52 protein-coding genes and 1 other annotated feature (1 of these 53 only partly in view) are annotated in these 57,078 nt (G+C 64.2%); of the genes, 23 read left to right on the top strand and 29 right to left on the bottom strand.

The genetic code is table 11. From position 1 onward, the window contains the following. The 6 genes from AC1DB0_RS28045 to AC1DB0_RS28070 form a co-directional block, all read right to left on the bottom strand. Positions 1-148 carry the 5' portion of a type II toxin-antitoxin system HipA family toxin gene (locus tag AC1DB0_RS28045; protein ID WP_476758417.1) on the bottom strand. 1,160 nt of this gene lie to the left of the window's left edge, so the window shows 148 of its 1,308 coding nt (coding positions 1-148); the start codon lies at positions 146-148; its stop codon lies beyond the left edge, outside the window. A 15-nt stretch (positions 149-163) separates the two neighbouring features. After that, positions 164-508, bottom strand: a complete 345-nt coding sequence (locus AC1DB0_RS28050) for a helix-turn-helix transcriptional regulator (RefSeq protein WP_054422185.1) — start codon at positions 506-508, stop codon at positions 164-166. Between the two features lie 123 nt (positions 509-631). Continuing rightward, positions 632-1,570 carry a S66 peptidase family protein gene (locus AC1DB0_RS28055; protein ID WP_054422451.1) on the bottom strand — a complete coding sequence of 313 codons (939 nt, stop codon included), beginning with the start codon at positions 1,568-1,570 and terminating at the stop codon, positions 632-634. A 192-nt stretch (positions 1,571-1,762) separates the two neighbouring features. Then, a complete protein-coding gene (locus AC1DB0_RS28060; RefSeq protein ID WP_175168909.1) occupies positions 1,763-2,488 on the bottom strand; it encodes an RNA pseudouridine synthase in 726 nt (241 codons plus the stop codon). 143 nt (positions 2,489-2,631) lie between these two features. Beyond that, entirely contained in the window at positions 2,632-3,768 is a 1,137-nt protein-coding gene (gene ydiK, locus AC1DB0_RS28065; protein ID WP_476758418.1) for an AI-2E family transporter YdiK, read from the bottom strand. Positions 3,769-4,210: 442 nt separating this feature from the next. Further along, positions 4,211-5,296: a DNA-binding protein gene (locus AC1DB0_RS28070; protein ID WP_441372183.1), complete on the bottom strand. Its 1,086-nt coding sequence runs from the start codon at positions 5,294-5,296 to the stop codon at positions 4,211-4,213. A gap of 242 nt (positions 5,297-5,538) precedes the next feature. On the opposite strand from AC1DB0_RS28070, the gene AC1DB0_RS28075 reads away from it, so the two are divergent. From AC1DB0_RS28075 to AC1DB0_RS28085, 3 genes are all read left to right on the top strand, one after another. Further along, positions 5,539-6,618: a site-specific integrase gene (locus AC1DB0_RS28075; RefSeq protein ID WP_441372182.1), complete on the top strand. Its 1,080-nt coding sequence runs from the start codon at positions 5,539-5,541 to the stop codon at positions 6,616-6,618. Between the two features lie 115 nt (positions 6,619-6,733). Continuing rightward, positions 6,734-8,284 (top strand): sensor domain-containing diguanylate cyclase, encoded by a 1,551-nt coding sequence (locus AC1DB0_RS28080; RefSeq protein WP_054422181.1) that lies wholly within the window; start codon positions 6,734-6,736, stop codon positions 8,282-8,284. Positions 8,285-8,749: 465 nt separating this feature from the next. Continuing rightward, on the top strand, positions 8,750-9,784 hold the full coding sequence (locus AC1DB0_RS28085) for a porin (RefSeq protein ID WP_054422180.1): 1,035 nt from the start codon (positions 8,750-8,752) through the stop codon (positions 9,782-9,784). Between the two features lie 149 nt (positions 9,785-9,933). Here AC1DB0_RS28085 and AC1DB0_RS28090 read toward each other — a convergent pair whose 3' ends face one another. Beyond that, positions 9,934-10,566 carry a fused MFS/spermidine synthase gene (locus tag AC1DB0_RS28090; RefSeq protein ID WP_476758419.1) on the bottom strand — a complete coding sequence of 211 codons (633 nt, stop codon included), beginning with the start codon at positions 10,564-10,566 and terminating at the stop codon, positions 9,934-9,936. Positions 10,567-10,897: 331 nt separating this feature from the next. Then, entirely contained in the window at positions 10,898-11,050 is a 153-nt protein-coding gene (locus AC1DB0_RS28095; RefSeq protein ID WP_175168915.1) for a hypothetical protein, read from the bottom strand. Between the two features lie 414 nt (positions 11,051-11,464). Between AC1DB0_RS28095 and AC1DB0_RS28100 the strand changes: the two genes are divergently transcribed. Next, complete coding sequence (locus AC1DB0_RS28100; RefSeq protein WP_476758420.1) at positions 11,465-12,043, top strand: TetR/AcrR family transcriptional regulator; 579 nt, start codon at positions 11,465-11,467, stop codon at positions 12,041-12,043. A 25-nt stretch (positions 12,044-12,068) separates the two neighbouring features. Continuing rightward, entirely contained in the window at positions 12,069-12,548 is a 480-nt protein-coding gene (locus tag AC1DB0_RS28105) for a nuclear transport factor 2 family protein (protein ID WP_054422177.1), read from the top strand. 105 nt (positions 12,549-12,653) lie between these two features. On the opposite strand, the gene AC1DB0_RS28110 is transcribed toward AC1DB0_RS28105, so the two are convergent. Then, a complete protein-coding gene (locus AC1DB0_RS28110; protein ID WP_054422449.1) occupies positions 12,654-13,139 on the bottom strand; it encodes a MarR family winged helix-turn-helix transcriptional regulator in 486 nt (161 codons plus the stop codon). A gap of 109 nt (positions 13,140-13,248) precedes the next feature. On the opposite strand from AC1DB0_RS28110, the gene AC1DB0_RS28115 reads away from it, so the two are divergent. The 3 genes from AC1DB0_RS28115 to AC1DB0_RS28125 all read left to right on the top strand — a co-directional run bounded on the left by AC1DB0_RS28115 (position 13,249) and on the right by AC1DB0_RS28125 (position 16,720). Next, positions 13,249-14,442 (top strand): MFS transporter, encoded by a 1,194-nt coding sequence (locus AC1DB0_RS28115; protein WP_476758421.1) that lies wholly within the window; start codon positions 13,249-13,251, stop codon positions 14,440-14,442. 274 nt (positions 14,443-14,716) lie between these two features. After that, entirely contained in the window at positions 14,717-15,187 is a 471-nt protein-coding gene (locus tag AC1DB0_RS28120; protein ID WP_054422175.1) for a tripartite tricarboxylate transporter TctB family protein, read from the top strand. Positions 15,188-15,190: 3 nt separating this feature from the next. Next, positions 15,191-16,720, top strand: a complete 1,530-nt coding sequence (locus AC1DB0_RS28125) for a tripartite tricarboxylate transporter permease (protein ID WP_054422174.1) — start codon at positions 15,191-15,193, stop codon at positions 16,718-16,720. A gap of 135 nt (positions 16,721-16,855) precedes the next feature. On the opposite strand, the gene AC1DB0_RS28130 is transcribed toward AC1DB0_RS28125, so the two are convergent. Then, on the bottom strand, positions 16,856-17,176 hold the full coding sequence (locus AC1DB0_RS28130; protein ID WP_346553350.1) for an Rdx family protein: 321 nt from the start codon (positions 17,174-17,176) through the stop codon (positions 16,856-16,858). Between the two features lie 167 nt (positions 17,177-17,343). Here AC1DB0_RS28130 and AC1DB0_RS28135 point away from each other — a divergent pair, with 167 nt between their 5' ends. Further along, positions 17,344-18,540 carry a multidrug effflux MFS transporter gene (locus AC1DB0_RS28135; RefSeq protein ID WP_476758798.1) on the top strand — a complete coding sequence of 399 codons (1,197 nt, stop codon included), beginning with the start codon at positions 17,344-17,346 and terminating at the stop codon, positions 18,538-18,540. Positions 18,541-18,635: 95 nt separating this feature from the next. Then, positions 18,636-19,430, top strand: a complete 795-nt coding sequence (locus tag AC1DB0_RS28140; protein ID WP_441372176.1) for an enoyl-CoA hydratase — start codon at positions 18,636-18,638, stop codon at positions 19,428-19,430. A 27-nt stretch (positions 19,431-19,457) separates the two neighbouring features. On the opposite strand, the gene chrA is transcribed toward AC1DB0_RS28140, so the two are convergent. Next, complete coding sequence (chrA, locus tag AC1DB0_RS28145; protein ID WP_454668977.1) at positions 19,458-20,714, bottom strand: chromate efflux transporter; 1,257 nt, start codon at positions 20,712-20,714, stop codon at positions 19,458-19,460. Positions 20,715-20,910: 196 nt separating this feature from the next. Here chrA and AC1DB0_RS28150 point away from each other — a divergent pair, with 196 nt between their 5' ends. Together AC1DB0_RS28150 and AC1DB0_RS28155 are read left to right on the top strand one after the other, a co-directional pair. Beyond that, positions 20,911-22,236, top strand: a complete 1,326-nt coding sequence (locus AC1DB0_RS28150) for an ATP-binding protein (protein ID WP_346553382.1) — start codon at positions 20,911-20,913, stop codon at positions 22,234-22,236. Between the two features lie 98 nt (positions 22,237-22,334). Further along, on the top strand, positions 22,335-22,814 hold the full coding sequence (locus tag AC1DB0_RS28155) for a carboxymuconolactone decarboxylase family protein (protein WP_476758799.1): 480 nt from the start codon (positions 22,335-22,337) through the stop codon (positions 22,812-22,814). Positions 22,815-22,888: 74 nt separating this feature from the next. On the opposite strand, the gene pdxR is transcribed toward AC1DB0_RS28155, so the two are convergent. Further along, positions 22,889-24,313: a MocR-like pyridoxine biosynthesis transcription factor PdxR gene (pdxR, locus tag AC1DB0_RS28160; protein ID WP_476758423.1), complete on the bottom strand. Its 1,425-nt coding sequence runs from the start codon at positions 24,311-24,313 to the stop codon at positions 22,889-22,891. A gap of 109 nt (positions 24,314-24,422) precedes the next feature. Here pdxR and AC1DB0_RS28165 point away from each other — a divergent pair, with 109 nt between their 5' ends. The 3 genes from AC1DB0_RS28165 (at position 24,423) to AC1DB0_RS28175 (ending at position 26,106) form a co-directional block, all read left to right on the top strand. Then, complete coding sequence (locus AC1DB0_RS28165) at positions 24,423-24,869, top strand: GNAT family N-acetyltransferase (RefSeq protein ID WP_054422168.1); 447 nt, start codon at positions 24,423-24,425, stop codon at positions 24,867-24,869. Further along, positions 24,866-25,489 (top strand): FMN-dependent NADH-azoreductase, encoded by a 624-nt coding sequence (locus tag AC1DB0_RS28170; protein WP_476758424.1) that lies wholly within the window; start codon positions 24,866-24,868, stop codon positions 25,487-25,489. The genes AC1DB0_RS28165 and AC1DB0_RS28170 overlap by 4 nt, the downstream gene beginning before the upstream one ends. Before the next feature lie 197 nt (positions 25,490-25,686). Next, positions 25,687-26,106: a hypothetical protein gene (locus AC1DB0_RS28175; RefSeq protein ID WP_175168927.1), complete on the top strand. Its 420-nt coding sequence runs from the start codon at positions 25,687-25,689 to the stop codon at positions 26,104-26,106. Positions 26,107-26,116: 10 nt separating this feature from the next. On the opposite strand, the gene AC1DB0_RS28180 is transcribed toward AC1DB0_RS28175, so the two are convergent. The 13 genes from AC1DB0_RS28180 to AC1DB0_RS28240 all read right to left on the bottom strand — a co-directional run bounded on the left by AC1DB0_RS28180 (position 26,117) and on the right by AC1DB0_RS28240 (position 42,747). Further along, entirely contained in the window at positions 26,117-28,633 is a 2,517-nt protein-coding gene (locus tag AC1DB0_RS28180; protein WP_476758800.1) for a fused MFS/spermidine synthase, read from the bottom strand. 88 nt (positions 28,634-28,721) lie between these two features. Further along, on the bottom strand, positions 28,722-29,726 hold the full coding sequence (locus AC1DB0_RS28185) for an HAD family hydrolase (protein ID WP_476758426.1): 1,005 nt from the start codon (positions 29,724-29,726) through the stop codon (positions 28,722-28,724). Next, entirely contained in the window at positions 29,723-31,141 is a 1,419-nt protein-coding gene (locus AC1DB0_RS28190) for a BatD family protein (RefSeq protein ID WP_476758427.1), read from the bottom strand. The genes AC1DB0_RS28185 and AC1DB0_RS28190 overlap by 4 nt, the downstream gene beginning before the upstream one ends. Beyond that, positions 31,138-32,781, bottom strand: coding sequence for a vWA domain-containing protein (locus AC1DB0_RS28195; protein ID WP_476758428.1), 1,644 nt, complete (start codon positions 32,779-32,781; stop codon positions 31,138-31,140). The genes AC1DB0_RS28190 and AC1DB0_RS28195 overlap by 4 nt, the downstream gene beginning before the upstream one ends. Continuing rightward, on the bottom strand, positions 32,766-33,857 hold the full coding sequence (locus tag AC1DB0_RS28200) for a vWA domain-containing protein (protein ID WP_476758429.1): 1,092 nt from the start codon (positions 33,855-33,857) through the stop codon (positions 32,766-32,768). Before AC1DB0_RS28200 ends, AC1DB0_RS28195 begins: the two co-directional genes overlap by 16 nt. After that, complete coding sequence (locus AC1DB0_RS28205) at positions 33,844-34,353, bottom strand: DUF4381 domain-containing protein (protein ID WP_476758430.1); 510 nt, start codon at positions 34,351-34,353, stop codon at positions 33,844-33,846. Before AC1DB0_RS28205 ends, AC1DB0_RS28200 begins: the two co-directional genes overlap by 14 nt. Next, positions 34,350-35,300: a DUF58 domain-containing protein gene (locus AC1DB0_RS28210; RefSeq protein WP_346553381.1), complete on the bottom strand. Its 951-nt coding sequence runs from the start codon at positions 35,298-35,300 to the stop codon at positions 34,350-34,352. Before AC1DB0_RS28210 ends, AC1DB0_RS28205 begins: the two co-directional genes overlap by 4 nt. 8 nt (positions 35,301-35,308) lie before the next feature. Next, positions 35,309-36,280, bottom strand: a complete 972-nt coding sequence (locus AC1DB0_RS28215; RefSeq protein WP_175169507.1) for an AAA family ATPase — start codon at positions 36,278-36,280, stop codon at positions 35,309-35,311. A gap of 52 nt (positions 36,281-36,332) precedes the next feature. Further along, the gene (locus AC1DB0_RS28220) at positions 36,333-37,499 is read right to left on the bottom strand and encodes a formylglycine-generating enzyme family protein (protein WP_082387000.1); all 1,167 of its coding nucleotides are present in this window, start codon (positions 37,497-37,499) and stop codon (positions 36,333-36,335) included. An 81-nt stretch (positions 37,500-37,580) separates the two neighbouring features. Next, positions 37,581-38,594 carry a SphA family protein gene (locus tag AC1DB0_RS28225; protein ID WP_245636283.1) on the bottom strand — a complete coding sequence of 338 codons (1,014 nt, stop codon included), beginning with the start codon at positions 38,592-38,594 and terminating at the stop codon, positions 37,581-37,583. A gap of 21 nt (positions 38,595-38,615) precedes the next feature. Further along, on the bottom strand, positions 38,616-39,992 hold the full coding sequence (locus tag AC1DB0_RS28230) for a DUF1254 domain-containing protein (RefSeq protein ID WP_476758431.1): 1,377 nt from the start codon (positions 39,990-39,992) through the stop codon (positions 38,616-38,618). A 332-nt stretch (positions 39,993-40,324) separates the two neighbouring features. After that, a complete protein-coding gene (locus AC1DB0_RS28235) occupies positions 40,325-41,905 on the bottom strand; it encodes a TerC family protein (RefSeq protein ID WP_175168935.1) in 1,581 nt (526 codons plus the stop codon). Between the two features lie 383 nt (positions 41,906-42,288). Beyond that, the gene (locus tag AC1DB0_RS28240) at positions 42,289-42,747 is read right to left on the bottom strand and encodes a hypothetical protein (protein WP_175168936.1); all 459 of its coding nucleotides are present in this window, start codon (positions 42,745-42,747) and stop codon (positions 42,289-42,291) included. A gap of 116 nt (positions 42,748-42,863) precedes the next feature. Between AC1DB0_RS28240 and AC1DB0_RS28245 the strand changes: the two genes are divergently transcribed. The 8 genes from AC1DB0_RS28245 (at position 42,864) to AC1DB0_RS28280 (ending at position 52,330) form a co-directional block, all read left to right on the top strand. Further along, positions 42,864-43,670 carry a gluconate 2-dehydrogenase subunit 3 family protein gene (locus AC1DB0_RS28245; RefSeq protein WP_476758801.1) on the top strand — a complete coding sequence of 269 codons (807 nt, stop codon included), beginning with the start codon at positions 42,864-42,866 and terminating at the stop codon, positions 43,668-43,670. Continuing rightward, positions 43,663-45,429: a GMC family oxidoreductase gene (locus AC1DB0_RS28250; RefSeq protein WP_175168937.1), complete on the top strand. Its 1,767-nt coding sequence runs from the start codon at positions 43,663-43,665 to the stop codon at positions 45,427-45,429. The genes AC1DB0_RS28245 and AC1DB0_RS28250 overlap by 8 nt, the downstream gene beginning before the upstream one ends. 2 nt (positions 45,430-45,431) lie before the next feature. Further along, complete coding sequence (locus AC1DB0_RS28255; RefSeq protein ID WP_476758433.1) at positions 45,432-46,406, top strand: c-type cytochrome; 975 nt, start codon at positions 45,432-45,434, stop codon at positions 46,404-46,406. 361 nt (positions 46,407-46,767) lie between these two features. Then, the gene (locus AC1DB0_RS28260) at positions 46,768-47,088 is read left to right on the top strand and encodes a hypothetical protein (RefSeq protein ID WP_054422154.1); all 321 of its coding nucleotides are present in this window, start codon (positions 46,768-46,770) and stop codon (positions 47,086-47,088) included. Positions 47,089-47,309: 221 nt separating this feature from the next. Further along, positions 47,310-48,023 (top strand): MgtC/SapB family protein, encoded by a 714-nt coding sequence (locus AC1DB0_RS28265; protein WP_054422153.1) that lies wholly within the window; start codon positions 47,310-47,312, stop codon positions 48,021-48,023. Between the two features lie 48 nt (positions 48,024-48,071). Beyond that, positions 48,072-48,476, top strand: a complete 405-nt coding sequence (locus tag AC1DB0_RS28270; RefSeq protein ID WP_476758434.1) for a DUF2946 family protein — start codon at positions 48,072-48,074, stop codon at positions 48,474-48,476. 48 nt (positions 48,477-48,524) lie between these two features. Next, on the top strand, positions 48,525-50,672 hold the full coding sequence (locus AC1DB0_RS28275; RefSeq protein WP_476758435.1) for a TonB-dependent receptor: 2,148 nt from the start codon (positions 48,525-48,527) through the stop codon (positions 50,670-50,672). Positions 50,673-50,777: 105 nt separating this feature from the next. After that, positions 50,778-50,830, top strand: a sequence feature (sul1 is cis-regulatory element that is thought to sense ions involved in sulfur or methionine metabolism; They are found in Alphaproteobacteria). Positions 50,831-50,863: 33 nt separating this feature from the next. Next, positions 50,864-52,330 carry a SulP family inorganic anion transporter gene (locus AC1DB0_RS28280; protein WP_476758436.1) on the top strand — a complete coding sequence of 489 codons (1,467 nt, stop codon included), beginning with the start codon at positions 50,864-50,866 and terminating at the stop codon, positions 52,328-52,330. A gap of 124 nt (positions 52,331-52,454) precedes the next feature. On the opposite strand, the gene AC1DB0_RS28285 is transcribed toward AC1DB0_RS28280, so the two are convergent. The 4 genes from AC1DB0_RS28285 to AC1DB0_RS28300 form a co-directional block, all read right to left on the bottom strand. Then, a complete protein-coding gene (locus AC1DB0_RS28285) occupies positions 52,455-54,128 on the bottom strand; it encodes an ABC transporter ATP-binding protein (protein WP_342065440.1) in 1,674 nt (557 codons plus the stop codon). Positions 54,129-54,312: 184 nt separating this feature from the next. Continuing rightward, positions 54,313-55,416 (bottom strand): DUF748 domain-containing protein, encoded by a 1,104-nt coding sequence (locus AC1DB0_RS28290; RefSeq protein ID WP_476758437.1) that lies wholly within the window; start codon positions 55,414-55,416, stop codon positions 54,313-54,315. A 202-nt stretch (positions 55,417-55,618) separates the two neighbouring features. Continuing rightward, positions 55,619-55,795, bottom strand: coding sequence for a hypothetical protein (locus tag AC1DB0_RS28295; protein ID WP_175168944.1), 177 nt, complete (start codon positions 55,793-55,795; stop codon positions 55,619-55,621). Between the two features lie 250 nt (positions 55,796-56,045). Beyond that, positions 56,046-56,951, bottom strand: a complete 906-nt coding sequence (locus AC1DB0_RS28300) for an EAL domain-containing protein (RefSeq protein WP_054422148.1) — start codon at positions 56,949-56,951, stop codon at positions 56,046-56,048. Positions 56,952-57,078: the final 127 nt, after the last annotated feature.

A 57,078-nucleotide genomic window follows, 5' to 3' on the forward strand; every position in this document is an offset into this window, starting at 1 on the left:
AGGACTGCACGTAGGTGAATTCGGCGAAAAAGTGGTTTTCGTCGGTGTCGTCCAGCGTCAGCACGCCGGCCAAGACCGCTTCGCCGCGTATGTCTACATAGACGAAGAGTTCGCTTTCAACCGATTTGTGCTTGCGGGAACGTGCCATGGCCGGGCCCGGGCGTTACAGCTTGGCGGGGTCGGCGCGATGCGTTGGCAACGCCCCGCCACTGCCCCGGCTGGGCCGGCGCATTGCATCCAAGCGCTTGCCCACCCCGTCTTCTTCTGGGTCGGCCAGCGCAAACACCTGATCGCGAAAGCCGTATTGCAGCAACGCTTCGACGGCAAGCGCCAGCGATACGCCGCCGTCGCCACGTTCCAGCCGCGCGATGGTGGCGCGCGACACGCCCATCCGGCTGGCCAGCGTGGTTTCGGATTCGCCCCGGCGAAGGCGAGCCGTGCGCAGGTTGGCGCCCAGGCGGACCAGCGCCTCGGCGGCATCGAAGCTGGGTTCTATCTTCTTTTTCATGGGTCAATAATAGAACCGTGCTGCGCGAATTGCACGATTAATGACGCATTCTCAACAACTAAATGCATCATTAATAGATCATTAATATGCTCTATGCGCTATTAATGATGCATAACGCGAAGGCTACACCACCACCGCCTGATCCAGGCGCAATGCCCCGCGCGCCGTGTCGAGCGTGACGCGCGCCCCCAGCGGCAAGGTCAGATTTGGGTCGCCGTGGCCACTGGGCCAGCCGGCCAGAATAGGAATTCCGCGCGCGCGGAACTGGTCCAGGATCAACGGATACAGCAGGCCTTGCGCCTGCGCATCGTCCATTTGCACGCCAAGCCGGGTGAAGTTGCCCACGAGCAGGCCTTTGACGCCATCGAATTTGCCGGCGGCGGCCAACTGGCCCAGCAGCCTGTCCACGCGCGGAATCGCTTCGTTGACGTCTTCGATGAACAGGATTGCGTCACGCGTGTCGATGTCGTTGCGAGTGCCGATCAGCGCGCCAATCAACGCCAAATTGCCCCCAATCAAGCGGCCGCTGGCCACGCCCGGCACAAGCTCAGTCGGCAGCGAGTTCATCGGGGGCGTGATCCATGCGCCCTTGCCCATCTGCCCGGTGACCATCGCGAACAAGGCGGATTCCGTGGGTTCGCGTTTGCCGGCCAAGAGGTCTTGCGCCAGCATCGGCCCGTGAAAGGTCACAAAGCCCGCATGGCGTTGCAGCGCGAGGTGCAGCGCGGTGATGTCGCTGTAGCCAATGAAGGGCTTGGGATGCCGCCGCAAAAGTCCGAAGTCCAGCTGATCCAGCAAGCGCCACGAGCCAAAGCCGCCTTGCAGACACCACACCGCGCCTACGTCGGGATCTTCGAATGCCGCATGCAGATCGGCCAAGCGGTCGGCGTCGCTGCCGGCCAGATACTCATACGGCACATCCTGCCGCGTGCGGCTGGCAGGCATGACTTGCGCCACAAATCCGCGCGACTCCAACCATTGGGCGGCATCATCGCTGGCATTAAGCGCCGCCGAAGCCGGCGCCACAATTGCCACTTTTGCACCCGGGCGCAGGGCCGGCACCGCCGCCGCTCCCTTGCCATTGGCGGGCGCAGGCGGCGTTGGCGGGGCCTGCCCCTTCACGGGGGCGCGACCGGGGCCAGCGCAACCAGCCAACGCCAATGCCGACAGGCACAAGACGCCCGTCTGCTTCAAAAAGCGGCGACGGCTGTGATCGGAACGTTGCGTAGGCTCGCCAGGCAAGATCATGGGCACTTAAAACCGTTCGTAGTCCAACCGATAGCGCCATTGACCAACCGCCAGCCCCGCCAGCGGCAAGCGGCCAATGCGGATGCGGCGCAGCGCCTGCAACTGCAGGCCCGCCGTGTCGCACACAAATTCAATGAAGCCCGGCAACGGCGTTTTCAGTGCAAAGCGCAGGTGGGTTTCGTTCTGCCAGCTGACCTTCATTGGCGTCGCGGCGCGCCCATCAAACGCCAGCCCGCGCTGCAACCGCGCAAGATCGCCTTCGCTCAATTGCCCGCTGACCTGCGCGATGTATTCCTGCTCAACCAGCTTGCCCTCTTCCACCAGCTTGCGCGACACGGCGTATTCCTGCGTGTACACGACGAGGCCGCTTGCGGCGCGCTCAAGCGGCGTCACGAGCTTCAGCCCATTGAACATGCGCTTCAGATAGCGCTGGCTGGCGCGGTCGCCCGGCATCTGGTTCTTGGGAATGATCAGGTCGCGGGCGGAACCCGGTTCGTTGTCTGCGTAGGTGCCGGCGGGCTTGTGCACCAAAAACGTCACCGGCTTCATGTCTTCCAGCTTCGCACCGGGCAACAGGCTGATGGTTTGGCCCGGCGCCACGCGAAAGCCGGGCTCTTCGATGGTTTTGCCGTCCACGGCGACCCAGCCGCCTTCGATATAGCGTTCGGCGTCACCGCGCGAGCAGTTCTGTTCCGCGGCCAGCTGCTTGGCCAGGCGTACGCTTTCGCTCATCGGGCCCCCGCCTGGAATGCGGGCGCTGCCGGGGTGAAAAGGAATTCGGGCGCGCTGTCAGCCAGCGCAGTCGGGTGCATCGTCATGTATTGCCGGGGTGTTGCAAAAAAAGCGGGCGTTGCGCCCGCGGTGTCAGACGAATGTTACGCCTTTTCCACGGGCGTTCCCGGCAACGCCGGGTCGGCCACGGTGGGAATTGCGGTGAACTCTGCGGCGGCATCGTCAGGCGGCGGCACCTCGTTGATCCAGGCCGTCAACAGCGTGGACGTCACGGCCAGAATGACCGGCCCGATAAACAGGCCGACAATGCCAAAGGCGAACATGCCGCCCAGCACGCCCGACAAAATCAGCAGCATCGATAGATTCACGCCGCGTTTGATCAGCAGCGGGCGCAGCAGGTTGTCCAACATGGCGACCAGCACCGCCCAGATCAGCAGCAGCGTCGCGGCCAGTTTCATATCGTTCTGGAACAGCCAGATGACCCCGCCCAGCATCGGCAGGAACGGACCCAGCTGCGCCAGGCACAGCATCACCATCAAGGCAGTCAGGATGCCGGCAGACGGTACGCCGGCAATCCACAAGCCCACACCGCCCAGTGCGGACTGAACCACGGCGGTCACGACGATACCCAGCGCCACGGCCCGGACGGCGGCGCCCGCCAGCCGAATGGCCGCCACACCGCGCATACCCGCCAAACGGTTGGCGAAGCGCCTGACGAAGTCGGCCGCCATATCGCCTTGGGCGTACAAAATGCCGGAGATGACGATGGTGACCAGCATGTGAACCACAAACACGCCGACAATCGCGGCGTGCCCCAGCAGCCAGCGCGCCGCGGTGGTCAGATAAGGTTCCAGCCGTGCCAGCAACCCGCCCGCGCCGGCATCGGACAAGGTCTGCCATTCCTGCGCGATGCGCGGACCGGCAATGGGAACGCTGCGTATCCAGCTCGGCGGCGCAAGCAGCGCATAGTCCGGCAGGCTCTTGACGGCGGCCATGATTGCGCCGCTATGTTCCGCCAGCGTTGCAATGACTTGATAGAGCGGCAGCACGATCACGAACAGCAGGATCAGCAGCATGAACACAGTGGCCGCCCAGCGCCTGCCGCCGCAACGTTCCTGAATGGCCAGCATCACTGGCCAGGTCGCCACCACAATCGTGGTTGCCCAGATGAGGCCCGGCAGGAAGGGCTGCAACACGTACAGGCTGCCCACCATCAAGGCGGCCAGGATGACGATAAGAAGCAGGATGCGGGCTAGATCGACGTTCGGACGTGGGTTCACCCGGTGCTCCTGGCAAGGCATGACGCCCCGCGTGATGGCGCATCGCCAGGGTTGGGCGGCTGCCCAAGGCGCCATGGGATGCGATCTTTCGAATTTATCCGAATTTTGCTCAGACTTGTACTAGTTGCGCGCCGGGACAGGCACGCCGTTTGCTAAGGGCAGATGCCGCTGAACGCGAATTGATTGAGGATGGCGACGGCGCCGGGTTCTCCGGTGGCTGCCTTCCGGGCGGCGCATCTCTATGGAGGTATGCCATGAGGCTCCTGACCACTACCGGCTTATCGTCGGCCATTTTGCTGGCTTTTGCGCTGGCCGGCTGCACGGCACCCAGCTCGTACAGCTCCCCGCAACCACGCTCTAGCTCCAGCACTGATACACGGAATCACGCCAACTACCACGCCGAGAACTTCGGCGAACCTGACAACACGCCATTTCAGGGTACTTACCCGGGCCGTTGATCGGCATCCGCTTGAGCGGCGCGCGCGGCGGCGTTCTCATCCAGAGCGCTACGCGCCGCCGTATTCTGCTGCGCCAATGTCATCAAATGGCGCGTCAGCTCGCCCACTTGCGCATCCTTTTGTTGTAGCTGAAGCAGCAGCGCGGCCGATTGCGCGTCGGACGCGGCCGCCCGGGCTTCCAGCGCCTGTTCCCGCTCGCGTGCGGACGCCAGCGCGTCACGCGCCACATCTTGACTGACCTCGTGGCGTGCCTGCGCCGCCTGGATTTCTGTTCTGAATTCGGCTCTGACCCGCTGCGTCTCCTGCTCTGCCGCGCGTTTGCCCTCTTGCGCCTGGGTTAGCGAGGTTTGCAGCTGGCTGATCTGCCGTTGGCTGGCGATTTGGGCCTCGTCGAACCGCAATTGCAGCTTTTTAGCGGCCCCGCGCTCGGCATCCAGCTCGTTCATCCAGCGTCGTTCGTGTGCGGTGTGCCGAGCCTCTACCGCCTCTAGCGCCTGGGCGTGCAGCCCGCGCATCTTCTCGGCTTCGGTCAGCAGCGTCTGAACGGCGCCGCGCGCGTCTTCCAATTGCAGCCGGCTTTGCTTGAGCTGTTCATCGCGTTGGCGCAACAGCTGCTCCGCCGCCTGAAGGCGATCTTCGGTGGCGGCCAGCTGTGCAGTAGCCAGCCGCAAGCTTTCCTGCAAATCCTGTTCACGATTCGCCAGCTGGAGCTCACGCTGCTGGAGTTGTTCGGCCTGCCCCGCCAGTCGCTCGCCCTCTTCCGCCAGTTCTTCCCAGCGCTGCCGATATGAATCGGCTTGTTCGGCGCGCGCTTCCGCCAAGGCGGCTTCCCAGAAGTGGGTGGCGGCCTGCGTGATGGGGTCGGGGATGGCCGGGGCGGCGGCAAACGCGCCAGGGTCTTTGATTCGGGCGCCCAGCGCGCGGAACCAGGTTTCCAGGTGCGGGCTGACGGTGTTGGGCGAGCCCCGGCCAATTTTTTGCCTGACCCGTTCGATGGTGGGGCGCGCGCCTTCCAGCAGCAAGGCGTCGGCGGCCGTCCAGACGTCGTTTTCCGTAATTCCCGTGGCCATCGCCGTCACTCCCTCGTTTATCGTCATTTGGGTACTGAATTAGTCACGATAATGGAATCTTATCGTGATCTATTTCTTATGAGTGTTAGATATCATACAGCACACATAATAATATGTATGAAATAGGCACATCGCACGATTTCAGAACGAATTCCCTCGGAATTGCGGCCCCACCCCAGTTGCGCGGCAATTCCGTATAGTTCTGGCTTCGCCTGACCCACCCCTGAAGCCACCCTTCCCCCATGCAGCTGAAATTGCTGGCCTCGCTGCCCTTGTTGGACCCGCATGCGCTGGATGTACAGGCCGACGCCGCCGTGCGCAGCCTGATGCGCGAAGGCAGCTCGGCCAACACCGCCGCCAGCTACCGCGCCGCCGTCCGCTACTGGACGGCCTGGTTCGAGCTGCGCTACGGGCAGCGTTTTGCCCTGCCCTTGCCTGAGGCTGCCGTCATCCAGTTCGTGGTCGACCATGCGCAGCGCACGACGGATCACGGCCTGAAATGGGAGCTTCCGCTGGCGTTGGACCAGGAGCTGGTTCGCCTGAAAGCCAAAGGGCGGCTGGGCGCACCCAGTTTGAATACCTTGCTGCAACGGGTGTCTGTGCTGTCCAAGGCCCATGAATTGTTGGGGCATCCGAACCCTTGCCGGGCCGCGACCGTGCGCGAATTGCTGGCCAAGACGCGCCGCGCCTATGCCCGCCGCGGCGTGGCGCCGGCGAAGAAGGAAGCGCTGACCCGCGAACCCTTGCAGGCGATGCTGGCCACTTGCGACGACACCTTGCGCGGCATCCGAGACCGCGCGCTCTTGTTGTTTGCGTGGGCCAGCGGCGGCCGGCGCCGGTCAGAAGTGGTGCGCGCCACGGTCGAAAACACCGTCCGCACGGCTGAAGGCTTTCTCTATACGCTGGCGCAATCCAAGACCAATCAGTCGGGCGCGCGCCGCGCAGACGACCAGAAACCGATTGTTGGCAGCGCCGCGCAGGCGCTGGACGCCTGGCTAGCCGCCAGCGGCATTCAACAGGGTCCGATCTTTCGCCGCGTGCGCCGGGGCGATGTGATCGGAGAGCCGCTGGCGGCAGCGGCCGTGCGCGACATCGTGCTGGAACGCTGCAAGCTTGCCGGGCTGGAAGGCGAATTTTCCGCGCACAGCCTGCGCTCGGGTTTCGTTACCGAAGCTGGCCGGCGCAACATTCCGCTGGGCGACACCATGGCCATGACGGGCCATGCCAGCGTCGCCACCGTCATGGGTTATTTCCGGGCGGGGGCTGCGGCCCAGTCTCCCGCTGCCCGCCTGATGGACGAAGCTGAGCCAGACGACCTATAGATGTGCGCCGCGCCTGCCGTAATACGATGACGCCTTTTCCTTCGCCCTCTTTGCGCCGCCCACATTTACGGTGCGCCCCTCGCCCGCCCAAGTCCTAGCCCTAGTCCGCCACCCCATGCGAATCAACCTACGCGGGCTTGTGCTTGCGCTTACCGTATTCAGCGCCATCGCGGCGACCGCGAATGCCCTATACGCCAGCTACCTGGTGCAGCGCGACCAGCTCATCACCAACACGCTGGAGGCCAACCGCGTCTATGCCGCCAAGCTTGCGGAAAGCACCACCCATTTCCTGAAGGCGGCGCAGCAGCAGCTTGCCTACAGCGCGCGCCACTTGGCCAGCCAGGTCGACGACCTGGATGGGTTGGCAGCGGAAGTCATGCGCCTGCAGGAGCAGGCCGACAACTTCAACTCGGTAGGCGTCGTCAGCGCAGACGGCATCATCCTGGCCACGACCCAGAGCTTCCGCAATTTTCTAGGCACGCGGGTAGATAGCGCCGGAAGCCGAGCGGCATTGAAGGCGCGCCAGCCACTGATCAGCAAGCCTTATGTGTCGATTGCCGGCAACATGCTCATCAACCTGTCGCACCCGATCTTCTCGAACGACGGCCGGTATCTGGGCTATATCGCCGGCACGATCTATCTGCGCAACGACAGCGCGTTGCAGGAATTGCTGGGCAAGCACCACTATCAAGACGGCTCCTACTTGTTTGTGGTGGATGGCGACGGCCAGTTGATCTATCACATGGAGTCCGCCCGCATTGGTGAAAACGTGATGCGCAATCCGGTCGTAGCCGCCGTCACGCAAGGCCACGCCGGCGCGCAACGGGTGGTCAACACGAAGGGGGTGGACATGCTGGCGGGCTACGCGGCAGAGCCGCTAAGTGGCTGGGGCATCGTCGCGCAACGTCCGGCGGAAAAAACGTTGGAGCCGATTCATGACCTGATCTGGGCGCTGATCGGCTACGCGGCGCCGCTGGCGCTGGCGTTCTTATTGGCCATCTGGTGGTGCGCACGAATGATCTCGCTGCCCCTGTCGCAACTGGCCACCAATGTGGAACACCAGGATGTGGCCGTTGCGATGCAGCGCGTGCAGTCCATCAAAGCCTGGTACTTCGAAGCGGAACGGTTAAAGCGCGCCGTGATCTGGAGCTTCACAAGCTTGCAGGACAAGATCGGCAAGCTGAACCTGGCCAGCATCACTGACCCCCTGACGGGCTTGCGCAACCGCCGCGGAACGCAGGACGCCGTCGAGCAGCTGCAAGCGTCCGACACGCCCTTTGCGGTGGTGGCGCTGGACATTGATCACTTCAAGCGCGTGAACGACACCTATGGGCACACCACGGGCGATGAGGTTATTCGCGGCATGGCGCAACTGATGCGCGAATGCTCGCGGCCGTCCGACATCCTTAGCCGTAATGGCGGCGAAGAGTTCCTGATTCTGCTGCCGGGAGTGGGAACCAAAGAGGCCGCAACCGTCGCCGAGCGCCTGCGCAAACACCTGGCCGGCCGACGGCTGCATGGCGTGGATGGCATCACGGTGTCGGCAGGCGTGGCGCAATGGCCGTCATCCGGACCAGAGGTGAGCCAGGTATTCCAGGCGGCCGATGCGGCGCTCTACGCGGCCAAGGAGCAAGGGCGTAACCGGGTGGTCGTGCACGCGGGGTAGTCGCCGCAAGGTGGCGGCGGCCATCGGGTAAATCCGTCTGATTTTCTCGGCTTGGCCGCGCGGTCAGCGCTGCTAGCACCAACTATCGTAGTCGTCTGATTCTCTTCGCGACCTCGCTTCCCCATAATGCGCCATGTTCATTGCGATGTTAACTAGTGCTTAACCGGCGGCTAGGCAGCGGCGGCTAAGCGCTATTTCCAGGGAGCTTCGCTTGCCGTGTCCGCGCGCACTTTCATCCCGCACTTCATTCCGCACTTCACCCCACATTTCATTCCGCACAGTGGCGTCATCGCGCCCCTATCGCCATCCCTGGCAACGTCGCCCGTGACGTTGGCCGGTGGCCGCCTGCCCGCCTCCTAGCCCCCTCCCCTAAATCCTTTCCACCATCCTCCGCGACCTGCCTTTTGGCCGGCCGCAGGGGGTTCTTTTGTCCCACGCAACACAACAACATCACATGGGGTTCTTATGACCGCAGCAAGGAAAAAGGCAGGTGCTCTGCTCACCGCTTTGGCCGCCGTGTCCGTCACCGGCATGGCGCAGGCGTCCACCACCAGTGTCACGCTGTACGGCATCGTTGATCTGGGTCTGGCGTTTGAGCGCAAACACGACAGCGCCAACCCCTCGTCGGAATCCCGCATCGACATGCGGGATGGCACACAATCCGGGTCGCGCTGGGGACTGCGCGGCGTTGAAGATCTGGGTGGTGGATACAGCGTGGTGTTCCGGCTGGAAAGCGGATTCCACGCCTCCAACGGCACGCAAGGCCAAGGCCGCTTATTCGGGCGTTGGGCGTATCTGGGTTTGGCCGGCCCCTTTGGTGAACTGCGCGCGGGCCGCCAGCAAGTGCTAAGCGATAGCTGGGGCGGCATTGCGTCGCCCTTCGGCACGTCGTGGGGCGGCGCGTCGTCGTCCGTCACATCGGGCTATAACGACGGCGACTTCGGACATTCAGGCCGCGTGAACAACGCCTTGATCTATCGCACGCCGGTGTGGAATGGGTGGCAGGCCGGGCTGGGGTACAGCTTTGAATCCCACGACAACACCCAGTTTGAAACCGCCGACCACGACCGCGTCTGGACCGCAGGCCTGCGCTACCGCAACGGGCCGTTTTCCACCGCGCTCACGTACGAGCGCCTGAACCCCAACGCCAGCATCCCCGACAAGAAGCGCGCGTCCAACTTGCAGTTGGCCGGCTCGTATGACTTTGAATGGATGCAGTTGCATGGGGGGTATGGCAACCTGCGTAACCCGAACGTCGGGCCGTCTGCGGGATACAAGCGCGTCAATTCGTTCGTGGGTGGCGCCAGCTTCCCGCTAAGCGCCAACAGCAAGGTGCTGGGCACGTACCAGCGCGCCACCAGCTCAAAGATCAAGGGCTGGGGGCTGGGCTATCAATATGATTTGTCCAAGCGGACCAACCTCTACGCCCTGCTTGACCGCGTCGATCATCGCGATTCGCACGTGCTCCAATCCGTGGTGGGCATGCGCCACCACTTCTAAGGCGCAAACTTATTGGCCGTAACACCTGACGCCCCAATGGCAACTTGCCTTCGGGGCGTCGTATCTAGGTGGATAAACGCACGCAAATAAACGCACACAACTACGCGCACCCAACTACGCGCACGCAACGCCTGCGCCGGCGCGGTGCGTCACACCAGCATGGGCCAATACGTGGGCGCCAGGCGCAACCACATTTCGGTGCTCATTGCATCTGGCTTGCGTTTGGGCAACGCCCTGCGGCGTTTGAGCGTTTCGCCATGGCAAGCGAACACGATGCTGTGCGCGCACGACGTATCGCTGACTTCAATGACCGAACCTGCAAAGCTCTGCTTGATCCGGCCTAGATACGTGCCGTAGTGTGAATTAGACGCATGGAAATTGCACACCATCATGCCTTCGGGCGCCAAAGCATTGCGGCAGGCGTCATAGAACGTGTCGGTGGTCAGTTGCCGTGGCAGGCCGTTGATGTCGTAGCCGTCAACCAGGATGGCGTCGTACTCGCCTTGGTGCTGGCGAACCAGTTCGGCGCCATCGCCTTGCAATACGGCAAAGCGGTGATCATCCTGCGGCACCATGAACGAATCCCGCAATGCGATGACGTGCGGATTGATCTCGAACACATCGATACTGGCCGATGGCAGGTGCTGATAGCAGAACTTGGCAAGCGACCCGCCGCCCAAGCCAACCATCGCAATGCGCCGGGGCTCGGGGTTGAACAGCAGGAACGCCATCATGATCCGCGTGTATTCCAGATTGAGCGCTGACGGATCTTTCGTCCACATACGGCTCTGGATTTCGGCATGAGAAAACATCAATGACCGCGACGTGGTCGTGGCATAGATGAAAGGCCTAACCTGCTGATGACTTGACGTGTTTTCAGGCATTCCAAAGACTCACTGACAGGAATTGGGATGCGTGCGGACGTTGCCCGCGCCTTAGCCTGCTCCATCACGCGCGCAGGCGAAGTCACGCCAGCGCAATGGGCGCCGGCGCAAAGACTCGGTACGGGAAGGGAACGTGCGGCTGACAAGCTGAAACGACGCGCACAAGGCGCGCCGTTTGGGGCAATTTAATCAGCGTGGATCAGGCCGCGAACGCGGACAGCGTTGAGAACTACTTGGAGGACCGTGACGTGTCAGTGTCGTCGGAGGAGTCGGAATCTGAAGCGACGGCGTCGATTTCGGAATCCGTGTTCGCGTCGGGGGCCTTCCAGTTAAGGGGCGGAATCTCGAAGCGCCACTTCTTACCAATAAGTTGATGCGACATGAGCGTTCTCCTATGCGAGGCGCATGGCCTCCCCCGCTAAAGCGCAGCACCGCCGGGTTCGGACGCGCCTGGAATGCCCTGTGAAGCTGCGGGGGGAGCATTCTGAAATGGCAGCGCCGTAATGAAAACGCCACGTACGTTTATGTTGTTGTTCGTACGCGGCGATTGATCTGGTCTTCTGGGTTTCCAGTGGGGGGCCCGGGTTTCCGGTCAAAATCAGCCCTGGAAAATTATTTTGTATTTTTCACCAGCAATTAAAAGATCTTAGCATATTTTTGACTGAAAAAGCAAGCAAAAGGCGGGTTTCAGAACAAATGACGCGTCGCGCCGTACGCGTTTCAGCAAAATCGATTGACCAACGAGAACGATCATTCTACGATTTGCCATCAACAGAAGAACGATCATTCTCCCACCATGAATACCGCCACACCTGACACTGCTTCCGACGTCCAAACGCGGCTGCTACGCGCAACCGAAACCCTGATCTATCAAGGCGGCATTCATGCCACGGGCATGGATGCCATCGTGAAAGCCTCGGGTGTGGCGCGCAAGAGCGTGTACAAGCACTACCCCACGAAAGACGCGCTGGTGGCGGCTGCGTTGCAAGCGCGCGATGAGCGCTGGATGCAGTGGTTCATCGCCGCCACGACCCAAGCGGAAACGCCGCACGCCCGCTTGCTGTCCGTCTTTGACGCCCTGCAAGAATGGTTTGCGTCTGATGGCTTTCATGGCTGCGCCTTCCTCAACGCCGCCGGCGAAATTGGCGACGCCGAGCATCCCATCCGCAAGGTTTCTCGGCTGCACAAAGAACGCTTGCTGAGCCACGTGCTGTCTTTGGTGCAGGCCGCTGGCTTGCCCGAACCCGAAGAAACCGCGCGGCAATGGCTGGTGCTGATCGATGGCGCCATCGCCGTGGCGCTCGTCACGGGCGACTTGTCCATTACCCGTAGCGCGCAGCGCGCAGCCGAAGCGTTGCTGCCGCGCGCCCGTTGAAGTTTTTCCCCTGGAGGCCTTAGCCATGACATCCCAAACTGAAGTCCGCCCGCCGTTGCCGCCCTTCACGCACCAGAGCGCGGTGCAGAAAGTTCGCTTGGCCGAAGACGGCTGGAACAGCCGCGACCCGGACAAGGTCGCGCTGGCCTATAGCCTGGACACGCAATGGCGCAACCGCGCCGAGTTCGTCAAGAACCGCGACGAAGCCCGCGACTTTCTTGCGCGCAAATGGGCCAAGGAATTGGATTACCGGTTGATCAAGGAGCTCTGGGCGTACACGGGCAACCGCATTGCCGTGCGCTATGCCTATGAATGGCATGACGATTCCGGCAACTGGTTCCGATCCTACGGCAACGAAAACTGGGAATTCGGCGAAGACGGCCTGATGATCAATCGCTACGCCTGCATCAATGACCTGCCCATCAAGGAAGCCGACCGCAAGTTCCGCTGGCCGCTGGGCCGGCGCCCGGATGACCACCCGGGCTTGTCGGAGCTGGGGCTGTAGCGAACCGGCTGGAAACGGGAGCTGAGCGCGCCGTCTTCGATCAGCTTGCTCAGCTCCCCCTGTTTGCGCCCTATTCTGCGCCTTGTCCGCGCCCTGTTCTGCGCCCTATTCGTAAGCGCTCAGCAATTTCCCAAGCAAGCGGCTTAATTGCTCTTGCTCCGCTGCGCTCAAGGGCGATAGCACCTCTGCCTGGTTACGCAGATGCGCAACGACGGCTTCGTCGATCAGCTTCAGCCCAGGCTTGGTCAGCATGACCAGCGTGGCGCGCCCGTCATCGGGGTTGGGCGTTCGTACGACCAGCCCGGCTTTCTCCAAGCGATCAATCCGATTGGTCATGCTGCCCGATGAAATCATCGCGTCTTCGTACAGCGCCGTCGGCGTCAGCGCATAAGGTTTGCCGCTGCGGCGCAGCGTGGCCAGCACATCGAACTCGCCCGGCTGCAACCCAAATTCCGCGAACAACGGGTTGATGCGGTCGCGGGTGATGACGAGCGCGCATTCGCCCAAGCGCCCCAGCACTCGCATTGTCGACACATCCAATTCGGGTCGTTCGCGGTTCCATTGTTCGACGGCTCGGCTTGCTCTATCCACGGTCATTCTCCATTTGTCTTGACGTCAAGATAAAATCCAAATATCTTGACGCCGAGATAGTTTACCGGAGCGCGCAGCATCAAGCGGCGCGGCCGGCTGTGGAGCAACCGTGTCTTTTTCTCGTCTGAACGCCTGGCGCATCGCCGCCATCATCCTCGTGGGGCTGAATCTTCGCCCTGTCCTGGCTTCCATTCCCCCTTTGCTGGACCAGCTGCAAGCCGCCACCAGCATGTCCGACACCGCGGCGGGTTTATTGACCGCATTGCCGGTGTTCGTCATGGGATTGGGCGCGTTAAGCGTGGCGCCGCTGCGCCGGCTGCTGGGCGAACAACATGGCGTAATCGCCGGGTTGGCGCTGATCACTGCGGCGACGGCGGGCCGCTTGTGGGCCGACCAGACCCTGCTGATGCTCGCCAGCGGCGTGGTGGCCGGGCTGGGCATTGCCGTCACGCAAGCGCTGCTGCCGATCTACATCAAGACCCGATTCCACGCGAGCAACAGCGCCATCATGGGGATTTATTCCACCGCCATCATGGGCGGCGCGGCGGTCGCCAGCGTGGCCTCTCCCGTCATGGCGGCACACGCGGGCGGGCTGCAAGCGCTGGCCGTGTGGGCGATGCCGGCGGCGGTGGCGCTGGCGGCTTGGCTGCTGGTCAACCGCCGCGCGCAGCATCCCGCCGCCGCCCTGCACGCGGACGCTGGCCAATTCCAAACGTCGCGCGCTCGATGCTGGCTGCTTGCGGTGTTCTTCGGACTTGGCACTGGCGCCTATACGCTGGTGCTGGCCTGGCTGCCGCCCTACTACACCGCGCTGGGCTGGACGCCAGTCGCGTCGGGGCAATTATTGGGCGCGGTGACGGCGGCGGAAATCGTGGCGGGGCTGCTGGTGTCGCTGGGTATCGGCCGCTTGCCGGATCGCCGGCCGGCGCTATTCCTGGCGATCACGGCGCTGCTCGTTGGGCTGCTCGGCTGGATTTTGTCGCCCGCCACGCTGGCGTGGCCCGCCGCCGTCCTGGCAGGCCTGGGCATCGGCGCGCTGTTTCCGTTGTCGCTCATCGTGGCGATGGACCATGCCGCAACCCCGCTTGAAGCGGGCCGGCTGGCGTCGTTCGTGCAAGGCGTGGGGTATTTGATCGCCGCCCTTTTTCCGTTTGCCGCCGGCGTCATCCGGCAGCATCTGGCCGACCTCACGCTGGCGTGGATATTGATGACGCTGATCTGCCTGGTGCTGTTCGCCTTGGCTGCTTGCTTTCGTCCGCAACCGGCCGACCGCGACCGCCCGTCCACAACCGGCACTCCGTAACCGGCACTCCGTAACCGGCCATCCACAACCGGCCGTCCGTAACCAGCACTCCCCTTCCGGCTAACCGCAACCCGCCCCTCACCAACACTCATGAAGCCCCCTAAAACCTAGGGATTTCCCGCGATTTATCCAAAAAAAATAAGCCCCGCCGCAATTCTCCGCTTGCCTGAAAGGTGAACGGAAGTTTGGATTTTTAGACTCCCGCATTCATTGCAATGTCAGCTTTTTTTCAGACGTCAGTCAGACAAAAGCACAACAAGGGAGGACTAGACCAATGCAATCGAAACGCAGCGCCGTCCGGCGCGAGGCGTGGGCAGCAGGCACGATGATCGTGCTGGGCCTGGGCGCCATCGCGCAGGCATCCACATACACCTTAGGCAGTTTGGCGCGCATGGGGCCGGGCATGTTCCCGGCCATCCTGGGCGTGCTGCTGGTCTTGTTGGGCCTGATCATCGCCAAGATGGCGGCCTCGCCCGTTGCGGCCGAAGAAGACGCCGAAGAGATCCCGCCGCCCGAATGGCGCGGCTGGGGTTGCATCATCGGCGGCCTGCTCGCCTTCATTCTGGTCGGCAAGTTTGGCGGCCTGGTGCCCGCCACGTTTGTTCTGGTGTTCATCTCGGCCATGGGCGACCGCCAGCACACCTGGCGCAGTGCGGCCGCGTTGGCCGTGGGCGTGACGATCCTGGGCGTGGCCGTATTTTCGTGGGCGCTGCAATTGCAGTTTCCGCTCTTCCGCTGGGGCTGATCCATGGAAATTTTCAACAACCTGATGCATGGGTTCTCCGTCGCGTTCGCGCTGGACAACCTGATGTGGGCCGTGTTCGGCGTGTTCATGGGCAACCTGATCGGCGTGCTGCCGGGCATGGGCGTGCTGGCCGCCATTTCCATTCTGCTGCCGCTCACCTACACGATGACGCCGACGGCGGCGCTGGTGATGCTGTCCGGCATCTACTACGGCTCGCAGTATGGCGGCGGCATCACGTCGATCATGCTGAACCTGCCTGGCACCGCGTCGCATGCGGTGGCCTGCCTGGACGGCAATCCGCTGGCGCGCAACGGCAAGGCCGGTTCCGCGCTGTTCATGCTGATGTTCTCGTCATTCTGCGGCGCATCGGTGGGCATCCTGGCGATGATCCTGTTCTCGCCCATGCTGGTGGACGTGGCCTTCAAGTTCGGCCCGGCCGAGTATTTCTCCATGATGATGCTGGGCCTGTTGGCGGGCGCCACCTTGGCGAAGGGTTCGGCGATCAAGGGCGTGGCGATGGTGGTGGTCGGCCTGCTGTTGGGGGTGGTCGGCACCGACGTCAACACCGGCACGATGCGCTTTCACTTCGGCATTCTGGAACTGTCCGACGGCTTGCAGATCGTAGCGCTGGCCATGGGGCTCTTCGGCGTGGCCGACTTCCTGAAGAACATCAACCGCATCGGCGGCGACACCAAGGTCACCACCGCCAAGATCAGCATGAAGTCGATGCGGCCCGAAGCCGGCGACATCAAGCAGTCTCGCGGTGCGCTGGTGCGCGGCACGGCCATCGGTTCGGCGTTCGGCATTCTGCCCGGCACCGGCCCGACGATCGCGTCGTTCATTTCGTACGCGGTGGAAAAGAAAGTGGCGCGTGAACCGCGTCGCTTTGGCCGCGGCGCCATCGAAGGCATCGCCGGTCCGGAAGCGGCGACCAGCGCGTCGACGCAGACGAGCTTCATCCCCACGATGAGCCTGGGCATTCCTGGTGATCCAGTGATGGCGCTGATGCTGGGCGCGCTGATCATCCACGGTATCCAGCCGGGTCCGCAGATGATGATCGAACACGCCGACATGTTCTGGGGGCTGATCGCCAGCTTCTGGGTTGGCAACGTGCTGCTCTTGCTGCTGAACCTGCCGCTGATCGGCATGTGGGTGCGCCTGCTGACGGTGCCGTTCCGCTATCTGTTCCCCGCCGCGCTGTTCTTTGTCTGCGTGGGGGTCTACAGCACGAACAACAACCTGTTCGATGTGGCGATGGTGACGGTGTTTGGCGCGGCCGGCTATGCGTTGATCCGCATGCGGTTTGAACCTGCGCCATTGCTGCTGGGCTTTGTGCTCGGGCCCATGGTGGAAGAAAACTTCCGCCGTGCGCTGCTGCTGTCGCGCGGTGAACTGTCGATCTTCGTGACGCGTCCGATCAGCCTGGGCTTCATCCTGGCATGCGTGGCGTTGATTGCGTTGCTGGTGGTGTCTGCGGTGCGTCAGCGCAACAAGACGCGCGAAACGCTGCGCGAGTCGGAATCGGCGGCGTAATACCGCAAGGCGATCAACGTTCGCGTTGATCGCCTGTGCAAGCGCCTGTGCAAGCGCTTAAGCAAGCGCTTAAGCAAGCGCCTAAGCAAGCGCCCGTGCAGCGCCCAAGCAAGCATCAACGCAACCGCGTAAGCACTACTCGCCGGGCGTCGCTACGGGCCCGGCGGTGTGGCCGTCGATATGGCCCAGCGGCCGGCCCGGATCGAGCCGGTCGCGCACCCGCTGCTTGAGCACCTTGGCTTCAGGGAAGCCGCCGTCGCTCTTGCGATCCCAGATCAGATCGCCGTTGTAGGTAATCTGAAACACGCCGCCCGTGCCGGGCTGCAACACCACTTCTCCCAAGTCGTTCGCAAACGTCGATAGCAGTTCTTGCGCCATCCAGCCGGCGCGCAGCAGCCACTGGCACTGCGTGCAGTAGAGGATGACGATGCGGGGACGAAAGGCGGGTGTGTTCATGGGGAAATATTCTACTGCGCACATTGCCGCGCTCACTACGGCGCACACAATCACACACAACAGCGCACAACGACGCACCGCAGCGCCCGGCGACCGCGCCGCAATGGACGGCCAGCGCATTCATGGATAATGTCGGGTTTTCCCGGGCCTTGCGCCCCGAGCCTGCAATGAAGTCTGCTGCAACCTCCCGAAGCCAACGCTGGCTGATCGGTCTCTTGATGGGGCTGGTCACGCTGACGCCGATGGGCATCGACATTTACCTTCCCTCGCTACCCGCCATGGCCGACGGCTTTGGCCAGCCGGTCAGCGCGCTGCAAGCCAGCATCACGCTGTTCATCTTCGCGGTAGGCCTGGGCCAGATGCTGATTGGCCCCTTGGCGGACCGCTATGGCCGGCGCCCCGTTGCGTTGGGTGGTGCAGTGGCGTACCTGGCGGGGTCTGCGCTGGRTGCGGCGGCGTCATCGCTTGAGGTCWTCTACTTGGCACGCGTCATCCAGGGGCTGGGCGCATGTTCGGCATCCTTGGTGGCGTTTGCCGCGGTGCGTGATCGCTTCAGCCCGGCGGTGGGTGCGCGCGTCTATAGCTATTTGAATGGCGCGCTGTGTTCCGTGCCGGCGCTGGCGCCCATGCTGGGCGGGGCGCTGGCGGTTCACGCCGGCTGGCGCAGCACGTTTGTATTCATGGTGCTGTTCGCGCTGGCCTTGGCCGTGCTGCTTGCCCGACGCTTCGAAGAAACCCGCGCCGCGCCCACGCAACCGCGAGGTGCCCTGTACAGCCTGCGCCGCTATACGCCGATCGTCGCCAGCGGGCGCTTCCTGTATTTCGCGATGTTCGGCATGGCGGGCATGGCGATGATCCTGGTGTTCGTATCCGCCGCACCGGTGGTGCTGGTGCAGCAGTTGGGCTATTCCGAGCTGGGCTTTTCCGCCTGGTTTGGTGGCAACGCCGCCATCAATATCGCGGCCTTCTTCCTGGCGCCCACCTTCATTGCGCGATTTGGCCGCCACACGATGGTGCGGGTCGGCATGGTGGCGCTGCTGCTCGCCTCGGCAATGCACGCCGCCGCGTGGATGTGGGCGCCGCTATCGGCATGGCTCTTCATGCTGCCCGTGGCCGTGCTGACCGTGGGCTTTTCATTGGCGCTGGGATCGGGCTTGAGCCTGGCGCTGGAGCCGTTCGCGGAACGCGCCGGCACGGCAGCCGCCGTGTACGGGCTTTTTCAGATGAGCGGTTCCGCCGTTATTGCAACGGTGCTGCTGGACAGCGCCATGCCGCCCCAAGCCGCCATGGCGTTGATCGGCCTGGTGATTGTGGCGCCGCTGTTGTGCGTATCGGCGGGTATGGCGCGCAAGTTGGCGGGTTAGTCATCGGGCCAAGCCGCTTGCGCAAGGTGGCGGGTTGAGTCATCGGGCCAGGCCGCTTGCGCTAGTATCCAGAAAAAACCTTTCTGGAGACAACCATGGCCCTGGATTCCCCCACGCAAGAACCCCTGTTGCTGCGCACGTCCGAAGGGGGTGTCGTCACGCTGCGGCTGAACCGTCCGTCGCAATTCAATGCCTTGTCGGAAGGCATGTTGGCGGCGTTGCAAGACGAGATCGACGCCCTCTCCCGCGACGCTGACGTGCGTTGCGTGGTGCTGGAATCCGCGGGCAAGGCGTTTTGCGCCGGCCATGACTTGCGCGAAATGCGCAGCCAGCCTTCGCTGGACTACTACCGCGCGCTGTTTCGCCAGTGCGGCCGGGTGATGCAGGGGCTGCAAGCGCTGCCCGTTCCCGTCATCGCGAAGGTGCATGGCATCGCCACCGCGGCGGGCTGCCAGCTGGTGGCCAGTTGCGATCTGGCGGTGGCGGCCGACACCGCGAAATTTGCCGTATCCGGCATCAACGTAGGGCTGTTCTGCTCGACGCCGGCCGTGGCGCTCAGCCGCAATGTGTCGGCCAAGCGCGCGTTTGAAATGCTGGTGACCGCCCGCTTCATCGACGCGGCGCAGGCGCTGGATTGGGGCTTGATCAACGATGCCGTGCCTGAATCCGAACTGGATGCCCGCGTGCGCGCGTTGACGGACGACATCCTGGCCAAGAGTCCCACCGCCATCCGTTACGGCAAGCGCATGTTCTATCAACAGCGGCAAATGGCGCTGGCGGACGCGTATGACTACGCGGGGGATGTGATGGCGCGCAACATGATGGAAGCGGACGCCTGCGAAGGCATTGACGCCTTCCTGCAAAAGCGCGCGCCGCGCTGGCAAGCGTAAATCAGCACGCGCTCGGCGCTGCCAGGCTTACATCAGCCATTGCAGCGCCCACCCGCCCGCCGCCGCCAGCAACACCACCCACACGGCGGACCAGCGGGCATAGACCAGCAAGGCGAACAGCAACAGGGCCAGGCCGAAGTCGGCCGGGTTCACGATGGCGCTGGTCCATAGCGGGTCGTACAGCGCCGCCAGCAAAATGCCCACGACGCTGGCGTTTACCCCGGCAACCATGTTGCGCACGCCGGGACGCCGGCGCAGGCTTTCCCAAAACGGCAAGGCGCCCGCCAGCAGCAAGGCGCCGGGCAGAAAGATGACGGCCAGAAGCAACAGGCCCCCGCCCCATCCGGTTAGGGGTCCGGATGACATGGCCCCGAGAAAAGCGGCGAAAGCGAAGAGCGGCCCCGGCATGGCTTGCGCCGCGCCATAGCCCGCCAGGAAATCCGCATTCGAAACCATGCCGCCAGAGACCGAGGCCGTCTCCAGCAGCGGCAACACCACATGGCCGCCACCGAACACCAGCGCGCCCGCGCGGTAGAACCCGGCGATCTGCGCGGCAAGCGGCGCGTCCGACATCGCCGCCCAGACCGGAAGCCCGACCAGCAACGCCACAAACAACCCCAGCGCGGTGTAGCCCGCTCGGCGCGACACCCCTTGGGCGCGATTGGCCAGAATGGGCCGAGGCGGCACTTGCAGCAATGCGCCACCCACGACGAGTCCCAAGGCAATAGCGCCTAGCTGGCCCCACGTGGTGGGCAGCGTGATCGCGATCAGCGCAGCGGCCACCGCCAGCCCGGCGCGCGGGCGGTCCGGGCACAAGCTGCGGCCCATGCCCCAGACGGCTTGGGCAACAATGGCCACCGCGGCCACCTTCAGCCCATGAATCACGGGCGACGCGGACAACCAGCCAAAGTGCGCCAGGCCCAGCGCAAAACCGATCAGCGCCAACGCCGAAGGCAAGGTGAACGCCAGCCATGCCGCCGCCATGCCCGCCCAACCGGCCCGCCGCAGACCGATCGCCATGCCGACCTGGCTGCTGGCTGGACCCGGCAGAAACTGGCACAGCGCCACCAGATCCGAAAACGCGTAGTCGTCCATCCAGTGGCGGCGGTCAACGAATTCGGTGCGGAAGTACGCCAGGTGCGCCACCGGCCCGCCAAACGACGTCAGGCCCAGGCGAAGAAAGATCAGAAAGACTTCCAGGCAAGACCCCCGGCCAGGCTCCGCACGTTCGTGGGTGGCGGGTTTGCTGGCGACGTGTTCGTCATGAGATGGGGGGTGCGGCATGGGACTCAAGCTTCGTAGACAGTCGGGGCGCCGGATTTCAGATCCAGGTTCAAGCTTATAGCCGGGCCGCGCCCGGGTTTCAATCGGGCGCCAAGGGGATTCACTGCACGAATTTTCACAATTGCCCCACAAACATCGGCAGATTGCCCGGTGGCCCGCCGCTAGCATGCGCGATTGTTTCCCGGCCAGCCCGCGCATGCTCAAGTTCGCGATCCGCGTTTTTATTGTGGCCACCATCGCCTTCGTGGCGGCGTCCCAGTTGGTGAATATCAGCTTTGGCTACTTCCTGGAAGCCATCAGCGCCGATTTGTCCTACAGCACTGTGCGGGGACAGATGTACGCGCTGCACAAAGACCTTGACCCCGTCGCGCCCGCCGAACGCGCCGGCTTCATCCAGGACGCCCTCCAGCCGCACTACGGTCTGAAGCTGACCTTGCTGCATCCGGACGCCGTCACCATCACGCAGGCGGAACAGCAACAGCTGGACCGCACCGGCCTGATCATGCGTGACGACTACAACACCTATCTGACGCGCCTGCCCGGCGAACCCGTGCAGTGGCTGGACGTGCGCCTGCCCGGCGAGCCGGCCATGGAACGCTGGATCACCTGGTCTGCCTGGGCGGCGGTGAGCATGGTGCTGACCGTGATTTTGCTGCTGGCGTGGGCGATGCCCATCTGGCGCGACCTGGATGCGCTGCGCAACGCCACGTTGCGCATGGGCCAAGGTGACCTGGATGTGCGCGTGCGCCTGTCGCGCATTTCCGGTATCCGGCATGTGGGCGAGAGTTTCAATCTGATGGCCAAGCGCATCTCGGCGCTGATCGACAGCCAGCGCAGCCTGACCAACGCGGTATCGCACGAGCTGCGCACGCCGCTTGCGCGATTGTCATTCGAAGTCGACATGCTAGGCCAAGACAACTACCCGCCTCGCCGCAGCCAGATTCTGCAAGATATGCGCGCCGACATTTCAGAACTGGAAGCCATGGTGGCCGAGCTGCTCGTCTACGCGCGGCTGGAACGGCCCACTGACGAAACCGTCACCCTGCAAACCGTTGACGTCTGTGACTGGCTGGGCGAGGCGCTGGCGCTGGTGGCCCATCAAGCCGACGCCCGCGGCATCCGTTGCGACGTGCGCGCGGGCTACCCTGCCCACGTGACGCTGCACCCGCGCTATATGAGCCGCGCATTGCTGAACCTGGTGCAGAACGCCGTGCGCTACGCCAGCGCGCGTGTGGAAATCGAACTGACCGAGACGCCAGACGGCGGCTACGAATTGTGGGTGGACGACGATGGCTGCGGCGTCCCCGAAGCCGACCGCGAACGCGTGTTCGAGCCCTTTGTGCGCCTGGACGAAAGCCGTGACCGGGGCACGGGCGGCGCGGGCCTGGGCCTGGCCATCGTCAAGCGGGTGGCGGCCAACCATGGCGGCACCATCGGCATCCTGAACAGCCCATTGGGCGGTGCGCGCTTTGCGTTGCGCTGGCCGGCAGCTGGCGCCGTCATGGCCCAGCATGGCCTATAACAAAACACCCTTTATGGCACTTCTTCCCTGGTCCAATCTGCCGCATCCTACGGGCTCGTGATCCCCATTCGATAACAGCTCTTCAGAAAGGTAGGCCTATGAGCCAGCGGTTGAATTACTTCCAGGTGTCGGCGGAACTGTCCAAGAAATATATGGACTACAGCGCGGCAGTGAAAAAATCCCCCGTGGTGCAGGAGTTCGGCGATTTGGTCGATATCCGCGCGTCGCAGATCAACGGCTGCGGCTTTTGCCTGGACATGCATGTGAAGCAGGCGAAGATGCACGGTGAACGCGAACTGCGGCTGCACCACATTGCCATCTGGCGCGAATCGACGTTGTTTTCGCCCCGCGAGCGCGCCGMGCTGGCCTGGACCGAAGCGCTGACCACCCTGTCGCCGCAAGGGGTATCGAACGAGGTCTACGAACAGGTGCGCGAGCATCTGTCCGAAGCAGAAATCTCGGACCTGAGCTTTTTGGTCATCGGCATCAACGGCTGGAACCGCTTGAACGTGGCATTTCGCACCGTGCCAGGCTCAGCCGATGCCGCCTTCGGACTGGACAAGGCCGGGCTGAACTAAGCTCAGATTCCGAAGCCGGCCCAGCGTGAAGACGTGGGCTCGGCTTTCCTAGGACCCGTTCGCGACACCCCCGCCTACATCAACGCCCGGATTTGCAGGCCCAGTTCATGGGCCTGCTCTTGCGAGGCGATGTTGGTGAAGCTCAGCAGCAGCCCCGACGGCGGGTTGGGCAACGACGACCACCGCGACAAGGGATGCGCGTACATGCCCTGCTCCAGCATCCTGGCGGCCAATGACCGGTCGCTAAGCTTGCCATCCATGCGCGCCACCAGATGCATGCCGCCGGGCTGCGGTTCGATGTGCATGCTGGCGCCCAATGCCGCGCTCAACCCCGCCGCCGTGGCGTCGCGCCGTTCGCTGTACAAGCGGCGCATGCGCTGAATGTGCCGGCCAAAATGGCCTTCGGTGATGAAGGCCGACAGAATCGCCTGCGTGAAACCTGGCGCGCCACCCGACAGCAGGCGGCTGATCCGGTCGAATCGTGGCACTTGCGCGTCAGGCACCACCAGATACGCCAGCCGCATGCCGGGAAACAGCACCTTGCTGAACGACCCGGCGTACAGCACCCGCCCCTGCGTATCCAGGCTCTTTAACGCCGGCAACGGCCGGCTGACATACCGGTATTCACCGTCGTAATCGTCTTCCACAATCCACGCCTGCTGCCGTTCGGCCCACTCCAGCAACGCCTGCCGGCGGGGCAGTGACAAGGACATGGACAGCGGGCTTTGGTGCGCCGGCGTGACAACCGCCGCCCGCGCCTGTCCGGCGCGCGCGATGCCTTCATTGACGATCAGCCCATCTGCGTCCACCGGCACCGGCACGGCCTGCAAGCGCGCCTGCGCCAGCAATGCGCGTGTGGGCGGATAGCCGGGGTCTTCCACCCATACGCGGTCGCCCGGTTCCAATAGCGCCTGCGTGATCAGTTGCATGGAATAGTTGTAGCCCGAGGTGATGAACACCTGCGCGGGCTGGCAGTGAATTCCGCGCGCCACCTGCAAGTACGCCGCCACCGCCGTGCGCAAGCTGGCCAGGCCGTTGGCCGGCGGGTAGGACAAGTCCGGCGCTTGCAGGCTGCGCAGCTGCCGCGCGCCCAAGCGGGCCCACAGTTTGCGCGGAAACGCATCAAGCGCGGGCAAGCCCATTTGGAACGGCAGGATGCGGGCCGGCCGCTGCCAGCCGTGGTCATCATCGGCGGCGTCGATCAGAGGCGCGGTAGCCGGTGCGGGCGGCTGGGGCTGCAAGTCGGGGGTGACGATCGTGCCTGCCTGCCCGCGCGTCTGGATATACCCCTCGGCGCCCAACAAGGAATAGGCGACTTCGATGGTGCCGCGCGCCACGCCCATTTCCTTGGCCAAGGCGCGCGCCGACGGAATGCGGTCACCCGGTTTCAAGGTGCCTTCGGCGATGGCGTTCCGAAAGCGCTCATAGATCTGCCGGTACAAGGGCTCGGCGCTATTAGGCGCCAACGGCGGCAGGTCATCGGCGTGATCGCTGATCATGGCATAGTCCAAAGTTCAATTTATGGCCCTTCAAATTATGGCATGGCCTTTTTACGATGAGGCCTGACGCATTCGAGCCCATTCGTACTGCCTTCTCCTGATGCCATTCATGACCGACACCGATCTCAAACACCTCGACACCGACGACGACATTCAGGCCTGCCTGCCCTTGATGCGCGAGCTGCGCCCGCATTTGGCGGATGCCAGCGAGTTTGCCGCTCGCATCGGCCGCATGCGTGCGGACCACTACCGTCTGTTGGCCGGCATCGACGCGGGGCGCGCCGTGGCGCTGGCCGGCTATCGCTTCCAGGAAAACCTGATCTACGGCCGCTTCCTGTACGTGGATGATCTGGTGGTGGACAGCACGCGCCGTGGCGGCCGTTGGGGCGCGCGCCTGCTGCACGCCCTTGACGGCATTGCCCGCGAGGCCGGCTGCGCCAAGCTGGTATTGGACACAGGCTTGTCCAACGCGCTGGCCCAACGTTTTTATTTCCGGCAAGGTCTGTTGACCAGCGCCATTCGTTTCAGCAAGAACCTGGATCTTCCCACCGCATGAGCATTCTTCACATCATTTGCAGCCCGCGTGGCCGAGACGCCGAAAGCCATCGTCTGTCGCAACGCATTATTCAACGCTTGATCGCCACGGCGGGCGACACGCCGCCTGCCGTGGTTGAAATCGACGCCACCACCCTGCCCCATGTTGATCACGACTATGCCGCCGCCTTGAGCGCCCCGATGGACCCGGCCGAAGACGTATTGGCGCGCGGCGCGCTGCGGCAATCGGCTGAGTTGATTCAGGCGCTGCTCGACGCGACGCACATCGTCATCGCCACCCCCATGCACAACTTCACGGTGCCCGCATCGCTGAAGGTGTGGATCGACCACGTGGTGCGCGTGCGCAGCACGTTCCGCATCACCCCGGAAGGCAAGATTGGCAACCTGCCCGACCGGCCCGTGTATGTGGCGGTATCGTCGGGCGGCGAATTCTCGGGGGATACCGCGCGTCAGCCCGATTTCCTGACGCCGTACCTGAAGCACGTATTGGGCACGATTGGCTTGAAAACCGTGACGTTCTTTTCGGTGGAAGGCACGGCGCGCGGCGACGCGGCGCTGCATGCCGCGCGCGCGGCAGCGGATGCCAAGATTGCCGCACACCCAATCCTCGGCGCTTGGTAATTCCAGAACCGTACGCATGGACCGGGCATTTCGGCCACGTCCAACATCATGGCCGGCGTTCATCATTCACCGTTCAGATTATTTAATCGGGTCGCATTGACACTGCGGAAATCAGCGCACTACGCTAGGCCGCGACAGCTTGCGCCATCAGGCCTACGGCGTATTTTCTGACCCATTAAATATGCTGGAGACGCGTGATGATTTTGCACCGGTCATTATTTCTGGCGATCGTTTCGATAGCGATTTGGGGTGGTTTTTCTTCACCGGCTCACGCGGCATGCAGCGATAAGAAAATACTGTCGATGTCCGACGAAGGGAAATCCGTTAAAGCCATTGCCAAGTCTTGCAATATGCCGGTGGCCAAGGTGCGTGCGGTCGTCGAAAGCGATGACAACAACGACGACGTCGCCGCGGCTTCACCCTCGCCTTCCGCAGCCCCCTTGCCCCGCAAGTTGCCATCGGGTGCGGGCCTGGCCAGCTGCGACTGCAAGGGCTCGATCCCGTACGGGGAAAAAGCCCCTGAACTGCGCTGCCAGAGCGGCGTGTCCATTGCCATGCCCTGCGCGGGCTATTGCCCGCCGCGCGGCATTGCGCCGTGGCGGCAGGTGTGCAGTTGACGGCTAAGCGCTATTTGCCGCCGTCCCCCATGAACCACCGGTAATAGGCGTTGTCGCCATCGTTGCGGGCCAGGCGATTGATCTCCCGGCCCCACGTTTCCCGGTCGCCCGCGTAGGCGGCCAATGCCGCCCGGTAGAAGGTGTCCAGGCGCGCGCGTTCAAGCTCGATGCCGGACAGCAGCTCTGGCGTGGCGCCTTGCAATGGCGGCTCTTTGCGCTCGGCCAGCAGCGCTGGCAATACGCGGGCAATCTCGCGAGGCCGCACCCAGGTGGCGTATTCAATACCCGGCCGGTCATCCGTGACGGCGGGCGTGTCCCCGGCAAAGCGCGCCAAGCCCTCGCGATCCGTGACCCACGTCGCCAGCAACGCCGACGCAGATGGAATGCCCACTGCCTTCAAGGCTGCCGCCGTGTTCGGTTGCGCATAGCGCGCCTGAATGCGCGCCGCGTCCAGATCCAGCGGCTGCATCGATCCCACCAACAGCATTTCATGCAGCTCGCTCGTCCATAACGACGCGTGCGGAAACACCTGGATGAAGCTGGCGATCAGCGCCCGCGTGTCTTCCTCGTTCTGCGTGGGCAATGGCAGCCATTGCGCCACAATGCCCTGCGGCGCCAGACGGCTGGCAGCCAACTGATAGAAGTCACGCGAATACAGGTTGACCACGCCCGTGGCCGACGGTGGCGGCGGTTCAAGTGTGATCAAGTCCCACTGTTCAGTGCTGGCTTGCAGCGCGCGGCGGCCGTCGCGCAGACGCTTTTCCAGCCCGGGATCGGATGCCGCCTGGAACGTGCCTTGGAAATGGGGCGCGGCGCGCAATACGGCAGGCAGCAGTTCGGCAACCGCCCGCTTGTCCAGCCCCGGGTATTGCGACAGCGCGCCCGCCGTGATGCCCGTGCCATAGCCCACGACCAACGCGGATTTCKGGTCGCCGTTGTGCACGATCAGCGGCAGCAACGCCTGCAAGCGCATATAGCGCAGCGATGGCATGGCGTCACCCGAATTCGATACGCCCTGAATGTACAAACGATGAAAGCGCGTGCCTTGGCCGGGCTGCTCAACCACCGCCACCGTGCCGCCATGGCTTTCTTCATAGAACACCAGGCCCGCGCCGCTTGCGCCCGGCAGCAGCCGCGCGAATTGGTCCACGGGCAACAGCACCGCCACGGCCAACGCCGCCATCCCGACCAGGGCCGTCGCGATACCCGAAGTGGCCGTGCCGGTCACCCGCCCGCGCCACGCCGCAATGACCCCGATCAACGCCGCCATGGCCGCAAGCACCCCCAACGTGCGCACGAGCCCCAAGGCCGGCAACAGCAAAAATCCCGTTAGCAGCGTGCCAGCAATGCCGCCCAGCGTATTGCAGGCCAGCACCGCGCCCACCTCGCGGCCCACGTGGCGGTCGCCGACGGCAATGCGCAGCACGGCCGGAAAAGCCGCGCCCAGCAACACCGTGGGCGCCAGCACAAAGCTTGCCGCCGCCACCGCAAAGCGCGCGCACATGCCGGCGATGGCGCTGCCCGTCAGCTGCACGACGGCCGCTTCCGCATGCGTCTGCGCCACGACCAGCCACTTGCCCAACACCGCCACTTCCAGCACGGCGAGCAGGCCCGCACCGGCAATCAGGCAGCCGAACACGCCCCAGGGGTTGCGCACCCGGTGCGCGTAACGGGCGTACACGGCCGCGCCAATGGCCAAGCCAGCCAGATACGTCGCCAGCACAATCGCAAACGCAAAGGCGCGCGTGCTCATGAACGGCACGATCATCTGCGACCAAATGACTTCATAGCCCAGCGCCACGCCACCCGCTGCGGCGTACAGCGCCACCGCCAAGCGCGCCTCGCCCGATAACGGGGCGGTGGCGCAAGGCGCGGGCGCGGCTAACGCCCCCGCCTTGCGGTCCAGCGTCCAGGCGCCCAGCGCGGCCAACACATTCAACGACGCCGCCGCCAACGCGGCGCCTTGCACGCCAAAACGCGGAATCAGCACAAATGCCGGCAGCAAGGCCCCCAGGATTGCGCCACAGGTGTTGGCGGCGTACAGGATGCCGCCGCGCCGGCTGCCCGCTGCATCCTGGCGATTCACGGCGCGCATCAGCACGGGCAAGGTGCCGCCCATCAGAAAGGAAGGAATGGCAAGCAGCAGCCCGATCATCAGCCAGGCGGCCAAGGGGCTGAACGACTCCACCGCCACGAACAGCGCCGCGCTATGCGCCAGCGCCACGGTGACGGCCACGCAGGACACCGCGACGCCTGCCTCCAGCCACGCGTAGAACCGCACGGGCCGATCCACGCGGTCGGCCTTGCGGCCCAGGAACCAGCCGCCCAGCGCCAGCCCTAGAAAAAACGCGCTGACCGCCCCGGCGATGGCGCTGACCTCCACGCCCACCACCAGTGACAACTGCTTGATCCACAACACCTGGAACACCAGCGCCGCCGCGCCCGACATCAACAGCAGCGCCGCCGGGCGAGCCGTTGTCAATGTGCGTGCGCCGCTATCCGGCCGTTGTGTGTCCAAGCCTTCCATTGCTGCCGTCCCCATCCGCATGCCGCTGTTCCTCTAGCGTGTTGCCCGGCGCCGTGCTGGCGTCGGCCTGGCCTTCTGGTTTCCCAATTTATCTTGGCATTTCAAACGCGTAGACGCGTTTCCATTCGCGTGCCATGTCCACAACGACCCAGCCCTTGCTATTGGCCTCGTCCAAGGCCTTGTCCAGTTTGCCGATTTTTGACTCGCGGTCGTACGCCCATTCGCGCTTGGCGTCGGTGTGATGCACCAGACCGGCAAAGCGCTTGCCCGGCCCGGCCATCGTCCATTGCAGCATTTGCAGGTCGCCGTCCGAATTGCCAAAGGCGAAGATGGGCTGGCGGCCGATGAACTTGTTGATAGACACCGGTTTGCCCGGGCCGTCGTCGTTGTAGTCCAGCTTGGGCGTGCGCATCAGCACGGGCTTGCCGTCCTGCATTTGATATTCGGTGACAACAGTGGTGCCGATTACCTGCTCGGGCGGGATGCCGTAGACATCCTGCGCCCAGGCGCGCATGAACTCCACTTCGCCGCCTGACACGATATAGGTTTTGAAGCCGTTGCTGCGCAGATAATCGAGCAGTTCGCGCATCGGTGCGAAGGTCAAGCTGGTGTAGGGCTGCTTGAAGCGCGGGTGCTGCGCGGTCTTGACCCATTGTTTGACCTCGTCCGAGAAGGCCTGGGTTGTCATGTTGGTGTGCGTTACGCCGACGATTTTCATCAGGCCGTGCATGCCGGACTCGGCCAACGTCTTGTGGTCGCCTTCAAGCGCTGCCTTATACGGCTGCTCTTGCGACCATTCCGGGTGCTTGGGCGCCATAAGCTTGAGTTCGTCCAGCGCGAATATCAGTTCGAAGTAAAACGGCTGTTCGCTCCACAACGTGCCGTCGTTGTCGAAGACGGCGATGCGGTCGGCCGGCGCGACGTAATCCGCCCCGCCCTCTTTCGTGACCGCCGCCACGAACTCCACGATGGCTTGCCGTGACGGCCCATCGTTCCAGGACGGCAGTGGCGTCTGGGCGTGAACCATGCCGGCCAGAAACAGCAGCGCCAGCATGGCGAACAGGCGTTGTGCGGTGCGCAGGGTCAAGGTCATCGGTGCTCTCCGGAGTGGCGGTCGATCTTGCGGGGATTCAGCGGTAACAAGTCTTCTTGGCGCGCCTGGGCAACGTCGGCACGAAACGCCTTTCGCCAGCGCGGTGTGGTTTGGCGCAAAGCCTGGAGCCCTCGGGCGGGGTTCGGCGTGGCGCCGTAGCAATCGCGCATCGCCGCGGCGCCGCCGTTGCGCAGACCCGGCGGCAGGCTCGCCGTGGCGTCAGCGATAGAGACCGAGCGGCGGCTCAAGCGCAGCCAGTGATACAGCGCGTTCAAGCGTCCATGAGGCTGGGCCAGTTCTTTGCGCATGGCGCGGGCGGCATACGGTTCCGACGCCTGCCAACGGGCGCGTAAAGCCAGCGCGCGTTCGCGTGTCCACCCTGTGATGCGGCGCCAGCTTGGCCGGCCAAGCCAGACCGCTAGCGCCACGACGATCAACACAGCGGCCACCAGCAGCCAGCCGCCGGGGATGCGAACCTGCACCTGCCGGCCAAGATCACGCAGGTCTTGCTGGATTGAAAATGGCGTCTGGTACGCGGCTCCAGCCTTGGCCTCGAACCGTTGTTCGGGCAACACGGCGCGATCCGCCTTGTTCGTGGTCAGGTTCCACCACGGCAGTTCGACGTCGGGCAACGCATAGGCGCCGGCGCGTTCAACCACGTAGTCGATCCGGTCGACCCGTTGTCCGCCCAGAAATCCGCCGCGGCTATCCGACAACTGCGTCAGCACGGGTTCTGAGCGGTACGCCTTCAGGCCCGGCACATCGGGGCTGGCAGGCGGTGGAATCAGCATGGCCTGCGCGCCTTGCGCCTGCACGGTGATGACACGGCTGATGTGGTCACCCACCGAAGGCGGTTGCGCGGAATACTGAATCTGCTGGGTCAGTTGCACAGCCGTTGCCGCCAGCAGATGACCCGAACCCGCCGCGCCCGCCGGCGGGCCAGAAGCCTGTACATCAAGCGGTTGTGTCTGCGTGCTTAGCGGCGCTTTGGCCTGGCCAACCTGGGCGCGGATCGACATGGCGGGCACTTGCAGCGCGCCCGCCGTCGTCGGGCTGATCAGGTACGCAAAGCGCAATCCGCTGTAGGGCACACCGTCGATGGTGTCGCGGATCAGGGTGGCGTCGCCGGTGGGGCCCGTCACCATGGCGCCGGGGATGTTCAGCGGTGGCAGTTCTGGCGGCTGGGTAAACCAGGTGGACGTCAGCACATCAACTTGCAAGGTGGCGGTACCGCCCACCGTCAACGGTTTGTCGGTGGCCATGCGTGCCGTTGCGCGGAGTTGTGGGCCGGGGTCGGCAGGCTGGGTTTGGGTTTGCGCTTGAGCTTGAGTTTGGGGTTGGGCTTGCGCGAACGAGCCGAGCGCGATCAGCGCCAGCACCCCCATTAGCATTCGCAGCCTGAGCGTCAACGTCATGGACGCGCTCCCGTGGGAACGGACGCGCCCCTGCGCGCGTCTTCAATCGCGAACTTCTGCTTCAGGAACCCGGCGGGCGACAAACTCAGGTTGCGCAGCCAGACATCATCGGACGACGCCTTGGCCACCTCGACCTGCGTCATCTTGCCCGCGCCCTTTTTGTTGTCGCGGGCCACATCGTCGGGCTTTTGATCGTTGTTGTCGTCTTCTTGCTCGGCCTCGATGGCGGCTTGCAGTTTGGCGACAAGCTCGCGGTTCTTCTTGGCTTCCGGAAAGTCCGCGCGCTGACGCAAGGCGCGGTCATATGCGGCAAGCGCGTCGTCATAGTGGCGCAGCCGAGCCTGGGTATTGCCTAAATAGAAGTTCGCCTCGGCCGTGTCCAGCCGGGCAAACGCCGCCAAGGCCAATGAGTAGTCGCCCGCGTCATAGGCGGCGCGGCCCTTCCAGTACGGGTCCTGGAACTGGGCGGCGGCGCGCGTGTAATCGTGGTGCTCGTAGGCCCAGCGGCCTTGCTGGTCGGGCGTGAAGAAGGCGTTGGCGATGGCGCTGGCGACAGGGTTGGTGCTGGCGTTGGCGCTCGCGTTGGGGTTTGCGTAAGTATTGGGCGCATACAAGCCCGCCAGACTCGCCAGCATCAGCCCAGCCAGCCAGTTGACGTTCCAGCCGCGCCGCAGGCACAGCAGCGCCAGGATGGCGAGCGGCCAGCACAGCCAGTAGCCCACGTCCTTCCAGTGCACCGCCTGCCCCGCGTTCTGCACGTCCTGGAAATGCCGTTGCGCGTGCAGCGTCACCCAATCCAGGTCGTCATCATTCAAGGTCAGGCTGCCCAGCGGTGCGCGGGCGGCGTCGGCCAGTTGCTTGATGGCGACGGCGTCGAACGTGCCCAGCACGGGCTTGCCGTCCTTGTCCATACGCGGCTGGCCCCGGGCGTCGCGCAGCACGCCGCCATCCGACGCCCCGGCGGCCAGAACCAGTATCTGGAAGTCGGCCGCTTTGGCCAGTTGCTCCACCTGCGGCAACTGGCTGGTGTCCGCGCCGTCTGTCACCAGCAACACCGTGCCGCCCGCCTGCGTGGATTTCAATACCGAGGCGGCCACGTTGATGGCGCCAACGGCGTCCTTGCCCGGCGCGGCGATCAGTTCGGTGGATAAGGACTGGATGAACAGGTCGACAAGACTTGGGTCGTCCGTGGGCGGCAGCACCAGATGCGCGGAGCCCGCGTACGCAATCAGCCCCGTCTTGGCGCCCGCGCGGCGCGCCAGCAGGTCATGCAGCTTGTGCTTGGCCGCCTGCAAGCGGCTGGGCGGCACGTCTGCCGCATCCATCGATGGCGATAAATCCACGGCCACGATCAGCGGCGCCTGGTTGTCGAGAAACGGCGGCAGGTCTTGCTGCCACGTCGGGCCGGCAGCCGCAATGCCGCCCAGCATCAATAGCGCCGCCACGGCATGGATCGGGCGCGGCCCCCGGCTGCCCGGTGCGTTCACGATCAGGTACGGCAACAAGGCAGGGGCAATCGTGCTGCCCCAACCCACGCGTCCGCCTTGCGCCCGGCCCAGCCAAAGCAACAGCAACGCCAGCGGCACCGCCAGCAGCCACCAGGGGCGCAGAAAATGGAAGGCGCTCAGGTCGACGTCCACGCGTCCTCCTTGGCTGCTGCACCGCCAGCACCGCGTGCTCTGTCTGCTCCACCTACTCCGCCAGCCCCGCCTGCGGTGTCTGCCCCGTCTGCCGAGCTGGCCGATCTGGCTGCCCAGCGCGCGCGCAGGCTGGCGCCCATGTGCCACACCGCCAGCAACAGCACCGCCAGACCCAGCGGAATCCAGAAAAAGTCCTGCTTGGGTTGATGGCGCAGCTCGCGCACCTCGTGCGGCGTAATTTGGTCCAGCGTGGCGTACACCTGTTGCAGGGACGCCTGATCCTGCGCCGAAAAGAAGCGCCCGCCCGTGGCCTTGGCGATCCGTTCCAGCGCGGCGAAATCCACCTTGTCTTCCCCCTGCGCCTGCGGGTTGCCAATCCCGATCGTGTGGACGGTGATGTGCCGGTCAGCCGCCATCGACGCCGCGCGGTCGGGCGGCACGGCGCTGCCGGTATCGTTGCCGTCCGTCAGCAAAATCAGCACCTTGTCGCGTTCTTTGGCTTGTTCAAGCTGCTTGATGGCCACCCCGATTGCATCACCGATGGCGGTGTTTGGCCCCGCCATGCCGGTCGTCACCTGGTCCAGCAGCAGGCTCAGGGTGGCGTGGTCTTGCGTCAGCGGCGCTTGCGGATACGCGGCGGTGCCGAACACGATCAGGCCCAGCCGGTCGTCCTTGCGGCGCGCGATGAAATCGGCCACCACGGCCTTGACGCCACTCAGGCGGTCCTTGCGCTGTCCCGACGGGTCAACGAAATCCTGCGTTTCCATCGACTGGGAAATGTCCAGCGCCAGCATCAGGTCGCGCACCGGCTGCCGGTGTTCCAGCGGCGGCTCAACGCGTTCCGGGCGCGCCAACGCCAACACCAGCAAGGCCCAGACCAGAACGTTCAGCGCCAGTTGCCAGCCGTCGCGCCGCACCCCGGGGCGCTGGGGAGACTGCCCTATCGTCCGCGCGACGGATTCAAAAAATGGAATGCGCAAGGCCCCACGCCGCTGCACATAGGCGGGCAGATAGCGGTACGCCAGCCACCCCAGCGGCAGCAGGATCAGCAGCCAGGGATAGTCAAGCCGCCACATGATGCCGCTCCATCCACTGCCGGCTGGCGGCGAACAAGGATTGCAAGCGCGCGGGCGGAATGGCGCGCACCGCGTCGGGCGGCGCGTAGGCCAGCACCCGCAGCAGCGCCTCGGTATCCGGCGTGAACGCGCCGCCATTGCGCGTCATAAAGGCCAGCCAGGCCTCGCCCGTCAAGGCTCCAACTCGCGCGCGTTCGCCCTCTGGCACCGACGACAGGCCGACCCGTTTGAGCAAAATGGGTAATTCACGCGCCGCCAGCGTATCAGCCTGCGCCGCCTGGCGCAGCGCTTCCAGGCGCTGCAAGCCCGCACGGCGGTAGGCGTTGCGCTGATGCTTACGTACGGCGCGCCATGTGAGCCAGCCGCCCAGCAGTAGCGCCGCGGCCAGCACCACCAGCCAGCCCCAGGTTTGCGGCCAATAGCTGACCGGCGCGGACAACGGCAGTTGCACTAGCTGGTCCACCGAGGGCAATGCGTCGTCGGCGCTTACGGTCATGCGCGCCTCCCTGCGCCGGCTTCGCGGCCCAGTTCGCGGCGCAATTGCGTCAAGGTGTCGTCGGCGGTGTCGATAGACAGCAGCGGCACATGGCTGCGGCGCAGCAGTTCCGCCACGTCGCGCAGCCGGCCCGTGAAGAAGTCCGACAAGGGCTGATGCACCTGCCGCTTGTCGGCCGCCACCTCAACCTGCAACTCGCCTTGCGTCACCACCAAGCGGCCGCGCAACGGCATGTGCACCGCCAAGGGATCGTAGACCAGCGTCGCAATCACGTCGTTGTGCGCGGCAAGGGTGCGAAGCAGCCGCAAGGTCTTGTCATTGGCGCCGGCAAAGTCGCTGATCAGGCAGATCAGGTTGTCGTGCGGCGCCTGGGCCAGCGCGCCCTCAAGCGCCTGGTTCAAGCGGCCGGCCGCATCCACATCCGGGGCATCTGCGCGCAACGCCTGGTTGCGCCGGACGATAGCCGCGAATAAGGCCTGGATACGTTCGCGGCTGCGCAAGGGGCGAATCGCGTCGATGCCGTCGTCGCTGAACACCAGGCCGCCGACCCGGTCACCCGCCTGATACCCCATCCACGCCGACATGGCCGCCAGCCTTGCCGCCACCACCGATTTGAAGCTGCGCACCGAGCCAAAGTGCATGCCCATGCGCTGGTCGACCAGCACCAGCATCGGGCGGTCGCGCTCTTCGCTATAGGTGCGTATGTAGGGCTTGCCCAAACGCTGCGACGCCCGCCAGTCCAGTTGGCGCAAGTCGTCGCCCGGCAGATAGCGGCGCAGCTCTTCGAAGTCCAGCCCGCGTCCGCGCAGCCGTGACCCATGCTGGCCCGCCAGGATGCTGTTGATGGGCTGCCGGCTGGAAAAGCGCAAACCGCGCGCCGCCGGTTCCAACGCCATCAGGTCCGGAATACGAACATGGACGTCGGGCGCGGGCGTGGCGGTGGGCATGGGTGCGCTCACACGGGAATTGCCACAACATCGAGCAATTTTCCGATGACCTGATCGGCCGTCACCCCATCCGCCACCGCGTCGTATGACAGGTGCAGCCGATGCCGCAGCACGGGCTTGGCTGCGGTGCGCACGTCATCGGGCGACGTATAGTCCTGCCCCGCCAGCCACGCGTGGGCGCGCGCCACCTTGTCCAGCGCAATGGCGCCGCGCGGGCTTGCGCCCACCTGAATCCAGCGCGCCAGATCGGCATCGTAATCCGCGGGGTGGCGCGTGGCGTTGACCAGGTCGACCAGGTAGCGGTCCAAGGTGTCAGACACATGCACCTGGTTGATCTCGGCGCGGCACGCAAAGAGCGTTTCCTGCGGCAGGCGCGCATCAGCGGGCGCCCCGCTCTGTTGCGATTCCCCGCGCAGCAGCGACAGCATGCGGATTTCGCTGGCAGCGTCGGGGTAGTCCAACACAATCTTCATGACGAAGCGGTCCATCTGCGCTTCCGGCAAGGGATACGTGCCCTCTTGTTCGATCGGGTTCTGCGTGGCCAGCACCATGAACAGCGGAGGCATGCGGTGCGTGGTGCCCGCCACGGTGATCTGCCGCTCTTCCATCGCTTCCAGCAAGGCCGCCTGCACCTTGGCGGGCGCACGATTGATTTCGTCGGCCAGAATCAAATTGCCGAACAACGGACCCTGCTGGAACTGGATGCGGCTGTTCCCCTGTGCATCCTGCTGCAAGACTTCCGCGCCGGTGATGTCGGACGGCAGCAAATCCGGCGTGAATTGGATGCGGCTCATGTCCGCCGCCAGATGCGCGGCCAGCGCCTTGACCGTGCGGGTCTTGGCCAGGCCCGGCAGGCTTTCCAGCAGCACATGGCCATCGGCCAACAGGCCCAGCAACACCTCGCGAATCACACTGTCCTGCCCCAACACGGACTGGGCGATGGCACGCTCCAGTTCCAGGATGCTGTCGCGGTTGGCTATCGGCATGCCCTATTCCTTTGCGTGGTTCCTGCGTCGTTGCGACGCGACAGCGTCATCGGCTCGCAACGCCGTGCTTGCTGGACTGCGCCAGTTTCCATTGCTGCGTGGTCATGACCGTGCGAAAGCCCAGGTGCGACATCCCGTTCATCGGGTCCGTGCCGCGCCGTGCGCTGGTGCGGTAGCTGATGCAATAGGTATCGCTGCACAGGAACGAGCCGCCGCGCGTGACGCGCTTGGGCGCACCGGCGGGCACGATGCCGTCATCCGGGTCGAAGCTGTCTGACGGGCCGGCCGGGTCAACCGGCGGCTTGCGATACTGCGCCTGAATCTTGAAGGCGTCGGCGCGATACCAGTCTGACGTCCACTGCCAGACGTTGCCGGCCATGTCATACAAGCCATATCCGTTTGGTGAAAAGCTGCCCACGGGCATCGTGCCCACCTGCACCTTTTCGTCTTTGACCACGGGGAATGGCTGCTGTTGCTGGGTATCCCAGATATTCGCCATGGGCTTGCCCTGCGGCAGCAACTCTTCGCCCCACGCGTAGGTGGCTTGTTCCAGGCCGCCGCGCGCCGCCATTTCCCATTCCGTCTCGGTCGGCAAACGCTTGCCCGCCCACTTCGCGTAGGCCTGGGCGTCTTCATACGACACCTGTACGACGGGGTGATCGTCCTTGCCGGCAATGGAGCTGGCCGGCCCTTGCGGATGGCGCCAGTTGGCCCCCGCCACATAACGCCACCAGCGCGAGTAATCACGCAGCGATACCTCGGACTCGGTTCCGACAAACACCATTGCGCCGGGCACCAGCAGGCTGTCATCCGGACGCGGCGTGCCCGGGGGCAGCTGCACTTTCAAATCTTCCCATTTCGGCTTTTGCTCGGCCGTGGTGACGTAGCCAGTGGCCTCGACGAACCGGCGAAACTGCGCGTTTGTCACGTCGTTCACATCCATCCAGAAGCCGCTGACCGATACCTTGTGAGCGGGCATCTCATTGGGTTGCGCCAGTTTGTGGCTGCTGCCCATCAGGAACTCACGCGCCGGCACCCATGCCATTCCGGGCGGGCCGTTCTTGCCATCCCCCAGCACCACCTTCACGGCTTCCGGGCGGCCATCGTCGCCCAATACCAAATAGGCCGTGCTGGCCGCGACGCCCAGCGCCACGCCGCCCAGCAGCAATGCCCCAACCAGGCGGGCCTTGTGTTTCGTTTGCGTTGCCGTCATCTGAATCACCATCCGATATCAAAGTCATTACCGCTGCCTGCTGTCCGGCTTGCAGGCAGTCCATTGATCGACGTGGTCGCCCTAAAACACCAGCGTGGCTGTACCCATGAACGTGCTGGTGCTGTCCAGGCGATTGGTGCTGCTGATTGTCGGCACCCAGCGCAAGCCCAGAGACAGTGAACGCTTGTCGGCCAGCTTGGTGTCGTACGTGACGATCGGGCCCAGCGCCCAATCCCTGCCTTTGAACCCGTTGAGCCTGTCGGCCGTGGGGCCGGTGTCGCTGCCCAACTGCTGAATGGTGCCCAGAATCATCCCCACACTGACGCCATTGCTGAACATCTTGCGGCCCATCACGTCCATGCTGAAGAGGGGCGCATTCTGGTAGTCGGTGGCGTTGTTCCGGGTAAAGAACTGCACGCCCGCCACCGTATCCAGCTGAAAGCCAGACTCTGGAAAGATCTTCGTATAGGCCACCTGCGGAATGAACGTCCAATTGTTCAGGCTGGGGTTGGCCATGTCTTTGGCGTTGTACTTGCCGGTGGGCGCCCACACGTTCAGGCTGAGCGCCATATGCGACGTTTCGGAAAAGTGATAGCCCGCGATGATCGGTGAAAAATACAGATCGAACAGGTTCGAGGCTTTGTCGGTCTGCCCCACGGCGCGGCCGCCGGGGCCAGTCAATGTGGAGTCCACTTTCGTGTAGACGTACGGCAAGGTGAAGCTGGACGCAAAGTTCCAGCGCCCGGGGCCGGTGTCCCAGGTTTTGAGCACGGTGGCCAGCGTGAACGCAACCTGCCCGTCCAAGCCCAACGACGTCCTGCCGCCGACCGGCACTTCACGGCTGCCGCCGACCGTGCCGTCCAGATAGATCTGGGCAAAGTTCACCGCCCAGATCGGCTCGGGCGACACGATGCCCGCGTTGGGCTGCACATTGGTGCCGGTGATCTGCCGGCCCAGTGCGCCTTCGGTGGCATGGGCCGCGCCGGATGCGCCTAGGGCCGCCAAGGCCAGTGACGGCACCAATGTGTTACGCCAGACCGATTTGGGCCAGACCGATTTTGGCCACAAATTCGAGCGCGCGTTTTTCGACTTCATTGCTTCCCCTTCCCCTACGCATCAAGGCGCCAGCTCGGCCTTGGGCAATTTCCATGTGCCATCCAGGACAGCGGGTTTCGGGCCGTAAAAGCGGGCCACGATATTGAATCGGCCTTCCGGCGCGGGAAGCCAATTTGATTCCTTGTCCTTGCCGGGGTTGGCGTGCTGCACATACAGCGTCAAGGAACCATCCTTGCCGCGTTTCAAACCGCGCGTACGGTCACCAATCGCGTAGCGATTGATCGGGTTCGCCACCAGATGGCGGCCCGGCAAGTCGTACATCGTCATGGACCAAAAGAACTGCACGGGCGGCAATTGGCCCGGCTCGAACCGGATCACGTACGACTTGGAACCGTCCAGCGGTTGCCCTTGCGCGTCTTCTTCGTATCCCAGATAGACGGCCTCTTCCGACGAATTGCCATAGATGCCCATCGCCGCGGCCACCGCCCGCTTGGTGTAGTCACCCGCCAGCGTCTCGCGCGATCCAAACAAGCCGATGGACGACCGCGTCTGTTTTTCCGCCTGCAGCAAGGCGGCCTTGCCGTCTGCAACACCCTCCTCGATCGCCTGGCGCGTGACCGGGTCCAGCTTGGACGCATCAAACGGTTTGCCCGGTGCGATGCCGATCTGGGCAAAGCGCCGCATCATGTCCTGCTCGGAAGCGGGTTGCGGCTGCGTGAACGCCAGCAACTGATTCAGATAGGCAATGAAGTCGACCGATGTCGCGCGCTGTTCGTCCCAAGGCAGCCAGTCCACATCAGGTGCAGCGGGCGGCGCGGGTTGGTGCGCAAAGACATTGAGCGGGCGCAGTTGGTACTTGGCTTGCAAGGCCTGCACGGCCTTCTCGTCGGACGGGCCGTTCAGACTGGTGCGGCCCAGGATGGCGACGAAATCCGTCTCCGAACGCAGCACCTTCGTAATACCTTTGGGCGTATCCCCCTTCCAATGCGGCCCGGCGATCAGGTAATTGCCTGCACCAAAACCGGTCGCGCGCACCCCCGCATAGGCGAAGTTGTAGGTGTACATATCCACCATCTGGAAGACGTTGTAGCGGTCTTTCGGCGTGGCGGGCAGGCTCAACACCCAAGGCTGCGCGCGCAGATCGAGCCAGGCCCAGGAGTACGGCGTGTCGTTGTTGGGGGTGACAATCTCCCGATTTTCCGGCGTGTACGGCTGGGAGTAATGACGGAATTTTCCGAAACCGCCTACGTACTCCTTGCCGCCGGGCCGGATGGCCTGCACGGACATCGTCTTGTAGTTGTAGAGCATCGGGTAGGCATACAGGTATGCCTCTTTGGCCGCGCTGCGCAACGCTTCATCCTGGATGGGCGCGGGTTTGCTGGCGCACGCCGCCAGCGTGGCCAGCGCCGCGGCCGCCAGCAAGCTGCGCAAGGTCATCACCCAGCACAACCCAGTTCCTCTTCTGCCTAACTCCCTTGCCTGAGACCTCGTACTGCCCATGCGGTGCTCTCCAAACCAGAGATAACAAAATGCAAAGACACGCCGTCGAACTAGGAATCTTCTCTTATTTGTTAATAAAGAAAATAAGAAGAGTTAAATCTGAAGCAATATTCGCACAGAGTGTTGCTTTCCCCAAGGGATGAGTCAAGGCGGATATTCCCGGCCGATCCGCTATGGAAAACGGCCCGACTGCCCATTTTGACGTTGCAAAAAAACAGCGGAGGCACCTATTGAGGTGGCTCCGCTGTGGGCGTTATGGAAGGAAATAATCAACGCATGGGGGCATTTTCCTGCGACACCGAACGCGCATGCACCTGGTCAATGCGCAAGCCATCGCGGCGCGTGACTTCAAAGCCCCAATCGCGCAGGGCGATGGTGTCACCCGCCTCGGGAATGCGGCCCACGGCACGCAGCAGGCAACCGGCCAGCGTGGCGTCCTCTGGATAGTCTTCGGCCAGCGCCGGGGTATTCAGCAGCCGCGCGGCCTCACCTACCGACAAGCGCCCTTCCAGCAACCAGGAACCGTCAGACAACTGCAAGGCTTCGGGCTGGTCTTCGCTGTGTTCGGGCAGTTCGCCCGCCACCGCGGTCAGCACGTCCATCGGCGTGACCAGGCCTTCGCAGACGCCATGCTCGTCCACCACAATCAGCATGTGGTCGCGGGAAGCGCGCAGTTCTTCCAGCACCCTTAGCACCGGCGTCGTCTCCAGCACATAGCGCGGTTCGCGAGCCATTTCCACCAGGTCAATCGGGCCGGGGTTCTGCAAGAGCGGCAGCAAGTCCTTGAAATGCAATATGCCCAGCACGTTCGACACGTCTCCCGCGCAGAGCGGCAAGCGCGAATGGCCGCTGGAGAATTTGCGCACGATGACGTCAGGCGTATCGGCCACATCCAACCAGACCATGTCCCCGCGCGGCACCATGATGGAGCGCACGTCGTGCGTGCCGACGGACAGCACGCGTTCGATCATGGAGCTTTCCTCGGGCGCAAACGCAGGTTCGTCGCCCGCGCTGTCCACCAGCGCGACCACTTCGTCGGCTTGCTGGCCCGCCTGGCCGGCACGCCCCGCGTGCAACAGGCGCAACACGGCGCGCGCCGTGCGCTGGCGGCGTCCCAGCGCGTGCGTGCCTTTGGCGCGATTACGGCGGGCTAGCTGGTTGCACAGCTCGATCAAGATCGAGAAGCCAATGGCCGCATACAGATAGCCCTTGGGCACGTGGAAGCCCAGGCCCTCGGCGACCAGGCTGAAACCGATCATCAGCAACAAGCCCAGGCACAAGATCACCACAGTCGGGTGGCGGCCCACAAACGCCATCAGGGGACGGCTCGCCACCATCATGACGGCCATCGCCACCACGACCGCAATCATCATGATGCTCAGGTCTTGCACCATGCCGACCGCGGTGATGACGGAGTCCAGCGAGAACACGGCGTCCAGCACCACGATCTGCAAGATCACCTGCCAGAACACGGCGTGCTGCGGCTTTTGGCCAGCGTCGTGGCTGGCGCTGCCTTCCACGCGTTCGTGCAGTTCCATCGTGCCCTTGAACAGCAGGAACAAGCCGCCCAGGATCAGGATCAGATCGCGTCCGGAAATTTCCGCGCCCCACACGGTGAACAGCGGCGCGGTCAGCGTCACCACCCACGCAATACTGGCCAGCAGGCCCAGACGCATCACCAGCGCCAGCGTCAGGCCGATCAGGCGTGCGCGATTGCGCTGTTCAGGCGGCAGCTTGTCGGCCAGGATGGCGATGAACACCAGGTTGTCGATGCCCAGAACAATTTCAAGAATGACCAGCGTCGCCAGGCCAAGCCAGGCGGTGGGGTCGTTCATCCAGTCGAAAATCATCGTTAGTCCGCAGTAGTCGCAGGTTCGGGGCGCGCGCACACAGCGGCTCCGCCTTGCTGAAAGGTGAGTATGAGGTCAAGCGGGGAGATGCGGGCGAGGATGCCCGGCGGCGCTTGCGGCGGTGCGCGGCACGCCAATTGAGGCGTGGCTGCGACGACGCGGGCCGGATCGGCGCGCCGGGCGGAGCCGGCGGCGTATGCAAAGCGGAAGGTGGTCGGGCGCCTGGGCACCCTGCTAGGAGGAGGGTCTTCGGTCATAGTGGGCGGCAATCGCAGGCCTGCCAGGGGCAGCCGTCACGCGAAATTACCGCCGTGCTCTCGTTCTTACAGGATGCTGAATATTACCTGAATCCGAATTCCTTGCACGGGCGGCGCAACCCCACCTTAGCGCGGATCGGCAGAGCCCCCTGACCCCGACGATGCGCCCGAACCCGGCATGCCGGCGTTGTCCGGGGCGCCCGTTTTACCGCCAGGCGTGGTCGATTTTCCATCCGGCATGGGCGCCTTGCCTGCGTCGGGCACACTGCGTTTGTCGCCCGGTTTGCCCTGCCCCTGGCTGCGGGTGTCTGCGCCCGGGTCATCCTGCCTGGGGCTGGAACCAGCCTTGTTCTGCGCATCCGTTTCTTCCGTCGATGGCATTTTCTTCCCGTCATCCATCCGCGCGCCGGGGACGGGCTTGCCAATGGCGTTCGCGGGCGCAGTCTTTTCGTCTGCGGTAGGCATTGGCATGGTGGGCGGTGCGGCTTGCGCAACCAGCGTTGCCTCGCGGGACTGCGCGCTGGCGGCGTGCCAAGGCAACACCGCCAGTAATGTGGATAGCAGTAGCAGTTTGTGGCTTTTCATTGTTGTCTCCCAAACGTAAATAGTGACAAACTAAGCGCCGACGGATTAGCGAAGTAATGCGGTATCTCTTTCGACAAGGGGCAAGTTTCGTGCCTGCCCCGATGCTGGAGTGATGCATGGACGAGCAAGCCCCGGACAATGAATCCCCGATCAGCCCTGCGCCGGCCGATCAGCCCTTGGCAGGACGGCGCGGACTTCTCAAAGCGCTGGCGGTGGGTGTACCCGGCGCCGCATGGGCCGTGACAGCACGCKGCGCTCCAGGCGAGTCCCCACCCGCAACAGGGCATAGCGCGAGCCCGCCAGCCGCCTCCCCCGCCAACCGCACCTACAAATTCTTCAATGCCCAGGAAGCGCTGGCGATGGACGCCATTGCTGCCCGGCTGATCCCCGCCGACGACTTGGGCCCGGGCGCGAAAGAGGCCGGCGTCACCAACTTCCTGGATGGCCAACTGGCCGGCGCCTGGGGCGCGGGCAGCCAGTTTTACCGGCAGGGTCCGTTTGAAAAAGGCACGCCGGAACAGGGCTATCAGTTGTCGTTCACGCCCGCCGAGATGATCCGGCGCGGGCTGGCCGCCCTGGACGCCGCCACGCGCAAGCAAGACGGCAAACCCTTTGCAGAACTCGATGAAGCCAGGCAAGACGCCTGGCTTCATGACTTGCAGGCCGGCAAACCGGATTTTTCGCCGCTGCCGTCCGATATCTTTTTCCAGGCCTTGCTGGACGCCACCATCGAAGGCTTCTTCTCGGACCCGCTCTATGGCGGCAACGCCGACATGGTCGGCTGGAAGCTGGTGGGATTTCCCGGCGCGTTCGCCTCGTTCTCAAACGACATCGAACGACATGGCGTCATCTGGGCCGGCAAACCGGTGTCCATCGCCAATGCCGTCAGCCACAACATGAAGCCGGGAGACGGACATGGCTAAGACCTTACCCGCGGTGGACGTGGCGATCATCGGCGGCGGGTGGACCGGGTCCATCATCGGCAAGGAGCTGGCGGCGGCCAAGCAGCGCGTGGTGGTGCTGGAACGCGGGCAGGCGCGTTGGCCGTCCCCCGACTTCCAAGGCCCGAACGTGCACGATGAGTTGAAGTACACGCGCCGACACGAGCTGCACCAGGACGCCGCCACCGAGACCTTCACGTTTCGCAATTCCACCGACCAAAAGGCGCTGCCCATGCGCCGTTGGCAATTCGCGTATCCCGGCACGCATCTGGGCGGCGCGGGCAATCACTGGTCGGGCGCGTATTACCGTTTCGACCCTACCGACTTCCGCATTCGCAGCCACTACACCGAACGCTACGGTGCGAAGATCTTCGACAAGGAACTGACCTGTCAGGACTGGCCGCTGACCTATGACGAGCTGGAACCCTACTTCGACCGATACGACTACCTGATCGGCGCGTCTGGCCAAGCGGGCAACATCAAGGGCCAGAAGCAGGAAGGCGGCAACCCATTCGAGCCCTGGCGTTCGCGGCCCTACCCCAACCCGCCCATGAAAGTGCCTTACGCGCCCGCGCTCTTCGGCGAGGCCGCGAAGAAGCTGGGCTATCACCCCTATGTGCAGCCGTCAGCGCTCTGTACCCGGCCTTACGTGAACACCGAAGGCCTGCACATGAGCGCCTGTGTGTATTGCGGCTTCTGTTCAAACTTCGGCTGCGAACACTTCGCCAAAGCCTCGCCGCAGGTGTGCATCCTGCCGGTAGCGATGAAGATGGAGAACTTTGAAATACGCACCGGCGCGCATGTGCTGCGCGTGGAGCTCACGCCGGACAAGAAGCGTGCGCGTGGCGTGACCTATGTGGATGCCGCAGGCGAAGAGGTCTTTCAGCCCGCCGAGATCGTGGTGCTGTGCGCCTTCGGTATCAACAACGTGCGCTTGCTGCTGCTGTCGGGCATCGGCAAGCCCTATGACCCCGTGACGGACACCGGCGTCGTCGGCCGCAACTATACGCACCAGACGACGTCCGGCGTGAACCTGTTCTTTGATGAGTCCGTCAACATCAACCCCTTCATGGGCGCGGGCGCCGTGGCCGTCACCATGGACGATTTCAGCGCCGACAACTTCGACCACGGGCCGCACGGGTTCGTGGGCGGCGGCTATCTGCAAATCCAGGTCGTGAGCGGCGCGCCGATTGGCTATCACCCCACCCCCAAAGGCACGCCCACCTGGGGCGCCGACTGGAAGAAGGCGGTCAAGCGTTACTACAACCACTCGGCCTCCATCACCATCACCGGCTCCGCCCAGCCCTGGCGCGGCGGCTACTTGAGCCTGGACCCGACCTACAAGGATGCATGGGGCCTGCCGCTGCTGCGCGTCACCTATGACTTTCCGGACAACGACATCCGCATGTCGGCGTTCCTGACCGACAAGGGCGATGAAATCGGGCGCGCCATGAAGGGCATTGCGCGCACCGAACCCGGGCCGCGCAAGAAACCGTTCTCGGCGACCGCGTATCAGTCGACTCACCTGACCGGCGGCGCGGCCATGGGCGACAACCCCGAGACCAGCGTCGTCAACCGCTACGGGCAAAGCTGGGACGTGCCCAACGTGTTCGTGACGGGCGCGGCGCTGTTCCCGCAGAACTCGGGCTACAACCCGACAGGCACCGTGGGCGCCACCGCCTACTGGATCGTCGAAAAAATCAAGGCGGACTACCTGCGTTCGCCGGGGCGGCTGGTGTAATCATGATCGAACATCGCAAAGGCATTACCATCGCCGTCCTGCTGATCATGGCGCCGCCTGCGGTGACGCTGATTGCCACCGCCCACCAGATGATCGGCACAGGCGGCGACGGCTTGATCCGCGCAGCCGCGGTAACGGCTGCCGCGCCGCCCGCGACGGCGCCAGCGCAGGCCCCGGCATCGGCACCTGCTTCGGGATCAGCTTCGGCTTCAGCGCCTGCGCCTGCGCCTGCACCAGCATCGTCATCAGCGCCCGCACAAGCATCGGCGCCAGCACCGGCCACCTCCCCTGCGCCAGCACCCGCCACCGCCGCACTCAAACCGCCCACGCCTGTGCCGGGACGCAGCGCGCTGGACTTCAGTGCGTCCCGCCCGGCCTGGGAAGGATTCCTGCGCGGCGCTGATCCGGAAGCGGGCAAGCAGCTGGCCGCCAACGGCAAACCCGGCGCTGGCGTGCAAGCCTGTATCGCCTGCCATGGCCCGGCGGGCATCACGCCCACCGGCGGCATCTTCCCGAATCTGGCGGGCTTAAGCAGCGAGTACCTGGCCAAGCAATTGGCCGACTTCCGCAGCGGCACGCGCGTCCAACCCTTGATGAACACCATCGCGCGCGGGCTCACCGAACAGGAAATTGGCCAGGTCGCGGCCTATTACGGCACGTTGGCCGGCCCGCCGATGCATGTGGGCGAATTCGGCGGCGAAGCGGCCCGCAAGCTGGACGTGCAAGGCGATGGCAGCCGTGCGCTACCCGCATGCGCCAACTGCCACGGCCTGCGTGGCCTGGGCGAAGGCCCCTTGTTGCCGCGCCTGGCGGGCCAATCAAAGGAATACTTCACGGACCAGATGAACGCCTTTCGCAATGGCTCGCGCCAGAATGACGACGTGGGCGTCATGCGTGCGTTTTCGCAGCGCCTGACCGACAGCGAAATCGAAGCGCTGGCGCTGTACTACGCCGGCCCGCCTCCGCAGCCGAAGTAACGGAAAGGGTCAGGCGGGCCGGATACGAAGCTCCGCCTGACCCTTCACAAACCACTGAAATTTTCCCTGGTATTTACCCTAGGTGCGCGTTAAACTCCGGGCACTTTCAACCACTTAGAGATCACTGTGGACAACGACGGATGTAGTCGAACACCGACTGCTAGCGCCGCTTGACGCAGGATTCGCGGAAACCCTCTTTCCGCTAAGTCCTGCGAACAGCCAGGACTTGGGCTCTTTGCCCCTCTCCCCCCAAAAGCTTACCGACGACGCGATACGCGGGCCTTGTTGCGCGCGCATTCTGCCGGTCAGGCGGCGCATGCCTGTGGACCTTCCACCGTACTCCCCCCTCAAGGAGACGAACATGCGCATCAAGCAATTCATCAAAGCGCCGGCCGCAACGCCGGTCTATCAATTCACCATCGTCAGCCTCAGCGCCGTGCTGCCCGCACTACGCAAGCAGTTGTACTTCGAGCTGCAAGCACTAGACCTTCCGGTGCTGACCGTGCGCGTCTCGCGCGGCGAATCCGACCAATTGGCCTCAACGGTTGTCACCCTGCGCTGCCCGCCGCATCTGCGCAAGCTGCTCAATGCCGTTGCGCTGCGCCTGGGCCAAAGCCCCGACGTGCGCCGCGTGCAGTGGGAAAGCGACGCCGGCGCTTCGATTGCCGTGCTGCCGGCCTGAGCGCCGCATTCTGCAAGGAGACTGTCATGAAAGACCCGTACAAGGTCTTGCTGCTGGCGCGCGTGCTYGCGCTGGTGCTGATCTGGCTGATTGGGCTGGGGCTGGTCATGGAATCGATCTGGCGGCTGCCGTAGGAATGCCCGAACAAAGAAGGGCTGAACCACGAAGGGCCGAACTAAGAACGCCCGACTAAGAAGGCCTGAACAAAGCAGGACACAACAATGAAAAACTTCGACAACATCCAATACCTGACGCTGGCCAATACCCTGGTCAGCCTGACGACCGCGTTCGTGCTGGGGGCCATCGTCGGCTTCGAACGCCAGTTCCGTCAACGCACCGCCGGGCTGCGCACCAATGTGCTGGTGTCGGTGGGCGCGGCCATCTTCGTCGACCTGGCCTTCCGGGTGGCGGGCGATGACGGCGGCGCCCGCGTCATTTCCTATGTGGTCTCTGGCGTGGGCTTTCTGGGCGCGGGCGCCATCATGCGCGAAGGCGGCAGCATACGCGGCCTGAATACTGCAGCAACGTTGTGGGGCTCGGCCGCTATCGGCGCGTGCGCCGGGGCTTCCTTGATGCTGGAAGCCGTGGCCGCCACCGCGTTCGTGCTGGCCGCCAACACCTTGCTGCGCCCCGTGGTCAGCTATGTGAACCGCCAGCCGCTGGATTCACAGACGTCGGAAGTCACTAACGTGATTCATGTGATTGCCAACGTCGAACACCGGCAGGCGGCGATGACCGTGCTGGAAGACGTGCTCGAAGCCGAGCAACTGCCGCTGTCGGAATTGAAGATCGATCAGTTCGGCGAGAACGAAGTAGAGATTGAAGCCGCGCTCAGCGAGGCCTCGGTTGACGAGCTGGATCTGGACCGCGTCACCGCCAGCATTGCCGCATCGCCCGCGGTGCGCACGGCGTTCTGGGCCGCGCGCACGGTCTAGCGCAAGGGGCGACGCGCCTGCCGAAACGCTCTAGAATGGGCGCCGATCATGCGCAGCCCTTTTCCTTTCCTGCATCGCGGCAACGCCGGCCTGTGGCTGGTGTTGATGCTGTTCGCGTTAAAGGCGATTGTGCCGCAGGGCTTCATGCCCGCCACCCATCAAGGCGGCACGCTGATCCAGCTATGTTCGGCAGCCGGCCCGATCTGGGTGCAAGGCCCGTCCAAACAAGACAACGCGCCTGACGAGCGTCATGCCGCCCAAGCCGCGACCTGCCCCATGGGCATGGCGCTCACCGCCATAGCCCTGCCGTCTTCACCCGTTTTGCGGGTAGCGGCGGCCGCCATCATGGCGCATCCCTTGGCGGCACGTGCGCCGCCCGCGCCTGTACAGGTGTCGCTCATTGGGGTGCCGCTGGGCGCGCGCGCCCCGCCCCTGCCCTCGGTATTGCGCTAATTCCGTTGCCGCCTGCGCGCGGCTTGTCATCGCTTACCGAGAGCACTCATGTCTTTTCATCCCGCCGGGGCGCATTGCGTCCTGAAGCGGCGCGTGGCCGTCTGGACGGCACTCGCCTCTGTTTTTTCCACGTCATCTGCCCTGCATGCCCAAACGGCGCCCGTCGCCACCCTGCCCGCCATTTCTGTGTCGGGCGACACGCCATCGCCGACCTTGCTCGCGCCATCGGCCACCGGCACCTTGTTGGGCCTGACGCCATTCGAGACGCCCGCCAGCATCGAGATCATCAGCAACGAACAGCTGCGTGCGCGCGGCGCCACCACCGTCACCGACGCCATCACCCAGGCCGCCGGCATCACCGCCATGCGCCACCCGGGTAACGGCGGCTCGTCATTGTCATCGCGCGGGTTTACGGATTCCAATTCGGTCGCCCAGTTGTATGACGGCGTGCGCCAGTACGGCGGCGTCGGCCAAACGTTCATGTATGACCCCTGGGCCGTGGACAGCATCGAAGTGCTGCGCGGCCCCGCCTCTGTGCTGTATGGCGAAGGCGCCATCGGCGGCGTCGTGAACGTGATTCCAAAGAAGCCCACGCGCGGCCCCATCGAAAACGAATTCATGACGGCCGTGGGCACGCACGATACCCAGCGCTTCGGCTTTGGCAGCGGCGGCGCGCTGGACGACAAGTGGTCATACCGGCTGGACGTCAGCGGCAACCACACCGATTCCGGCATCAGCCTGGGCGATTCACGCGACGCGGCCATCACCGCCGCGGTGCGCCTGGACGTGTCGCCCGAGCTGAATTTTACGCTGACGCAGGCCTATGCGTGGCAGGAGCCCACCCGCTACTTCGGCACCCCGCTGGCCGATGGCACCCTGGATTACGGGCTAGCCAAACACAATTACAACGTCGCCGACAGCAAGATCATCTATCGCGACAGCCGCACCGAGCTGAAGGCGGAATGGTCGCCCAACCCCGCAACCCTTGTCAGAAGCCGCATCTACGCCATCGGCAGCAAGCGCGACTACCGCGACGCCGAAAACTACGCATGGGTGCCGGGCGGCATGATCGAGCGCAGTGGCTACACCGAAATCCGCCACGACCAGGAACAGGTGGGCACCGTCACCGACGCCGCCTTTGACGGGCATCTGTTCGGCCTGGCCAACAAGGTGGCGGTGGGGTTCGAACTGAACCGCGCCTCGCTCAAGCACACCAACAACTCGCCCTATTCCGGCACGTCGCTGGTGGACCCGTATGACGTCGACCATGGCCGCTTCATCAACATCGCCGGCACCACGCCGCGGTACCGCAACACGGCCAGCCAGTACGCGTTCTTTGCCGAAGACCGCTTGATGCTGAACTCGCGCTGGTCGGTGCTGGCCGGGTTGCGCTATGACCATATCGACCTGAAGCGCCGCGATCTTGTTGCCGACGAAACCGCCTTTCGCACCACCTACAGCAACGTAGGCTGGCGCGTAGGGACGGTGTACGACGTGCTGCCCACGGTGTCGGTCTATACCCAATACGCCCAGGCCGCCGACCCCATCGGCAGCCTGCTGCTGCTGTCGCCCGCCAATAAGAACTACGAGCTCTCGCAAGGCAAGCAGTTGGAGATCGGCGTGAAGCAGACCTTCTGGGACAACAAGGGCCAATGGACCTTGGCCGCCTATCACATCAAGAAGAACAACCTGGTCACGCGCGACCCCAACGACCCGGCGCTGCGCATCCAGGTCGGTGAGCAATCGTCGCGCGGGGTGGAGGCCACGCTGGGTGTGGAACTGACTCCGGCCTGGCGCTTGGACTTGAACGCCGTGGCGCTGCGCGCCCGCTATGACGACTTCAACGAATCGGTGGGCGGCGTGTCGGTCTCGCGCAATGGCAATGTGCCGACCGATGTGCCTGAGCGCGTGGCCAATGCCTGGCTCAGCTGGAAGTTCGCGCCGCAATGGACGGCCAGCGCGGGCGTGCGTTACGTGGGCAAGCGCTATGCGGACGCGGCCAACCGCTTGGAAATGGCGGGCTACACCACCACCAACCTGGCGCTGCAATGGGAACCACGCCGCGACCTGAGCCTGGCGCTGCGCGCCTTCAATGTGTTTGACCGCCAGTACGCGGAAACCGCTTACTACAACCAGACGCAATGGCTGGTGGGTGAAGGCCGGCGCGTGGAGCTCAGCGCGAATTACCGCTTCTAAGACCCGCCAGCACCCCGCCTAAGGCCCTCTCCCGCCCGTACGACGGGGTGTACAATTCCGCCCGCCGCCTCTGCAACGGAGGTGGCGGACCGACATCGCGGTCCTCGTGGACCCGGCATGCCGGGTGGCTCGGCCGGGCGCCTATCCCTCGGACAACTCCAAGCGATCTCGGACGCATTCCGAGCCCACACATGTCTTTTTTCTTGCAGCTTCGCAGCCGCTGGATGTCCAATCCGCGTGGCGACATCCTGGCGGGCATTCTTGTCGCGCTTGCCCTCATTCCTGAAGCCATCGGCTTTTCGATCATCGCTGGCGTCGACCCCAGCGTCGGGCTGTACGCCTCGTTTTCCATTGCGTTGATCATCGCCTTCACGGGCGGCCGCCCGGGCATGATCTCGGCGGCGACGGCCGCAGTCGCCGTGCTGGTTGCGCCGCTGGTGCGCGAGCACGGCATCGGCTACCTGTTCGCCGCCACCGTCCTGATGGGCGTCGTGCAGATCGCGGCCGGTTTCTTGCGGCTGGACTTGCTGATGCAATACGTGTCGCGCTCCGTCGTGACGGGCTTCGTCAACGCGCTGGCCATTTTGATCTTCATGGCGCAATTGCCGCAACTGACTGGCGTGACGTGGGTCGCCTACGCCATGGTCGCGGGCGCGCTGGCCATCATCTACCTGCTGCCGCGCGTCACCACGGCGGTGCCGTCGCCGCTGGTGGCCATAATCGCCATGACCGCGGTGTCGATCTACGGCGGGCTGGACGTCAACACGGTGGGCGACATGGGCACACTGCCGTCGGCCCTGCCCTCGTTCATGATTCCCGACGTGCCGTTCACGCTGGACACGCTGCGCATCATCTTGCCGTACTCGGTGACGATGGCCGCCGTGGGCCTGCTGGAATCCATGATGACGGCGCAAATCGTCGATGACATGACCGATACCCACAGCGACAAACGCCGTGAATGCAAGGGCCAGGGCATCGCCAATATCGTCACGGGCTTTCTGGGCGGCATGGGCGGTTGCGCCATGATCGGCCAGTCGGTCATCAACGTGCGTTCGGGCGGACGCACCCGCTTGTCCACCTTCGTGGCGGGCACGTTCCTTCTGTTCCTGATTGTGGTGCTGGGGCCGCTTGTGGCCCGCATTCCGATGCCGGCGCTGGTGGCGGTGATGATCATGGTGTCGATTGGCACGTTCAACTGGCGCTCGTTCCGCAACCTGCGCTCGCATCCGTGGCAGTCGTCGGTGGTGATGCTGGCGACCGTGCTGGTGGTGCTCTGGACGCACGACCTTGCCCGGGGCGTGTTCACAGGCGTGGTCCTGAGCGGTTTGTTCTTTGCCGGCAAGGTGAAGCGCATGCTGAACGTCACGTCGCACCTGTCGGCAGACGGCGCCACGCGCACGTACCGCTACGCGGGGCAGATCTTTTTTGCATCGGCCAGCCGCTTTGCGGCCGCCATCGATTTCCACGAGCCGGTCAAGACGGTGGTGATTGATCTGTCGGCCGCCCACTTCTGGGACATTTCGGCCGTGGACGCGTTGGAGAAGACTGTGGCCAAACTGCGCCGCGCCGGCCGGGCCGTGGACGTCATCGGGCTGAATGAAGCCAGCGCGACGCTCGTGGGCAAGCATGGCGCGCCGGCAGCACCGGGCGCGCATTGATGTGGCTTTGAGTCTGTGGCTTTGAGTCTTCGGCTTTGAGTCTTCGGCCTTGAGTCTTCGGCTTTGAGTCTTTGGCTGTGAGTCTGCGGCTTTGAGTCTGCGGCTTGCAGTTGGCAGCTCCGCCTCAGGCCGCCAGGCGCAGCGTGACTTCGGCCGGGTTCCACTTCTTGCCCGGCACCGCCGTCAGCAACGCTTGCGTGTAGGGGTGGGCGGGCTGGCGGAACACGTCGGCGCACACGCCAGATTCCACCACGCGGCCGCTCTTCATGACCGCGATGTGGTCGCACACCTGGGCGGCCACGCGCAAGTCATGCGTGATGAAGACGATGGACAAGCCCAACTGGTCGCGCAGCCGCGCCAGCAAGGCCAGCACCTGCGCTTGCACCGACACGTCCAGCGCCGAAACGGGCTCGTCCGCAATCAGCACGCGCGGCTGCATCGCCAGCGCGCGCGCCAGGCCCACGCGCTGCCGTTGCCCCCCGGAGAATTCGTGCGGGTAACGACGGATGGCGTCCGCCGACAATCCCACCAGTTCAAATAATTCGGCGGCGCGCGCCATGGCTTCGCGCCGTGGCGTGCCGTGCACCATCGGGCCTTGCGCCACGATTTCGCCCACGCGCTGACGCGGGTTCAATGACCCATACGGGTCCTGGAACACCATCTGCACGCGCCGTGCATGGTCTCGATGGGCGCTTCCACCCTTGAACACCAACGGTTTGCCCGCCAGCGTGATGGCGCCCGCATCGGGCGGCACCAGACCGAGCAAGGTCCGCGCCAGCGTGGATTTTCCAGACCCGCTTTCCCCCACGATGCCTAACGTGCCGCCTTCGCGCAGCGTGATGGACACGCCGTCGACCGCATGCGTTACTCGGCCCGCACGGCCCAGCCAGCCGCGCTTGCGGTAGGTCTTGGACAGCGCGTCGGTACTGAGAATGACCGGCGCATCGTCGAAGCTGCCTGCTCTTGCCGCAGCCGGTTCCAAGGGCGGCACGGCAGCGATCAGCGCACAGGTGTACGGGTGGCGCGGGTGCTCCAGCACTTGTTCGGCCGTGCCGCTTTCCACCAGCACACCGCGCTGCATCACGGCCACCCGGTCAGCGATCTCGGCCACGACACCAAAGTCATGCGTGATGAACAGCACCGCCGTGCCTTTGCGGCGTTGCAGGTCGTGGATCAAATGCAGAATCTGCGCCTGCGTGGTCACATCGAGTGCGGTGGTGGGCTCGTCCGCAATCAGCAATGCGGGTTCCAGCGCCAGCGCCATCGCGATCATGGCGCGTTGGCGTTGTCCGCCCGACAATTCATGCGGGTACGCCTCCAGCGCCTGCGCGGGTTCGGGCAGCCGCACCGACTCCAGCAGGGCCAGCGTCCGCTCGCGGATGTCGGCGCGGCCCAGGCGGGTATGCGTACGAAACACCTCGGCAATCTGGTCGCCAATGGTGCGCAGCGGGTTCAACGCCGTCATCGGTTCTTGGAAGATCATGCCAATGCCCTGGCCGCGCAAACGCCGCATGGCTTCAGCAGGCAGACGCAGCAGATCTTGTTCGCCCTGCCACAAAATCTGGCCGGCGCTCGCGCGCACGTCCTGCGGCAGCAGGCCAAGAATGGCGCCCGCGGTCAGCGATTTCCCCGATCCGCTTTCCCCCACCACGCAAAGGATTTCGCCGGAATTGATCGTCAGGGATACGTCTTTCAACGCATGCTGGCGGTCGGCACCCGGCGGCAGGTCTACCGTCAGGTTCTTGATCTGCAGCAAGGGGCGCGATGACGACGGGGGCAGCTGGGACGGGGTGCGCATGAGACGGCTCGGCAGTTCGGATAAGACAAGCTGCCGATGATAGGTCTGCGCCCCAGCGCCGGGAAATGCCGATTCCTCATTTGCTCATGCGGCCCGCGCGGCATCGCTTGCACCTGCCGCTTGCACCTGCCGCTTGCGCCTGCTGCTTGCGCCTGCTGCTTGCGCCTGCTGCTCACGCCGCACTTCAGGGGCTGAGCATGTCTGATATGGCGTCGCCCAATTCCTTGACCGCGCCGCTCACCCCTTCCGCCGCGCCTTCCGCGCCGATACCGATCGCACGCCCGAAGCCCCGCGCCACTTGCGCCGCGAAGCCGCGCGTCACCGAGAACTTGGGGTTGTCCAGGCTGCCACGCAATGCGAACTCGAAGCGCAGCACGCCAGACTTGTCTTTCATGGCGGCCAACACCGCTTTGCGCGGCAACGAAAACAGCGAGCCATCACCACTGAACTGCAAACCGCGCAAGGCCACCGTGCCTGCGGCGCGCAGCTCTTGTTTGGCGATCTTGGTGGTCATGTCCAGATCCATGGTGCCGCCCGTCAGCGTGCCGGCGCCGTTTGCCGACAAGTACGGCGCGGCATGGCGGATATCCATATTGCGCACGGCCACCTTCATATCGGCGTCCGTGCTGCCCACGGCCAGCCAGCCCTGCGCATGGACCGTGGATTCGCCGTTGCGGTTGTCTTCGACGACTCCATTGAATTCAAAGTCGCTCTGCGTGCCATCGCCCGGGATCGCGACGGGGTTCAATCGGGCCTGTACATTTTTAAAGGGGATGCGATGCGGGGGCTTGGCGACCGCGGCGTCCAGATAATCCAGGCGGCCGTCGCGCAGGATGAGCTCGCCCATGTGGATCGGCATGGGCCGCCGCGATTTACCATCGCCGCCGTCGCCCGAGTGCAGCGCGGTTTGCAAGGCGGGGGCAATCTGCATGTCGCCGTCCGCGTCACGTATCACCGAAAAATCGAACCCTTCCACCACCACCGACTTGAACACGGCTTCATGCCGCAAGAAGGCGGACCACTCCGGCTCCAGCACGACGCGCTTTGCGCGCACCGCAGTCTGATTGGCCGAGCCGGGCACGTTGACGTCCGTCAGCACGACTTGGCGAAATCCCACCTGGATGTCAGCGACCTGCCCGCGCGGCCCGAGCATGCCCGCAATACGCTGCTCGACGATGCGGGTTGCCGCGAACGCCAGCACGGCAGCCAGCGCAATCAGCACAAGCAGCACCCCCATCGTGGTGCCCAAGGCGGATCGCTGGCGTGGCGCAACGGCGTTCGTGCTCATAGAGTTCCTGGATGGATTGGGGAGGACAGGTGCAAGGTCAACAGCGCATCGTCAGAGATCGCGCGGCAAGTTTCAATGGCCAAAAAGGATGATGGCAGCTAAGCCGTCCCCAATGCAAACGGCCCCGTCCGCGCTTGCTGGCACGGACGGGGCCGCCGGGATACGCGCTGCCGGTATGCGGACTCAAGGCGCGATCAAGATGCTAGCGTTGGGTCTTGTTTTGCTGGCCCGGATTTTGGCCCGCTTGCCCTTGACCCTTGTCGGCGGTCTGGCCGGCTTGACCGGGCTGCTGACCCGGCTGGTTGCGGTCCTTGGGATTTTCCTGGGCCTGTTGCTTTTGGGGCTGCTTTTGCTGGTCCGGCTGATTCTGGTTGGACATTACAAGTCTCCTAGTAGGCGGAAAGGACTCCCGCGCTATCAGGGGTAGCAACTGACGTGCCCAAGCGCCGTTTAGGGGTGGAAAAGGATGCAGGTTCTGAGCGGCCCCGTTTCTTCGGGGTGAGCGGCGTGCCGGCGCCGGTAAGAATTACCGCCCCGCCCGCCAGCGCTGCCCATTACGGGGTGGCAGCGCGCATATGGGATGAAGATGCCCTATTGAGTGACGACGCCTTTGAGGGGTGAAGATGCCCTTATTGAGTGACGACGCCCTTCGGAATTACCGGTTCGGCTTCGCTGCCGTCAAAGGCCTCGAGCCAGGACGAGGCGTAACTGGCCGGCGCTGACAAGGGCTCGACGCCGTCGCGTTGGCTGCGCAGGCGCAGCATCAACGCGTCCAGCGGCATCGGGCGGCCTAGTGCATAGCCTTGGCCGTAACGGCAGCCCGCAGCGCGCAAGGCAGGCACGTCGGCCACATTTTCCACGCCTTCGGCGACGACGCGCCAGCCCATGCGGGTAGCCAGTTCGGCCGCCGAGCGCAAGACTTCGAACGCCACGGCGCTGCGCCGCATGCGGGTGACGAAATATTGGTCGATCTTCACTTCAGACAACGGAATGGCCGACAGCAGCTTGAGCGATGCGTGGCCCGTGCCAAAGTCGTCCAGGCTGACCTCGCAGCCCGCCTCTTCCAGCTTCAACAGCGAGGCGCGCAGCACATCCAGTTCTTTGATGGGTTCGTCTTCGGTCAGTTCGATACGCACCAAAGACGCGGGCAGCTCGGCCGCGCGAATGCGGTCAAGCAAAAAATTCACGGCGTTTTCATCTGACAAGGTGGTGGCGGGCGCATTGACGGCAATCGGCACCGCCACGCCGGCGCGGCGCATCGTCAACAGCATGTCGATGACTCGCAGGCAAACCCGTTCGAACAAATGCCGGTCCAGGCCCATGCGATTGATGGCGGGGATGAATTCAGCAGGCATGACCAGCCCCAAGCGGGGATGCTGCCATCGCGCCAGTGCTTCCGCCGACACGATCTTGCCGGTCAGCAAATCCATCTGCGGCTGCAACAGCACCCGCAATCCCTCTTTACCTGCCACCATGGCCGCGATTTCGTCATCGCTGACCACCGAGCTCGTGGAAGCCTCGTGATTCGGCGTCATGTCTACGCTCCTCGCGCGCCTCTGATAAATGGCCTGCGCTGTCCGGGCGCAGATAGAGGCACATTGGGACATGAGTATTCACTTCGGGCTTACCGCAAGCGCGCCGACGAATAATTCGGCGCGCTGA

It is taken from the genome of Achromobacter sp. 10T422 (genome assembly GCF_056394065.1).

What these genes read in the sequence shown, in the direction of transcription:
- AC1DB0_RS28050 (WP_054422185.1), bottom strand. Translation starts at nt 508, where the DNA reads ATGAAAAAGAAGATAGAACCCAGCTTCGATGCCGCCGAGGCGCTGGTC.
- AC1DB0_RS28060 (WP_175168909.1), bottom strand. Translation starts at nt 2,488, where the DNA reads ATGAGCGAAAGCGTACGCCTGGCCAAGCAGCTGGCCGCGGAACAGAAC.
- AC1DB0_RS28070 (WP_441372183.1), bottom strand. Translation starts at nt 5,296, where the DNA reads ATGGCCACGGGAATTACGGAAAACGACGTCTGGACGGCCGCCGACGCC.
- AC1DB0_RS28075 (WP_441372182.1), top strand. Translation starts at nt 5,539, where the DNA reads ATGCAGCTGAAATTGCTGGCCTCGCTGCCCTTGTTGGACCCGCATGCG.
- AC1DB0_RS28080 (WP_054422181.1), top strand. Translation starts at nt 6,734, where the DNA reads ATGCGAATCAACCTACGCGGGCTTGTGCTTGCGCTTACCGTATTCAGC.
- AC1DB0_RS28085 (WP_054422180.1), top strand. Translation starts at nt 8,750, where the DNA reads ATGACCGCAGCAAGGAAAAAGGCAGGTGCTCTGCTCACCGCTTTGGCC.
- AC1DB0_RS28090 (WP_476758419.1), bottom strand. Translation starts at nt 10,566, where the DNA reads ATGTGGACGAAAGATCCGTCAGCGCTCAATCTGGAATACACGCGGATC.
- AC1DB0_RS28095 (WP_175168915.1), bottom strand. Translation starts at nt 11,050, where the DNA reads ATGTCGCATCAACTTATTGGTAAGAAGTGGCGCTTCGAGATTCCGCCC.
- AC1DB0_RS28100 (WP_476758420.1), top strand. Translation starts at nt 11,465, where the DNA reads ATGAATACCGCCACACCTGACACTGCTTCCGACGTCCAAACGCGGCTG.
- AC1DB0_RS28105 (WP_054422177.1), top strand. Translation starts at nt 12,069, where the DNA reads ATGACATCCCAAACTGAAGTCCGCCCGCCGTTGCCGCCCTTCACGCAC.
- AC1DB0_RS28120 (WP_054422175.1), top strand. Translation starts at nt 14,717, where the DNA reads ATGCAATCGAAACGCAGCGCCGTCCGGCGCGAGGCGTGGGCAGCAGGC.
- AC1DB0_RS28125 (WP_054422174.1), top strand. Translation starts at nt 15,191, where the DNA reads ATGGAAATTTTCAACAACCTGATGCATGGGTTCTCCGTCGCGTTCGCG.
- AC1DB0_RS28130 (WP_346553350.1), bottom strand. Translation starts at nt 17,176, where the DNA reads ATGAACACACCCGCCTTTCGTCCCCGCATCGTCATCCTCTACTGCACG.
- AC1DB0_RS28140 (WP_441372176.1), top strand. Translation starts at nt 18,636, where the DNA reads ATGGCCCTGGATTCCCCCACGCAAGAACCCCTGTTGCTGCGCACGTCC.
- chrA (WP_454668977.1), bottom strand. Translation starts at nt 20,714, where the DNA reads ATGCCGCACCCCCCATCTCATGACGAACACGTCGCCAGCAAACCCGCC.
- AC1DB0_RS28150 (WP_346553382.1), top strand. Translation starts at nt 20,911, where the DNA reads ATGCTCAAGTTCGCGATCCGCGTTTTTATTGTGGCCACCATCGCCTTC.
- pdxR (WP_476758423.1), bottom strand. Translation starts at nt 24,313, where the DNA reads ATGATCAGCGATCACGCCGATGACCTGCCGCCGTTGGCGCCTAATAGC.
- AC1DB0_RS28165 (WP_054422168.1), top strand. Translation starts at nt 24,423, where the DNA reads ATGACCGACACCGATCTCAAACACCTCGACACCGACGACGACATTCAG.
- AC1DB0_RS28170 (WP_476758424.1), top strand. Translation starts at nt 24,866, where the DNA reads ATGAGCATTCTTCACATCATTTGCAGCCCGCGTGGCCGAGACGCCGAA.
- AC1DB0_RS28175 (WP_175168927.1), top strand. Translation starts at nt 25,687, where the DNA reads ATGATTTTGCACCGGTCATTATTTCTGGCGATCGTTTCGATAGCGATT.
- AC1DB0_RS28185 (WP_476758426.1), bottom strand. Translation starts at nt 29,726, where the DNA reads ATGACCTTGACCCTGCGCACCGCACAACGCCTGTTCGCCATGCTGGCG.
- AC1DB0_RS28190 (WP_476758427.1), bottom strand. Translation starts at nt 31,141, where the DNA reads ATGACGTTGACGCTCAGGCTGCGAATGCTAATGGGGGTGCTGGCGCTG.
- AC1DB0_RS28200 (WP_476758429.1), bottom strand. Translation starts at nt 33,857, where the DNA reads ATGTGGCGGCTTGACTATCCCTGGCTGCTGATCCTGCTGCCGCTGGGG.
- AC1DB0_RS28205 (WP_476758430.1), bottom strand. Translation starts at nt 34,353, where the DNA reads ATGACCGTAAGCGCCGACGACGCATTGCCCTCGGTGGACCAGCTAGTG.
- AC1DB0_RS28210 (WP_346553381.1), bottom strand. Translation starts at nt 35,300, where the DNA reads ATGCCCACCGCCACGCCCGCGCCCGACGTCCATGTTCGTATTCCGGAC.
- AC1DB0_RS28220 (WP_082387000.1), bottom strand. Translation starts at nt 37,499, where the DNA reads ATGACGGCAACGCAAACGAAACACAAGGCCCGCCTGGTTGGGGCATTG.
- AC1DB0_RS28225 (WP_245636283.1), bottom strand. Translation starts at nt 38,594, where the DNA reads ATGAAGTCGAAAAACGCGCGCTCGAATTTGTGGCCAAAATCGGTCTGG.
- AC1DB0_RS28230 (WP_476758431.1), bottom strand. Translation starts at nt 39,992, where the DNA reads ATGACCTTGCGCAGCTTGCTGGCGGCCGCGGCGCTGGCCACGCTGGCG.
- AC1DB0_RS28235 (WP_175168935.1), bottom strand. Translation starts at nt 41,905, where the DNA reads ATGATTTTCGACTGGATGAACGACCCCACCGCCTGGCTTGGCCTGGCG.
- AC1DB0_RS28240 (WP_175168936.1), bottom strand. Translation starts at nt 42,747, where the DNA reads ATGAAAAGCCACAAACTGCTACTGCTATCCACATTACTGGCGGTGTTG.
- AC1DB0_RS28250 (WP_175168937.1), top strand. Translation starts at nt 43,663, where the DNA reads ATGGCTAAGACCTTACCCGCGGTGGACGTGGCGATCATCGGCGGCGGG.
- AC1DB0_RS28255 (WP_476758433.1), top strand. Translation starts at nt 45,432, where the DNA reads ATGATCGAACATCGCAAAGGCATTACCATCGCCGTCCTGCTGATCATG.
- AC1DB0_RS28260 (WP_054422154.1), top strand. Translation starts at nt 46,768, where the DNA reads ATGCGCATCAAGCAATTCATCAAAGCGCCGGCCGCAACGCCGGTCTAT.
- AC1DB0_RS28265 (WP_054422153.1), top strand. Translation starts at nt 47,310, where the DNA reads ATGAAAAACTTCGACAACATCCAATACCTGACGCTGGCCAATACCCTG.
- AC1DB0_RS28270 (WP_476758434.1), top strand. Translation starts at nt 48,072, where the DNA reads ATGCGCAGCCCTTTTCCTTTCCTGCATCGCGGCAACGCCGGCCTGTGG.
- AC1DB0_RS28275 (WP_476758435.1), top strand. Translation starts at nt 48,525, where the DNA reads ATGTCTTTTCATCCCGCCGGGGCGCATTGCGTCCTGAAGCGGCGCGTG.
- AC1DB0_RS28280 (WP_476758436.1), top strand. Translation starts at nt 50,864, where the DNA reads ATGTCTTTTTTCTTGCAGCTTCGCAGCCGCTGGATGTCCAATCCGCGT.
- AC1DB0_RS28285 (WP_342065440.1), bottom strand. Translation starts at nt 54,128, where the DNA reads ATGCGCACCCCGTCCCAGCTGCCCCCGTCGTCATCGCGCCCCTTGCTG.
- AC1DB0_RS28290 (WP_476758437.1), bottom strand. Translation starts at nt 55,416, where the DNA reads ATGAGCACGAACGCCGTTGCGCCACGCCAGCGATCCGCCTTGGGCACC.
- AC1DB0_RS28295 (WP_175168944.1), bottom strand. Translation starts at nt 55,795, where the DNA reads ATGTCCAACCAGAATCAGCCGGACCAGCAAAAGCAGCCCCAAAAGCAA.
- AC1DB0_RS28300 (WP_054422148.1), bottom strand. Translation starts at nt 56,951, where the DNA reads ATGACGCCGAATCACGAGGCTTCCACGAGCTCGGTGGTCAGCGATGAC.